Origin of the sequence: Bradyrhizobium sp. 147 (assembly GCF_023073935.1) — a bacterium.
Lineage (GTDB): Bacteria > Pseudomonadota > Alphaproteobacteria > Rhizobiales > Xanthobacteraceae > Bradyrhizobium.
Map to the genome: position 1 here is coordinate 57672 of NZ_JADPKL010000007.1, position 47756 is coordinate 105427.

At 64.9% G+C, this 47756-nt stretch carries 35 protein-coding genes and 3 tRNA genes (1 of these 38 only partly in view); 9 read left to right on the forward strand and 29 right to left on the reverse strand.

Annotated elements, in window-relative coordinates; genetic code table 11:
• Together IVA87_RS01770 and dusB are read right to left on the reverse strand one after the other, a co-directional pair.
• A protein-coding gene (locus IVA87_RS01770; protein WP_247332485.1) for a nitrogen regulation protein NR(II) crosses the window boundary here: on the reverse strand, positions 1 to 427 show its beginning. Its footprint begins 743 nt before the window's first position; the window shows 427 of its 1170 coding nt (coding positions 1-427); its start codon is at positions 425 to 427; its stop codon lies off the left edge, out of view.
• Complete coding sequence (gene dusB, locus IVA87_RS01775; protein ID WP_247332487.1) at positions 424 to 1425, reverse strand: tRNA dihydrouridine synthase DusB; 1002 nt, start codon at positions 1423 to 1425, stop codon at positions 424 to 426. The genes IVA87_RS01770 and dusB overlap by 4 nt, the downstream gene beginning before the upstream one ends.
• A gap of 281 nt (positions 1426 to 1706) precedes the next feature.
• Here dusB and IVA87_RS01780 point away from each other — a divergent pair, with 281 nt between their 5' ends.
• Positions 1707 to 2888, forward strand: coding sequence for a bifunctional 2-C-methyl-D-erythritol 4-phosphate cytidylyltransferase/2-C-methyl-D-erythritol 2,4-cyclodiphosphate synthase (locus IVA87_RS01780; protein WP_247332490.1), 1182 nt, complete (start codon positions 1707 to 1709; stop codon positions 2886 to 2888).
• Positions 2889 to 2892: 4 nt separating this feature from the next.
• Complete coding sequence (locus IVA87_RS01785; protein ID WP_247332492.1) at positions 2893 to 3501, forward strand: CinA family protein; 609 nt, start codon at positions 2893 to 2895, stop codon at positions 3499 to 3501.
• Positions 3502 to 3508: 7 nt separating this feature from the next.
• Here the strand turns inward: IVA87_RS01785 and IVA87_RS01790 are convergent, their stop codons facing one another.
• The 3 genes from IVA87_RS01790 to lipA form a co-directional block, all read right to left on the reverse strand.
• Entirely contained in the window at positions 3509 to 4285 is a 777-nt protein-coding gene (locus IVA87_RS01790) for a mechanosensitive ion channel domain-containing protein (RefSeq protein WP_247332494.1), read from the reverse strand.
• Between the two features lie 902 nt (positions 4286 to 5187).
• Entirely contained in the window at positions 5188 to 5658 is a 471-nt protein-coding gene (locus IVA87_RS01795) for a type II toxin-antitoxin system RatA family toxin (protein ID WP_247332496.1), read from the reverse strand.
• A 6-nt stretch (positions 5659 to 5664) separates the two neighbouring features.
• Positions 5665 to 6621, reverse strand: a complete 957-nt coding sequence (lipA, locus tag IVA87_RS01800) for a lipoyl synthase (protein ID WP_247300805.1) — start codon at positions 6619 to 6621, stop codon at positions 5665 to 5667.
• Positions 6622 to 6751: 130 nt separating this feature from the next.
• On the opposite strand from lipA, the gene IVA87_RS01805 reads away from it, so the two are divergent.
• Positions 6752 to 7354 (forward strand): DNA-3-methyladenine glycosylase, encoded by a 603-nt coding sequence (locus tag IVA87_RS01805; RefSeq protein ID WP_247332498.1) that lies wholly within the window; start codon positions 6752 to 6754, stop codon positions 7352 to 7354.
• Between the two features lie 89 nt (positions 7355 to 7443).
• Here the strand turns inward: IVA87_RS01805 and IVA87_RS01810 are convergent, their stop codons facing one another.
• The 7 genes from IVA87_RS01810 to IVA87_RS01840 form a co-directional block, all read right to left on the reverse strand.
• Positions 7444 to 10320 carry a valine--tRNA ligase gene (locus tag IVA87_RS01810; protein ID WP_247332500.1) on the reverse strand — a complete coding sequence of 959 codons (2877 nt, stop codon included), beginning with the start codon at positions 10318 to 10320 and terminating at the stop codon, positions 7444 to 7446.
• A gap of 126 nt (positions 10321 to 10446) precedes the next feature.
• Positions 10447 to 11199, reverse strand: coding sequence for a DUF2497 domain-containing protein (locus tag IVA87_RS01815; RefSeq protein ID WP_247332502.1), 753 nt, complete (start codon positions 11197 to 11199; stop codon positions 10447 to 10449).
• A 303-nt stretch (positions 11200 to 11502) separates the two neighbouring features.
• Complete coding sequence (locus IVA87_RS01820; RefSeq protein WP_247300809.1) at positions 11503 to 12888, reverse strand: TolC family outer membrane protein; 1386 nt, start codon at positions 12886 to 12888, stop codon at positions 11503 to 11505.
• Between the two features lie 202 nt (positions 12889 to 13090).
• The gene (locus IVA87_RS01825) at positions 13091 to 13753 is read right to left on the reverse strand and encodes a protein-L-isoaspartate O-methyltransferase (RefSeq protein WP_247332504.1); all 663 of its coding nucleotides are present in this window, start codon (positions 13751 to 13753) and stop codon (positions 13091 to 13093) included.
• A gap of 150 nt (positions 13754 to 13903) precedes the next feature.
• On the reverse strand, positions 13904 to 14083 hold the full coding sequence (locus IVA87_RS01830) for a hypothetical protein (RefSeq protein WP_247300811.1): 180 nt from the start codon (positions 14081 to 14083) through the stop codon (positions 13904 to 13906).
• Positions 14084 to 14294: 211 nt separating this feature from the next.
• Positions 14295 to 14369: transfer RNA gene (locus tag IVA87_RS01835), tRNA-Asn, on the reverse strand.
• A gap of 357 nt (positions 14370 to 14726) precedes the next feature.
• A complete protein-coding gene (locus IVA87_RS01840; RefSeq protein ID WP_247332506.1) occupies positions 14727 to 14987 on the reverse strand; it encodes a hypothetical protein in 261 nt (86 codons plus the stop codon).
• Between the two features lie 256 nt (positions 14988 to 15243).
• Here IVA87_RS01840 and IVA87_RS01845 point away from each other — a divergent pair, with 256 nt between their 5' ends.
• Entirely contained in the window at positions 15244 to 15438 is a 195-nt protein-coding gene (locus IVA87_RS01845; protein ID WP_247332509.1) for a hypothetical protein, read from the forward strand.
• 208 nt (positions 15439 to 15646) lie between these two features.
• Complete coding sequence (locus IVA87_RS01850; RefSeq protein WP_247300814.1) at positions 15647 to 15799, forward strand: hypothetical protein; 153 nt, start codon at positions 15647 to 15649, stop codon at positions 15797 to 15799.
• A gap of 262 nt (positions 15800 to 16061) precedes the next feature.
• On the opposite strand, the gene IVA87_RS01855 is transcribed toward IVA87_RS01850, so the two are convergent.
• From IVA87_RS01855 to IVA87_RS01880, 6 genes are all read right to left on the reverse strand, one after another.
• Positions 16062 to 16135, reverse strand: a tRNA-Cys gene (locus tag IVA87_RS01855).
• A gap of 123 nt (positions 16136 to 16258) precedes the next feature.
• A complete protein-coding gene (locus IVA87_RS01860) occupies positions 16259 to 16996 on the reverse strand; it encodes a tRNA-uridine aminocarboxypropyltransferase (protein ID WP_247300815.1) in 738 nt (245 codons plus the stop codon).
• 36 nt (positions 16997 to 17032) lie between these two features.
• Positions 17033 to 20137: an efflux RND transporter permease subunit gene (locus IVA87_RS01865; protein ID WP_247332512.1), complete on the reverse strand. Its 3105-nt coding sequence runs from the start codon at positions 20135 to 20137 to the stop codon at positions 17033 to 17035.
• On the reverse strand, positions 20137 to 23286 hold the full coding sequence (locus IVA87_RS01870; RefSeq protein ID WP_247332515.1) for an efflux RND transporter permease subunit: 3150 nt from the start codon (positions 23284 to 23286) through the stop codon (positions 20137 to 20139). Before IVA87_RS01870 ends, IVA87_RS01865 begins: the two co-directional genes overlap by 1 nt.
• A gap of 37 nt (positions 23287 to 23323) precedes the next feature.
• Positions 23324 to 24715: an efflux RND transporter periplasmic adaptor subunit gene (locus IVA87_RS01875; protein ID WP_247332517.1), complete on the reverse strand. Its 1392-nt coding sequence runs from the start codon at positions 24713 to 24715 to the stop codon at positions 23324 to 23326.
• A complete protein-coding gene (locus tag IVA87_RS01880) occupies positions 24705 to 26156 on the reverse strand; it encodes an efflux transporter outer membrane subunit (protein ID WP_247332608.1) in 1452 nt (483 codons plus the stop codon). The genes IVA87_RS01875 and IVA87_RS01880 overlap by 11 nt, the downstream gene beginning before the upstream one ends.
• A gap of 773 nt (positions 26157 to 26929) precedes the next feature.
• Here IVA87_RS01880 and IVA87_RS01885 point away from each other — a divergent pair.
• A complete protein-coding gene (locus tag IVA87_RS01885) occupies positions 26930 to 27964 on the forward strand; it encodes a cysteine synthase A (protein WP_247332610.1) in 1035 nt (344 codons plus the stop codon).
• A gap of 16 nt (positions 27965 to 27980) precedes the next feature.
• On the opposite strand, the gene IVA87_RS01890 is transcribed toward IVA87_RS01885, so the two are convergent.
• The 5 genes from IVA87_RS01890 to IVA87_RS01910 form a co-directional block, all read right to left on the reverse strand.
• Positions 27981 to 28142: a hypothetical protein gene (locus tag IVA87_RS01890; protein WP_247332618.1), complete on the reverse strand. Its 162-nt coding sequence runs from the start codon at positions 28140 to 28142 to the stop codon at positions 27981 to 27983.
• Between the two features lie 65 nt (positions 28143 to 28207).
• On the reverse strand, positions 28208 to 28945 hold the full coding sequence (locus IVA87_RS01895) for an amino acid ABC transporter ATP-binding protein (protein ID WP_247300820.1): 738 nt from the start codon (positions 28943 to 28945) through the stop codon (positions 28208 to 28210).
• A gap of 11 nt (positions 28946 to 28956) precedes the next feature.
• Positions 28957 to 30477, reverse strand: coding sequence for an amino acid ABC transporter permease (locus IVA87_RS01900; RefSeq protein ID WP_247332519.1), 1521 nt, complete (start codon positions 30475 to 30477; stop codon positions 28957 to 28959).
• The gene (locus IVA87_RS01905; protein WP_247332521.1) at positions 30474 to 31679 is read right to left on the reverse strand and encodes an ABC transporter permease subunit; all 1206 of its coding nucleotides are present in this window, start codon (positions 31677 to 31679) and stop codon (positions 30474 to 30476) included. Before IVA87_RS01905 ends, IVA87_RS01900 begins: the two co-directional genes overlap by 4 nt.
• A gap of 24 nt (positions 31680 to 31703) precedes the next feature.
• Complete coding sequence (locus IVA87_RS01910) at positions 31704 to 32720, reverse strand: amino acid ABC transporter substrate-binding protein (RefSeq protein WP_247281058.1); 1017 nt, start codon at positions 32718 to 32720, stop codon at positions 31704 to 31706.
• A 397-nt stretch (positions 32721 to 33117) separates the two neighbouring features.
• On the opposite strand from IVA87_RS01910, the gene metC reads away from it, so the two are divergent.
• Positions 33118 to 34302 (forward strand): cystathionine beta-lyase, encoded by a 1185-nt coding sequence (gene metC / locus IVA87_RS01915; protein ID WP_247332523.1) that lies wholly within the window; start codon positions 33118 to 33120, stop codon positions 34300 to 34302.
• Between the two features lie 154 nt (positions 34303 to 34456).
• The gene (locus IVA87_RS01920) at positions 34457 to 36148 is read left to right on the forward strand and encodes a Na/Pi cotransporter family protein (RefSeq protein WP_247332524.1); all 1692 of its coding nucleotides are present in this window, start codon (positions 34457 to 34459) and stop codon (positions 36146 to 36148) included.
• Positions 36149 to 36157: 9 nt separating this feature from the next.
• On the opposite strand, the gene IVA87_RS01925 is transcribed toward IVA87_RS01920, so the two are convergent.
• From IVA87_RS01925 to IVA87_RS01950, 6 genes are all read right to left on the reverse strand, one after another.
• On the reverse strand, positions 36158 to 36496 hold the full coding sequence (locus IVA87_RS01925; RefSeq protein ID WP_247332526.1) for a lipid-A-disaccharide synthase N-terminal domain-containing protein: 339 nt from the start codon (positions 36494 to 36496) through the stop codon (positions 36158 to 36160).
• On the reverse strand, positions 36493 to 37230 hold the full coding sequence (locus IVA87_RS01930; RefSeq protein ID WP_247332528.1) for a glycosyltransferase family 2 protein: 738 nt from the start codon (positions 37228 to 37230) through the stop codon (positions 36493 to 36495). Before IVA87_RS01930 ends, IVA87_RS01925 begins: the two co-directional genes overlap by 4 nt.
• A 63-nt stretch (positions 37231 to 37293) precedes the next feature.
• A complete protein-coding gene (locus IVA87_RS01935) occupies positions 37294 to 38139 on the reverse strand; it encodes a phosphatase PAP2 family protein (protein WP_247332531.1) in 846 nt (281 codons plus the stop codon).
• Positions 38140 to 39882 carry a glycosyltransferase family 39 protein gene (locus tag IVA87_RS01940; RefSeq protein WP_247332534.1) on the reverse strand — a complete coding sequence of 581 codons (1743 nt, stop codon included), beginning with the start codon at positions 39880 to 39882 and terminating at the stop codon, positions 38140 to 38142.
• A gap of 50 nt (positions 39883 to 39932) precedes the next feature.
• A complete protein-coding gene (gene pbpC / locus IVA87_RS01945) occupies positions 39933 to 42083 on the reverse strand; it encodes a penicillin-binding protein 1C (RefSeq protein WP_247332613.1) in 2151 nt (716 codons plus the stop codon).
• Between the two features lie 48 nt (positions 42084 to 42131).
• Positions 42132 to 47336, reverse strand: a complete 5205-nt coding sequence (locus IVA87_RS01950; protein ID WP_247332536.1) for an alpha-2-macroglobulin — start codon at positions 47334 to 47336, stop codon at positions 42132 to 42134.
• A 289-nt stretch (positions 47337 to 47625) separates the two neighbouring features.
• Between IVA87_RS01950 and IVA87_RS01955 the strand changes: the two genes are divergently transcribed.
• Positions 47626 to 47702 (forward strand) — tRNA-Arg (locus IVA87_RS01955).
• Positions 47703 to 47756 lie beyond the last annotated feature (54 nt).

The following is a 47756-nucleotide window of genomic DNA, read 5'->3' on the forward strand; positions in this document are numbered from 1 at the left end:
CGGCGAGCGCGATCACCGAGCGCGCGGCGCTGCGATGGGTGAGCTGGCGGTCCATCTTGTCGGCGATGCTGCGCTCCTGGAGCATCACCACGATGTGGCCGGGCCGCTCGGTGAGCGGAGCCACATGCAGGTCGACCTGGCGGTCGCCGCCCATGCGCGGTGTGCCCAGATCAACCTTGTATTCGTTGACCGGCGAGTTCGACGAGCGCACCTGGTCGATCAGTGCCAGCAGCGGGCTACCGAACGGCACCAGCTCCTTGAGCGATTGCCGCTTCAGGAACTGCGTCGAGATTTCGAAGAAGGCTTCGGTCGCGATGTTGGCGGCGACGATCTTGCCGTCCGGCCCGATCATCAGCACGGGATTGGGCAGCGCATCCAGGATCGCATCGCTGTCGGACGCCCGGCGATGTTCGGCGGCTGAGCTCATGCAGCGGCCCTCCATGCGAAGTCGTCGAAGGCGTCTTGCAGCGATTGGTGAACGCGGCCCGGATCCTCCGAGGTGAGTATCTTCTGGCGCCACGATTTCAGCGTCTCGGCCGGCGCGCCGCTGACCTGCGCCGCGACGTCGAGCGCCCAGCCCAGATGCTTGCGCGCATGCCTGAGGCCAATGCGCAAGCCGTATAGTGCGCAAACTCCTTCATAGAGCGTGCGGACATAATGCAGCTGCGTCTCGAGCGCCGGCGTTGCTTCCTCTGCCCCGCCCTTCAGGCGGCGGCCGATCTGGCCAGGCAGCCAGGGCTGGCCCTGCGCGCCGCGGCCGATCATCACGGCATCGGCGCCGGAGGCCTCTAACGCCGCGAGCGCCTTCTCGTAGGACGTAATGTCGCCATTGACGACGAGCGGAATGGAGATAGCCTCGCGCACGGCGCGGATCGCATCCCAATCGGCCTCGCCCTTGTAGAACTGGCAGCGGGTGCGGCCATGCACGGTGACGAGCTTGATGCCTGATGCTTCCGCGCGCCGCGCCAGTTCCGGCGCGTTGCGGCTGCGGTCGTCCCAGCCGAGCCGCATCTTCAGTGTCACCGGCACCTTGACCGCGGCGATCGTCGCCTCGATCAAGCTCACGGCATGGTCGAGGTCTCGCATCAGGGCCGAGCCGGACTGGCCGCCGGTGATGTGGCGGGCCGGACAGCCCATGTTGATATCGATGATGTCGGCGCCTTCGGCCTCAGCGATCCGGGCGCCTTCGGCCATCCAATGCGCCTCGCAGCCGGCGAGCTGGACCACATGCGGACCGATTCCCGTAGCTTCGCAACGCAACCGGGACATCCAGTGACCGTTGGCGAGCTCATCACTGGCTGTCATTTCCGACACGACGAGACCCGCCCCAAGCTCCGCAGCCAGCCGCCGAACGGGCGAGTCAGTCACCCCCGACATCGGCGCCAGGAAGACCGGGGTGGCGACATCAATATCGCCTATTTTCAACGGCTTAGAGCCAGGTATTGCCGAGCCGGTCACATGGGTCTCATTGACTGGACAGGGCCTCATCGCGCCTGCCATGATCTATCTTGCGCACAATTCTTGTGCAGTCAAGCGTCATGCCTACAGTTTAGACAGTTCTGCAAATCTTTCAAGTGCAGTGCAGCAAGATGCTGTTGCCCACAAAGCGCGGAAACCCCTTTTTTTGCGGGCCTGCCGTGCTAGAGGCATGCCATCAAATCATCCCACTCCCCGACTCGTGATCATCAGCTGAGTATTTGAGTCCTATGGCGAAATCACAACGCACCGCGGCCGTCCTCGTCGCAGCCGGACGCGGCTTGCGCGCCGGCGCCGGCGGGCCGAAGCAGTATCGCGAGATCGGCGGTGTGCCCGTGATCCATCGCGCCATGGAAGCCTTCAGCCGCCACCCCGAGGTGTTTGCGGTGCAGCCGGTGGTGAATCCCGACGACACCGCCATGTTCACGGCAGCGGTCGCAGGTCTCAAGCACGAGCCGCCGGCCAACGGCGGCGCCACCCGCCAGGCTTCGGTGCTCGCCGGCCTCGAAGCGCTCGCACGCCACAAGCCCGATATCGTCTTGATCCATGACGCCGCCCGCCCCTTCGTCTCGGAAGGCGTGATCTCCCGTGCGATCGAGGCGGCGAGCCGCACCGGCGCAGCGATCCCCGCCATTGCCGTCACCGACACGATCAAGCTCACCGGCGAGAACGGCCATGTCGAGGGCACGCCGGACCGCGCGCGGCTGCGAATCGCGCAGACGCCGCAATCCTTTCTTTTCGACGTCATCCTCGAGGCGCATCGTCGCGCGGCAAAGCAAGGACGCTCGGATTTCACCGACGATGCCGCCATTGCCGAATGGGCAGGATTGACGGTTGCAACCTTTGAAGGCGATGTTGCCAATATGAAGCTCACCACTCCCGAGGATTTCGTGCGCGAGGAAGCACGCCTGGCCGCCCAGCTCGGCGATATCAGGACCGGCACGGGCTATGACGTGCACGCCTTCGGCGACGGCGACCACGTCATGATCTGCGGCGTGCGCGTCCCTCACACCAAGGGGTTTCTGGCCCATTCCGACGGCGATGTCGGCCTGCATGCGCTGGTCGACGCCATTCTCGGTGCGCTCGCCGACGGTGACATCGGCTCGCACTTCCCGCCGAGCGACGCGAAGTGGAAGGGTGCTTCCTCCGACCAGTTCCTGAAATATGCCATCGAGCGCGTCGCGGTACGTGGCGGCCGCGTCGCCAATCTCGAGGTGACGCTGATCTGCGAACGGCCGAAGATCGGTCCCTTGCGCGACATCATGCGCGCGCGCATCGCCGAGATCTCCGGCGTCGAGATCTCCCGCGTCGCGGTGAAGGCGACGACCAGCGAGCGGCTCGGCTTCACCGGCCGGGAGGAAGGCATCGCGGCCACCGCGAGCGCCACCATCCGCCTGCCCTGGAGCCTGTAGGACCATGGGCGGCAGCGACGCACGCGCCCTCTCCCGCTCGCTGCTCGATTTGTGCCGGATGCGCAAGCTGACGATCGCGACGGCCGAGTCCTGCACCGGCGGCCTCGTCGCCGGCGCGCTGACCGACATCCCCGGCTCCTCCGACGTGATCGACCGCGGCTTCGTCACCTATTCCAACGACGCCAAGCGCGCGATGCTCGGGGTCGAGGCGAGCACGCTCGCCAATTTCGGCGCGGTCAGCAGGGAGACCGCAACCGCCATGGCGATCGGCGCCCTGGAGCGCGCCGATGTCGATCTCGCGGTCGCCATCACCGGAATTGCCGGCCCCGGCGGCGCCACGCCCGGCAAGCCGGTCGGCCTTGTGCACTTCGCGGCGGCGGCGCGCGACGGCCGCATCATCCATCGCGAGCACCGCTTCGGCGCGATCGGCCGCAGCGCCGTGCGCGCGCGCTCCGTGGTCGAGGCGCTGCGCATGCTGATGGACCTCGCCCGCGGCCCGCAAGTCCAGGTCAAGCCGCGCCCCGCAGCCGCAAGCCGTCTGCGTCCCCGCGTCACCCGCTCGCCACGCCGACACGCGGTGAAGCGCAGGCCGCCGCGCTCGCCGCGGGGCTGAGGCGCTCTCAGGCCGCCGACAGCAGCGCACTCGCACGATCGAGCACGCGCTGCCTAACCGCATCGGCATCTGATGGATTGACCTTCGCGCTCACCGTCAATTCCACGACGGGTGCTGCGGGATCGGCAGCGATCACCTTTGACACATTGACCAAGGGCGCGGTGCTGTCGTCGATGCGGGGATCATCACGCAGCTCCTTCAGGATCTGGTCGGCCAACGCATTGGCCGCGCCTGCCCTGACCGGAAACGCCACCTTGACTTCCCCCGTACCTGGATAGGCGCTGTGGTTGATGATGGCCGCGCCCCACACCTGCCCGTTCGGCAACAGGATCTGCGTGTTGTCGAGCGCGACCAGCTCTGTCATGAACAGCGACAACGACTTCACCTTCCCTGCCTTGCCGGCGACCTCGACGTCGTCGCCGATGTGAAAGGGACGAAACAGCAGCAGCATCACGCCGGCGGCGAGGTTGGAGAGCGTGCCTTGAAGCGCAAGGCCGATGGCGAGTGAAGTCGCGCCCAGCACGGCAACGAGGCTCGCGGTCTGGATGCCAAAGAGCTGCAGCACGGCGATGCCGATCACCGCGAGCACGGCATAGCGGGCCACACTGGCGACAAACAAGGTCACCAGCGGATCGACGCGGTGCGTGACACTCAAGACGCGCGTGACGAAACGCTGCATTGCGCCGGACAGATACCAGCCGATCGCGAACAGCAGGATCGCGTAAATCGCGTTCAAGCCATACAGGACGAGCGATGCTTTCAATGTATCGAAATTGATGGTCATGGCAGCTCCAAGCCGGTCGAATCCGTTGAGAACTCGCGGCGGCGCGAAATGATCCCGGCGGATGTCGATGGGAACGCCAACCCGGTCGCCCGGATTGCGCTGCTCTCCATCTGGGCTACAACCCTTTGTGTTGCCAGACGGCAAAACACGCAACCGCGGGGTCAATCCGCACGCAACAAAATATTCGCCTTTACAGAAATTCTGTTTAAGCGCATTTTTCGGCCACCTCATCCCAGTCAGAGGGGCGTATCGCGATCGTCACGAAACGCGGGATGGGCCGTGGTGGGCGCTGGCAGCACCGGCGCGAAGGGCATCGCAGGGCGGGCAACCGTGAGCGATCGCCGCGCGCAAACGACCGATGCTATCAGCGTACGGCAAAACCGTGTCGTCCTGACGCCCGGGGCCTGTGCGTCAAGTCCTGCGGTGATGCGTTTCGTCCAACCGGGCGCGCGCATCAGCGATCCGCAAGGCGACGGGGGCAATAGTGCATCGCTCCCCGGGGAGAACTCGGCATAAGCCGTCAAACCACTGCGCAGGGAAGGCCGGTTGTTTGGCTTCACCTGTATGCCGCTGTGCAGCTCTTCGTAGCGCAACTTCCGCACAGTGGACCGCGGGTGCCCAGCCGGCATCCGGTCTTCCCTGCGCCCTCTGACTTCAAGAGGGTGTCGCGACGAAGCAAAGCTCGGGCGAGAGAAAGCCGCGAGGACGCGCAGGTGTGTCTGCGATTGAGATGCCAATTGGAAAAGCTGCCTGGATGCTCATGCTCAGTCATTTCCCAGCGGCTTGTCCGCCGAAGCTCGGAGAGCGAAGGCGGAAGCGAAGCAATCCAGAATCTTTCCTCAGAGGGATTCTGGATTGCTTCGTCGCAACAGCTCCTCGCAATGCCGGTGGAAAGAGTGCGCCTACGTCGATGCCAATTTCGGCCGGCCGTAGATCGCATCCGCGCGTTTTTCGAACGCAGTGGAGAAGCGCGCGAAGGCGGCATCGAACATCGAGCCCATCAGCATTGCGAGCATGCGGCTCTTGAATTCATAGGCGAGGAAGAAACCGACGTCGCAGACGCCCTCACCCTTGGGCTCGAACGTCCAGCGGTTTTCAAGATTTCTGAAAGGACCTTGCAGATATTCGACCAGGATTTTCAGATTGGCGCGGTCGAGTGTCACCCGGCTGGTGAAGGATTCCTTGACCAGTTTGAACGACACCGTCATGTCGGCGACCAGCACCTCGGTGCCATCAGGTTTCGCCATGCGCTGACGCACTCTCAGCGCGCTGCACAAGGGCACGAATTCCGGGTAGCGCTCGACGTCGGCGACCAGATCAAACATCTCGGATGCGCTGTGATTGACACGGCGCTTGCTCGAAAATTGGGGCATAGCGGTTCAGCGGGCGTTAGCTGCCCGCGCGGCCTTCAGTCTCGCAAAATCCTCGCCGGCATGATGGGACGAGCGGGTCAGGGGGCTCGCCGATACCATCAGGAAGCCCTTGGTGTAGGCGACCTTCTCGTAGGAGGCGAACTCGTCGGGCGGCACGAAGCGCATCACGGCGTGATGCTTACGTGTGGGTTGGAGATACTGGCCGATGGTCAGGAAATCGACCTCGGCGGAGCGCAGATCGTCCATGACCTGAAGCACCTCGTGGCGCTCCTCGCCAAGGCCGACCATGATGCCGGACTTGGTGAAGATGGTAGGATCGAGCTCCCTAACCCGCTGCAGCAGCCGGATCGAGTGGAAATAGCGCGCGCCGGGCCGCACCGTGAGATAGCGCGACGGCACGGTCTCGAGATTGTGGTTGAACACGTCGGGCTTCGCCGCAACGACGACCTCGAGTGCCCGCTCCTTGCGCAGGAAGTCCGGCGTCAGGATCTCGATCGTGGTCGAAGGACACGCGGCGCGGATCGCACGGATGGTCTGGGCAAAATGCTCGGCGCCGCCGTCGGCGAGGTCGTCGCGGTCGACCGAAGTGATGACGACGTGGGCCAGCCCCAGCTTGGCCACGGCCTCGGCGACGTGCTGCGGTTCGGACGTATCGAGCGCGTTGGGCAGGCCGGTCTTGACGTTGCAGAAGGCGCAGGCACGGGTGCAGGTGTCACCCATGATCATGAAGGTTGCGTGCTTCTTGTCCCAGCACTCGCCGATATTCGGGCAGCCCGCTTCCTCGCACACCGTGTGCAGGCCGTTGGCCCGCACGATGTTGCGGGTGTCGGCATAGCCGCGGGTATTGGGCGCGCGCACGCGAATCCAGTCCGGCTTCGGCGGCGAAGCGGAATCGGGCCGGTTCACCTTTTCGGGGTGGCGCGGGCGCAGCGGGTTCGTGATGGTATCGACAATAACGACCATAGGGTGTCCGGTCTGTTCAGGTCCTACCTAGTCGGTCTGGCCTGGCATCGCAACCCGGCTCGCCTCGCTTCAGAGAACATGGCAGATATGGGCAATATCCTGCTCTGTTCTCAGGCGATTCTCACCTCGAATGGCTCCAAGATCGAATGCCTCTCCGTTGCGGCTTGGCAAGCCGCTGAAGCGGACCTTTTTCGGCCGCAGCGTCCACGAGGTCGCGCCCGACCTGATCGGCGCCACCTTGCTGGTCGACGGCGTCGGTGGAATCATCGTCGAGGTCGAGGCCTATCATCATACCGACCCGGCCGCACATTCCTATCGCGGGCCGACGCCTCGGAACCAGGTGATGTTCGGCCCGCCCGGCTACGCCTACGTCTACCGTTCCTACGGCATCCACTGGTGCGTGAACTTCGTCTGCGAGGAGGAAGGCTCGGCCAGCGCCGTGCTGATCCGCGCGCTGGAGCCGACCCATGGCTTGGCTGCGATGCGACGCCGCCGCCATCTCCAGGATTTGCACGCGCTGTGCTCGGGCCCGGGCAAGCTGACCGAAGCGCTCGGCATCACCATCGCGCACAATGCGCTGCCGCTGGACCGGCCGCCGATCGCCCTGCACGCGCGGACGGAGGATGTCGAGATCGCTGCCGGCATCCGGATCGGCATCACCAAGGCGGTCGAGCTGCCCTGGCGCTATGGCCTCAGGGGCTCGAAGTTTTTGAGCAAGCCGTTTCCGACGTAACGGTCATTCCGGGATGGTCCGAAGGACGAGACTCGGAATTTCGAGATTCCGGGTTCGGCTCTTCGAGCCGCCCCGGAATGACGACCAGATTAAGACGCCTGCTTGAGCCGCTCCAGCGCCTCCAGCAGCTTGGCCTTGCGGGCCAGCGCCGCCTCGCGCTTTTCGCGCTCCTCCTCGACGACCTCCTCGGCCGCGTTGGCGACGAACTTCTCGTTGGCCAGCTTGGATTCGGCGCGCTTGATGTCGGCGTCGGCCTTGCCGATCTCCTTGTCGAGGCGCGTGCGCTCGGCGGCGATGTCAATTACGCCCTTCAGTGGCAGCGCGGCCACCTCGCCGCGCACAAGCAGTTGAACGGCGCCGTCAGGTGCACGGTCGGCGAAAGAGATGTCGGAGAGCCGCGCCATGCGCTTGATGACGTCGGTCCAGCGCGGCGCGCGCTCTTTCGTCTCTGCCGAAACGCCCACGAGCACCAGCGCCGTCAGCGTCGCCGGCGGGATATTCATCTCGGCACGCACCGAACGGATCTGGGTGACGAGATCGATCACCCAGCCGATCTCGGCCTCGGCCGCGGGATCGGTGAAGTCGGCATGGTCGAAGATCGGCAGCACCCAGGCCGGCGAGACGAGCGGATCGGTCGGTCCCGTCGTCGCCGCGAGCATCGCAAGCTGCTCCGGCGTCGGCTCAACCGGCTTGAGCGGCCACGGCGCCAATGCGAGCAGGCCTTCGCGTTTCGCCGTCACCTCCCACAGCTCTTCGGTGATGAAGGGCATGAAGGGATGCAGCAGCTTGAGGATCTCGTCGCGCGCCCAGGCGACCATGGCGCGGGTTTCGTCCTTGGCGAGACTGTCGGGACCGAGCAGCACGGGCTTGGCGAGCTCAACATACCAGTCGCAATAGACGTTCCAGACGAAGCGGTAGATGCTGCCGGCGGCATCGTTGAAGCGATAGGCTTCGATCGCCTCGGTCACTTCGCGCGTGGTGTGCGCGGTCTCATGTGCGATCCAGCGGTTCAGCGTCTGCTTCGCCTTCGCCGGCTCGAAGCCGTCGGGAACGGCACAGCGATTCATCTCCGCGAAGCGACAGGCATTCCAGAGCTTGGTCGCGAAATTGCGGTAACCCTCGACGCGGCTGGTGGCGAGCTTGATGTCGCGGCCCTGCGCCGCCATCGCGGCCAGCGTGAAGCGCAGCGCGTCCGCACCATATTCGTCGATTAGATGGAGGGGATCGATGACGTTGCCCTTCGACTTCGACATCTTGGCGCCCTTCTCGTCTCGGACGAGGGCGTGGATGTAGACCGTCGAGAACGGCACCTCCCTCATGAAGTGCAGGCCCATCATCATCATGCGGGCGACCCAGAAGAAGATGATGTCGAAGCCGGTCACCAGCGCATTGGTCGGATAGTAGCGCTGCACCTCCGGCGCATCTTCGGGCCAGCCGAGCGTCGAGAACGGCCACAGCGCCGAGGAGAACCAGGTGTCGAGCACGTCCTCGTCGCGGGTGATGAAGCCTTCGCGCTTGTTGCGATCGAGCGCCATCTCACGCCCCTGCTCCGGCGTGATGACTTCCTGCTCGACGTAATAACCGAGCGCGTGGCTGACGGCCTCCTCCTCGGTCTCGGCGACGAACACCTTTCCATCCGGACCGTACCAGGCCGGGATCTGGTGACCCCACCAGAGCTGGCGCGAGATGCACCAGGGCTGGATGTTCTCCATCCACTCGAAATAGGTCTTTTCCCAATTCTTCGGCACGAACCTCGTTTCGCCCGAACGCACGGCCGCGATTGCCGGCTTGGCCAGCGTCTTGGCATCGACATACCATTGATCGGTCAGATACGGCTCGATCACGCTGTTCGAACGATCGCCATGCGGCACCATGTGGGTGTGCGGCTCGATCCGCTCGACGAAGCCGAACGATTCCAGCCGCTCGACGATGCGCTTGCGTGCGACAAAGCGGTCGATCTTGTGAAATTCCTCGGCGAATTGCGCGGCGCCTTCCGGCAGGTCACGCAGATAATCCTCGTTGTCGAGGAGATCGAGACAGCCTTCCCTGTCGAGGACGCTGATCCGGCGCAGGCCGTGGCGATTGCCGACCTCGAAATCGTTGAAGTCGTGCGCCGGCGTCACCTTGACCGCGCCCGAACCCTTGTCCGGGTCGGAATACTCATCGGCCACGATCGCGATCTTGCGGCCAACCAGCGGCAGGATGACGTGCTTGCCGATGAGCTTCTGATAACGCTCGTCCTCGGGATGGACGGCCACGCCGGTGTCGCCGAGCATGGTCTCGGGGCGCGTGGTGGCGACGACGATGAAGCTCGAGGGATCCTCGGGGCTGAACGTCTTGCCCTCGATCGGATAGCGCAGATACCAGAGGCTGCCCTTGACCTCGACCTGCTGCACTTCGAGATCGGAGATTGCGGTCAAGAGCTTGGTGTCCCAGTTCACCAGCCGCTTGTCCTTGTAGATCAGCCCCTCGCGATGCAGCTCCACGAACACCTTGACGACGGCTTTCGACAGGCCCTCGTCCATGGTGAAGCGCTCGCGGGTCCAGTCGCAGGACGCGCCGAGCCGCTTGAGCTGGTTGATGATGGTGTCGCCGCTCTCGGCCTTCCACTGCCAGACCCGCTCCAGAAACTTCTCCCGGCCCATCTCGCGGCGGCCGGGCTCTTGACGCTCCATCAGCTGGCGCTCGACCACCATCTGGGTCGCGATGCCGGCATGGTCGGTGCCGGGCTGCCACAGCACGTCGCGGCCGCGCATGCGCTCGAACCGGCACAGGATGTCCTGAAGCGTGTTGTTGAGGGCGTGGCCCATGTGCAGCGAGCCCGTCACGTTCGGCGGCGGGATCACGATGGTGAACGGCAGCGCGTCGCGGCGGTCGGGGCGGCCGGCTTTGAAGGCAAGGCTGTCCTCCCACACCACGGACATGCGGGTTTCGATATCGGCGGGCTGGTAATTTTTCTCGATCATGGGGCTGTTAGAAAGCCGCGCGCGCGGTTCAAGTCAACGGGAAGCTCGACGACAGGCGTTTTCGGCCCGGGCCGCAGGCCGAATATGACGCAGGAGCAGGGCTTTATCTTGGCCGCACGGCCCTTCTCAGCGGCCGCCGCGCGAGACTCGCTCGATTTCGGCCTTCACGATGCGTTCAACCAGGGTCGGCAGATTGTCATCGAGCCAGGACTTCAGCATCGGACGCAACATCTCCTTGACCAAATCCTCCAGCGTCCGCGCATTGCTGCTCAGAACCGTGTGGGCCAGCGAGTTGAAGGCAGATTCGACCGCGGAGACCGTCGATTGCGCGAGGATCGGCTGTTGCGACGGCACCGGCGGCGCATCGTAGTCCACCGGCGTGTAGGACGGCGGCGCGGGGCGCGGCTGCGGCGATTCGGTGAACTCGAGATCGTCGCGCGGCTCGACCTTGTGGAAGCTGGGTGGTGGCGGAGGCGGTGTCGGATCCATCGCCATCTCGTCGGTCAACTCGAGCACGTCGGGCTCCGGCTCCGGCTCGGAAGCGCGGACCTCCGGAGCGGGCGTGGCTGCGTCGAGCCCGGCCAGCAGTGCGTCGATGTCGTCCTGGCTGTTGGATGCGTCCGCCGCAGCTGCGGGTGGCGGCGCCGGCTTTGCGGCCGGCGGCGGTGCGGGCTTCTCGGCAGCGGACTTGGGCGGAGCGACCTTGGATGGCGGAATGTCGTTCATCGCCTGCGGCTTTGGCGCGGCGGGCGCCGCAGCCTTCTCCGGTTTGGCGGCTTCTGTCGGCGGCGGCTTGGCCTCATCGTCGGCAATGATGCGCCGGATCGAGGCCAGAATCTCCTCCATCGAGGGTTCTGTGACCTTTGCAGGCTGCGTCATCTCCGACTCCACATCATCAACGCCCTCGCATGCGTTGTTTTACACCAAGCACGGCAGGATTGGCCGGTTCCGGACCGGCGGCCCGACAATTTTCGTCGCAGCAGCCCGACTTGTCCCCAGATCACGGCTCAACGTGCGGCGGTGCGCCCCTGCCCCCGGCACTCAAGCTTTACGCACACGGCATCGATACGGGCGAATCGACCCGCATCTTCTTGGCAAGGCTATGTCAGGGATTTTGATGATTGCAAGCAAAGCGCCAGTCGGCCTCGGCACTTCGCGAGACCGACCGGATCACTACGGACATCAGCGTCCGTCAGGCGTGCGTACGCCGGCCCAGCTGTCGCGGACCTGCTGGTAATGCACGGAGGGATCGTAGACCGTGGTCGCGAGGCCGAGCACCTGCGGCGACAGGCGGCCAACAGCCGCGAGGACGTTATAGGATGCAACCACGCGGTCATGCTGCGCAGTGACCAGCGCGACGCGCGCGTTGACCAAGGCCTGCTGCGCGTTGAGGACGTCGAGCGTGGTGCGCTGACCCGCCTTGGCTTCTTCGCGAACGCCGTTCAGCGCGATCTCGGATGCCGCAACTTGCGCTTGGGCGGACTGCACCTGCGCCTTACCGGCCTGCAACGACCCCCACCACTGCACCACGGTCGCACGAATCTGGTCGCGCGTGGTTTCGAGATTGAGACGCTGCTGCGCCAGGTTTTCTTTGGATTGACGGATCAGCGCATATTGGTTGCCGCCATCATAGAGCTGCCACGAGGCCTGCGCGACCGCGGCTGCGCTAAACGACCTGTATTGAATCAGCGACTGTTCATTGGCCTGCGTTGCGCTGGCCTGCAACGTGACTGTGGGCAGCAGCGCGCCTTCGGCGACCTTGACCTGCAAATAGTTGACGTCGATGCCGAACATTGCGGCCGTAACGTTGGGATGCTCGACCAAGCTGAGCTCAACGGCCGAAGCGAGCGTCGTGGGCAGGAACCGGTCGACCGGCGAGCCCGGCGCGAGGTTCGTCGGTTCGTTGCCGATGATGCGACGGAAGTTCGCGCGCGTCGTGGTGAGATTGGCTTCGGCGGTAAGCGCCTGCGTCTTGCCGGCGGCGAGTTGCGCTTCCGATTGGGCGACGTCGGTACGCGTCACTTCGCCGACATTGAAGCGATCACGGGTCTGCTTCAGCGTCTGCTCGAGCACACGCACGTTGCTGCGCTGGACTTCCAGCGTAGCGGCATCGCGCAGATAGTCCATGTAGGTCGTTGCAGCCTGAAGCAACACGCTTTGATCGAGGCTGCGCAGCGCTTCGCGAGCACCGGACACCTGGCTCTCTGCCGCGCGCGTCCTGTTGGCGGTCTGGTTGCCGTTATAAAGCGTCTGCGAAACGGTCAGGCCCGCGCTGCGGGGAACGGTGGTGCCATTGATTGGGGCGCTGCCCGGCGCGGTCAGCGTATCCTGATATTGATAACCGGCGCTCGCCGTCAGCGCGACTCTGGGCCGATATCCCGACAATGCCTGAGGCACGTTCTCGTCGGTCGAGCGCACCTGGGCACGCTGTGCGTTGAGCTGCGGATTGTTCTGATAGGCGCGCACCAGCGCGGACTCGATCGTGTCCGCTAAGGCAGGCGTCGGCCCGGCTAGCGACAGCAGCAGGACCGAAACCGCAGCTCCGGTGAAGAGCTTCACCCCATGCATCCCTGAAATTCCGTTCATTCTAACGCCCGGCTCGTGCCCGCGAGCTGGGTACCGTCTACCGAGTGGAGTCGTTGCCCCGCCGCAACATAGGACGGGGATTGTCGCGGCGGAACCACCTCAGGGTAGTTCTCGGTGGAAACTCTTCACGTGCAGCATCCCGGCCACACTTCTGATTCAGAACGGGATTTTTCGGCTCCGGGCCTCAGAAAACGAAGGCGGCGGCCCGTTCCAACCCGGGAAGGACCGGGGCGGCGGCGTCGAACAACGCCCGATGGCCGAATTCACCATGAGTCTTTGTCACGATCATGGCCCGCGGCGGCCTGGATTCGGCCGACACTCCCACGAGGCGCCCGCCTTCCTTCAGCTGCCCGAGCAGCCGCTCCAGGGGGACCTCGGCAGCGCCGTTGAGGACGATCACGTCATAAGGAGCGGTGGACGGATCACCCTCGCTGCAGGAGGCGACTTTGCAGGTGACGTTGGCGAGCCCAAGGGCAGCGAAGGCGTCCCTGGCCTTCGCCGCCAGAGCCGGATCACATTCCGTCGCCGTGACCTGGCGCGCGAGCTTGGCGGCGAGCGCGGCCAGATAGCCCGTGGCGCAGCCGACGATCAGCACATTGTCCGCTTCGCCGATTTCGGCGGCCTGGAGCAGCTTGCCGGTCAGTTGCGGCTTGATCAGGAACCGCTTGGCGCCGCCCTCGCTCACATCGAGGTCGAGGTCGAGATAAGCCAATGCCTGCCTGCTGGCCGGCACGAAGGCCTCGCGCGGAACCGTGAGCATGGCATCGAGAATACGACGGTCGGTAACGTCATTGGTGCGCACCTGGCCATCGACCATTTTTTGGCGCGCAGTCGAGAAACCGGACATTTGCGGACCCTGGAATGCGGACGATGCCGCGGAGAGTGAGTTGGCGGCATCTTTGAAACATGCCCGCCGAAAACGCAACATGGCCGTTGGCCGCGAGGAGCCCCCATGGCTTGCGCAGCTCACCGCATCAGGATCAGGGTGCGGGACGCATCATTCGATCGCCACCGCGAGGCGGCCGATCAGAGCGGCGACCTCATCCAGCCGTGCCAAATCGGGTGCCTCGACCGCACGCGCAAGACAAGCGATGCATTCGTCGTCGCTGAGTTCGGGAATGTCGGCCGGCAGGATCGAGGGGCCGATATGAGAACGGTCGACCTGGATGTCTGGCATGGGAATCAGCTCCGTAAGGATCCGGCACGGGGCAAGCTCGATTTGAATTGAGTCGTTTTGGCGCCGTCCTCATGGCGCCAAGGCGCTATTGCACACGTCTCGTTGAGTTTGATTGCGCGTCAGGATCGTGGAAGCAGTTCACATATTGCCGCAACGAAATCGCACGGCACCTGAAGGCGCCATCGCAACTCATTGAATTGGCAATAAAATTTGGCTCCCCGGGCTGGATTCGAACCAGCGACCATCCGATTAACAGTCGGATGCTCTACCGCTGAGCTACCGAGGAAAAGGCGAACCAATCGTTCGCGCGCGGCTGCGTATAACAAAGCCAGTTGCGCTTGCAAAGGACGAATTCGTCGTCCTTCGCAACGCGTTCGCAATATGGCAGGTGGCGAACTTCGGTTTCGCGTCCCCTCTGACTGGGATGAGGTGGCCGGACAATGCGCTAAGTCAGAATTTCTGTAGAGGCGAAGCTCCGATGGAGCACAGCGTAGTCGGAGACGTTCCGTCATTGGGATCGACGCGTGCGGACAGACGTTGGGTTTTCGATCGCTCAACAGCCTGTCCGCAGCATATTCACAGACGCGGATTCAACAGATTTGCGTGGCGCGCACGCCACTTGCTGCGCACAAATCCACAGAGACTACCCTCCGGCCTGGTCGAGCACGCCGCGGCACGCTTCGCTCAGGCTGGCCCGGTTACGTCGCAAGCACGCGGTGATGGCACGGGCGTTCGGGATTTCGCCGGCGCAGAGACGGTAGACGTCGGGCGTGCAGGCCCGGCGCTGCTCCGGCGTTCCCTGCGCATGGGCGGCGGAGGCAAACATCGTCAGGAAAAGCCCGACCGTCGAGGCGCGGCGCGCCCGGCTCTTCACAATTGCAAACCGCAAGAACCTCACCTTCATGACCGCTCTCCCGTTCTGCCCTGCCCGCCCGGCGGCGTTGGCCGGAGTCGCGACAACGTTTGCGAGAAATAAAGCCGCAGCGATGTGACTTCTTTCACACTGCGGGCAAGGCTGAGGAACCTAAGTTCCAAGCGATTTTCAGAACTCGCTAACCAATCGGGACCCGAGCGCCGGATCGTTAAAATGCGAACGACCGGGTCAATCGGGAAACAAGCCGGCTTTGCGATATTGGGCCGTCTGCTTTCCGGAGGGTGCGATGAGTGAAGCCGAATTCAACTTGCTGCTGGATGCCGTCGGGGGCGCCATGATTCACGAAGATTGCACGCCCGCGCCGAAGGAAGAATTAGTGCCCCGTTCGTGGTCGTGCGTCGCAACGCCCAAGGCCGCCAATGATAATGAGGGCGCCTGGCCTCTGCTCCCCTTTCCGGACGGCTGGTACGCAGCCTGCTGACCACCTTCATCGTAAACGGAAGCGTGCCGCCCTTGCGGGATTTTTGAACGATGCTGTTAAGCATTGCGCGCCCCCTCCAGCTCGGATTTCGGGATAGATCGGACGATGCCACCCACGATCTTTCCAGCGCTCGATTGATAGGTGTGGTTTTGCGGGACAGGCACGCTCCTTGCCTATTGGACCTGCCCAAGCATGGAGGCGTGCACTGATGGGACAGCGAGTTCGTATTTCAAAGCGTCCGAAGTCCAATTTGACACATGCTGCCCGCGACAAGCTGCTCGCGTTGTTAGACGCAATCGAGGAACTTGAAGTTCTGAGAGAGAAAGTCCGGCTCGCCGAAGCCGCCCGCGTGTTGCACTAGGATTAGGTGGAGAATCCATCCTCTTCGGGGGCGCTTCGGCGCGTCCTAGCCGGGGTCACCGACTGACCGACACGCCCCTCGTCGCAGAGCCGTTTCGAACAGCAAGCTCGGCCCAGAGACACCAGCGGGCCGCCGTACTTTCGCGGATTTGATGGGAAAGGTCTTGCTGTGCGCGGCTACCTATAATTTGCAATCCGCTGGCAGGCCGGATCAGCGGAACTGAGGACGAATGAAGTCTACAAGCAGTTTCCGCAGCTTGTAATGGAGGCCACGACCAGAATTGAACTGGTGTACACGGTTTTGCAGACCGTTGCGTAACCACTCCGCCACGTGGCCCCGTAAGGCCGGAGCAATATAGGGGATGAAGGGTTTAGGCAACCCCGATGGGCCAGCTGTCCCTTTGCCCCACGGTCGGTTGGTAGATGCAGGCGAGAACGCGCAGCACGATGTAGGCTTGGGTCAGGCTCGTTTGCGACGCCGGAAGTCGCGGCGGCCCTTCGGGGCAGGTTTGGGCGCCAGTTCCGGCATCTCGGCCTGGACCTCGCGGTAGCGTGTCAACAGTCGTTCAAAACTGGCGTGCAGGGTGTCGGCGATATCGGGCCGCCGCTCGACGGCCGCGAGGATCGTCGCGGCGGCCTCAATGGTCGAAAGACCGTCGCGGCGTGGCTCCTTGCGCAGACGGCCGTAGCGCGAGGGGTGCGCCGGGTTCAGGATCACGCGCTGGCATTTCAGCATCCAGGGATTGCGCCACCACAGCGCCTTGGCCTGGCTCCAGGTGCCGTCGAGCAGCACGACGCCTTCGAGCTTGCCGAGGATCGCCCGCTGGTTGTCCGCGATCTCACCCTTGCGGTTAAGCGCGACGACCTCGCCCTCGGCCTCGAGATCGGCGGCGCGAGCCGAGCCGAGATAGAGCACGGCCCACCGCGCGGCATTCTCGACCGGCCGGCCCAGCGCCTTGGACAGGCTCGGCCAGGACAGGCCAACGCGCAACGTGGCATCTACGAAATGCTTCGCGAGCAGCCGCGCGGTGCCGAGCGCCCTGTCCTGTTCCTGCGGATGCTGGAGGATCAGGAGCGACAGCCGATTTTCAATAGGCGTGACGGTGTCGCAGATGCACAGCGGCATCGGCTTCTGGCAGTGCGGGCATTCCGGGATCGGCTCGGCCGGCGCGGCAGCGGTGTCGGGCTGGTTGGACATGGCGCGGCTATACGCTCCAAGCGACGCTTCAACAACCTATTCCGCCGGCGCGGGCAGCGGGCGCGGCGCGGTTCGCCGCCGCAGACGGTCGATCAGGAGGTAGATCACCGGCGTCGTGTAGAGTGTCAGGATCTGCGAGACGAACAGACCGCCGATGATGGTGATGCCGAGCGGTCGGCGCAGCTCCGTGCCGGGGCCGGTCGCGACCACCAGCGGAATGCCGGCGAACAGCGCTGCCATCGTCGTCATCAGGATCGGGCGGAAGCGCGCCTGGCAGGCTTCGAAGATCGCCTCCGCCGACGATAATCCGCGCTGGCGCTCGGCATCGAGAGCGAAATCGACCATCATGATGCCGTTCTTCTTCACGATGCCGATCAGCAGGATGATGCCGACGAAGGCGATCACGGTCAGCGGCGTATTGGTCAGTTGAAGCGCAAGCAGCGCGCCGAGGCCGGCTGACGGTAGCGTCGAGATGATCGTGAGCGGGTGGGCAAGGCTCTCATAGAGCACGCCGAGCACGATATACATCGCAACCAGCGCACCCAGGATCAGGAGCGGCTGACGCCCGCTGGTCTTGGCGAAATCGCCGGCATTGCCGTCAAAACTGCCGCGGATGCCCTCGGGCATGTGCAATTCCTCGACCGCACGCTGGATATTTTGCGTCGCGGCCTGGAGCGGCACGTCGGGCAAGAGGTTGAACGAGACGGTCGTCGAGGGGAACGACTGCGAGTGATAGACCGCGAGCGCGGCAAGTCCGCGCGTTGCGTGCACCACGGCCGACAATGGGACCTGAGCGTCGCTGGTGCCGGCGACATAGATGCGATCGAGATTGGAGGGGTCGACCTGGAATTTCGGATCGATCTCCAGCACGGTCATGTACTGGTTGCGCTGGGTGTAGATGATTCCGATCTGCCGCTGCGCGAAAGCGTTGTTCAACGCATTGTCGATGTCCTGGACCCTGACGCCCAGCGCCGAGGCCTTCTGGCGATCGATGCTGAGCGTAAGCTGGAGCCCACCGGGATCGCGGTCGCTGGAGATATCGGTGATCCCCTCGATGCTCTCCATCCGTTTGGCCACGATGGGCGCCCATTTCTGCAGCAGGCCGAGATCGGTGCTGGTCAGCGTGTACTGGTAGTCGGAATCGCTTTGCCGCCCGCCGGCGCGCACGTCCTGGGCGGCGAACATGAACAGGCGGATGCCGGGCACGGGATACAATGCGCGCCTGAGACGGTCGATGACGACCTGCGTCGAGACGTGCTCGCGCTCCTCCGGCGGCTTCAGGCTGATGAACATGGTGCCGCGGTTCGAGGTCGCCGCCCCCGGCCCGCCGCCGCTGCCAACGGTCGAGCCGATGCCGGCAACGGCCGGATCCTGCATCACGATGTCGGCGAGCCGCTGCTGGAGGCCGAGCATGGACTGGAACGAGATGTCGGCTGAAGCGCGGGTCGCGCCGATGATGAAACCGGAATCATCTGTCGGGAAATAGCCCTTGGGGACCTTGATGTAGAGCGTCACCGTGAGGCCGATGGTGGCGAAGAATACCAGCAGCGTCAGCAGCGGAAATTCCAGCACGCTGCGCAGAGTGCGGGTGTAGAAGGCGACGATGCGCGACAGCGAGCCCTCGATCAGGCGGTCGAACAACGTCGCGGTGCCGGACGTGGTCTGCCGGATGTAATGGGCGCAGATCATTGGCGTGACCGTGAGCGACACCAGCGTCGAGACCAGGATCGCGAAGGTCAGTGTCAGCGAGAATTCGCGCAGGAGACGGCCGACGATGCCGTCCATGAAGATCAGCGGCGTGAACGCTGCGATCAGCGACAGGCTGATCGAGACCACGGTAAATCCGATCTGCTTCGCACCCTCCTGCGCCGCCCGAAACGGCCGCATGCCGTGCTCCAGATTGCGGAACATGTTCTCGATCATGACGATAGCGTCGTCGACCACGAAGCCGACTGAGATCGCCAGCGCCATCAGCGAGAGATTGTCGATCGAGAAGCCCGCGACCCACATGCCGGCGCAGGTGCCGGCCAGCGCCAGCGGCACCGAGATGCCCGCTGCGATCGTCGGCGTCAGCCGGCGTAGGAACACGAACACCACGACCATGACGAGGAGCGCGGTCGCCAGCAAGGTCCATTGCATATCCAGGACGCTGGCGCGGATCGTACCGGTGCGATCGACCAGGGTCGAGATCTCGACGCCGGCCGGGATCCACTGCTTCAGCGCGGGGATCAGCGCCTTCACCCGATCGACCGTGTCGATGACGTTGGCGTCGCCCTGCTTGGTGATCTGGATCAGCACCGCCGGCTGCTTGTTGAACCAGGCGATCGAGCGGGCGTTGCGGACGGAATCCTCGATATCGGCGACGTCGGACAGCCGCACGAAATTGCCGTTGGAGCTTTTGATGACGATGTCGCGGAACTCTTTCGCCGTACGCATCTGCCGATTGAGGGCCAGCGTCTCGCTCTGGCGCTCGCCGTTGAAGATGCCGACGGGACCGAGCGGGTTGGCGTTGATGATCGCGGTCCTGACGTCGTCGGTGGCGATGCCCGCATTCGACAGCGCAACGGGATTGAGCTGCACCCGCACGGCCGGCTGGTCGGCGCCGGAGACCGTGACGTCGCCGACACCAGGCACCTGTGAGATGCGCTGCGCGATGACCGTATCTGCGACGTCGTAGATCGCGCTGGCCGACAGCGTCTTCGAGGTCAAAGCGAGCACGAAGACGGGCGCGCCGGCCGTGTTGGCTTTGCGGAAGCGCGGCAGTGTCGGCAGGTCGCTCGGCAGATCGACGAGCGAAGCGTTGATGGCTGCCTGCACGTCGCGGGCGGCCTTGTCGATGTTGCGGCCGATGTCGAACTGGAGCTGGATGTTGGTCGTGCCGAGCGAACTCGTGGACGTGATCTGGTTGATGCCGGCGATCTCGCCGAGCCGCCGTTCCAGCGGCGAGGCCACGGTCGCGGCCATCACGGATGGATCGGCGCCGGGGCGACTGGCAGAGACGAAGATGGCGGGAAAGTCGACGTTCGGGACCGAGGCAACGGGAAGGAACTGGTAGGCGACGACACCCAGCAGGAACAACCCGATCGACAGCAGCGTGGTCGCGACCGGGCGGCGGATGAAGGGCTCCGAGATCGATGCCATCACTGCATCCCCTCGGTCGCGCCGGCGACCGGCGGACCGCCGGATTCGGCCGGCGGCAGCGCCTGCTCGAGGCGGCGGTTGATGCGGTCGAGCGCGAGGTAGATCACGGGGGTGGTATAGAGCGTCAGTAACTGGCTCAGCAGCAGGCCGCCGATGATGGAGATGCCGAGCGGAAAGCGCAGCTCGGCGCCGGTGCCGCTCTCGATCGCCAGCGGCAGTGCGCCGAACAGCGCCGCCAGAGTCGTCATCATGATCGGACGGAAGCGCAAGAGACAGGCCTGCACGATCGCCTCGTTCGGCGACATGCCCTGCCCGCGCTCGGCCTCCAGCGCGAAGTCGATCATCATGATCGCGTTCTTCTTGACGATGCCCATCAAGAGGATGATGCCGATCAGGCCGATCACCGAGAGATCCTGGCCGCACAGCACCAGGGCCAGGATAGCGCCGACGCCGGCCGAGGGCAGCGTCGAGAGGATGGTGATCGGGTGGATGTAGCTCTCATAGAGCACGCCGAGCACGATGTAGATGGTGATGACGGCGGCAAGCAGCAGCCAGGGCTGGCCGGCCAGCGCCTTGGCGAATTCGGCGGCATCGCCGGCATAGACGCCGACGATGCTGTTGGGCATGCCGATCCGGGTCTCGATCGTCTTGACGGCCTCGACGGCATCGCCGAGCGCCGCGCCCGGCGCAAGATTGAAGCTGAGCGAGACGGAGGGGAATTGCGCCTGGTGCGAGATCGCGAGCGGCGCCGTGGTGCGCTTCAGCGTCGCCACGGCCGACAGCGGCACCTGGGCGCTTGGCGCGCCGACGGTGGTGCTCGCGGCGCCCGGCAGATAGAGCTTTGACAGAATCGAAGGGTCGCGCTGGTACATCGGCAGCGCCTCCAGCACGACCCGATACTGATTGGCCTGGCCGTAGATAGTCGAGATCTGCCGCTGCGCGAAGGCGTCGTTCAATGTGTCGGTGATGGCCTGGAGGCTGACGCCGAGTTGCCCCGCCCGCGTGCGATCCACGTCGAGCTGCGCCCGCAGTCCGCCTTCCTGCGCCTCCGAGGAGACGTCACGGAACAGCGGATTCCGCCGCATTTCCGCCACCAGCTTGCCCGCCCATTCCGAGACCAGCGTCGCATCGGTGCCGGTCAGCGTGTACTGGTATTGCGAGCGGCTCGACTGGGTCGAGATCTGCACGTCCTGCACCGGCTGGAAATAGACCGTCATGCCGGGGATGCCTGATACCCTCTCCTTCAGGCGGATCACGACCGCGGCGACATCGTCGCGCCGTTCGCCGCGCGGTTTCAAAGTCATGACGAGGCGCCCGACATTGGTGGTCGGGTTGACCGAGCCCGCCCCGATCACCGAGACCACGCCAACCACGTCGGGATCGGCCTTGATGGCGGCGGCGGCCTCGGCCTGCCGCTTCTGCATCTCCGCGAACGAAACGTCGGGCCCGGCCTCCGTCACCGCCGTGATCGAGGCGGTGTCCTGGAGCGGCAGGAAGCCTTTTGGCGCGACGACATAGAGGACGAGGGTCGCAATCAGCGTGGCGAAGGTCACGACCAATGTGGCGCGCTGGCGCTCCAGCACCCACAGCAGCGTCCGGTGATAGGCCTCGACGGTGCGGTCGATGAAACGGCTGACAGCGGCGAGACCCGGCACCGCCAGCTCCTCGTGGGCGGCTTTAAGCAGACGCGAGCACATCATCGGCGTCAGCGTCAGCGAGACCACCGCCGAGGTGACGACCGCGATGGTCAGCGTCAACGCGAATTCGCGGAACATGCGCCCGACGAGACCGGACATGAACAAGAGCGGGATGAAGACCGCGATCAGCGACACCGTCAGCGAGATCACCGTGAAGCCGATTTCGCTGGCGCCCTTCAGCGAGGCCTCCATCGCACTCTCGCCATTCTCCATGTGGCGGACGATGTTCTCGATCATGACGATGGCGTCGTCGACGACGAAGCCGGTGCCGATCGTCAGCGCCATCAGCGAGAGATTGTCGAGGCTGAAGCCGGCAAAATACATGATGCCGAAGCTCGTGATCAGCGATAACGGCAGCGCCACGCCTGCGATCAACGTAGCCCGTAGCGAACGCAGGAACAGCAGCACCACCAGGGTCACCAGCACGACGCTCAGGATCAGGGTGAACTGCACGTCATGGACCGAAGCACGAATGGTGACGGTGCGGTCGGAGACGATGGTGAGGTTCACGCCGGCAGGAATCGCGCGCTGCACCTTGGGGATCTCGGCGCGGATCTGGCTGACGACGTCGATGACGTTGGCGCCGGGCTGGCGCTGGATGTCGATGATGACGGCCGGCGTGCCCTGGTACCAGCCGCCGGTGCGGTCGTTCTCGAGGCCGTCGACGATCTGCGCGACGTCGGCGATGGTGACAGGCGAGCCGTTGCGATAGGCAATGATGACGGGCTTGTAGGCGTCCGCGGCGGCGATCTGGTCGTTGGCGGCAATGATGTAGGATTGTTGCGCGCCGTCGAGCGATCCCTTCGGCCCGGAGACGTTGGCATTGGCGATCGCCGTGCGCAGGTCCTCCATGGCGATGCCATAGGCGGCCAGTCGCGCCAGATCGGCCTGGATGCGCACGGCCGGCTTCAGCCCGCCGAGCACCGAAACGCGTCCGACGCCGGAAATCTGGCTCAAGCGTTGCGCCAGAATGGTATCGGCGATGTCGCTCATCGCGCGCAGCGAGATCGTCTCCGAGCGCAGCGCCAGCGTCATCACCGGCGCGTCCGCCGGATTCACCTTGGCGTAGGTCGGCGGATAAGGCAGCGTTTTGGGCAGCACACCGGCCGCCGCGTTAATCGCGGCCTGCACGTCCTGGGTCGCACCGTCGATGTCGCGGTTGAGGTCGAACTGAAGCGAGATCTGGCTGACGCCGAACGAGCTCGTCGAGTTTATCGCCGACAGCGACGGGATCTGGCCGAGCTGCCGCTCGAGCGGCGCGGTGATGAGTGAGGCGATCACGTCGGGGCTCGCGCCCGGCAGCTGCGTCGTCACCTGCACGGTCGGGAAATCGACCTGCGGCAGCGCCGAGACCGGCAGCGCGAAGTAGCCGAGCGCGCCGCCGATCAAGAGCGCGATGCCGAGCAGCGAGGTCGCAATCGGCCGTCGGATGAAGGGTTCGGAGACACCCATGGGCTACGCCTGCCGCATCAAGCGGCTGTTGTCGGGATCATGGCTGCTTGGCTCCACTTCCCGATGCGCCCGGCCCCGGTGCCGGTCCGGTCTGCCCCTTCTGATCGCCTTCGCTGCTCTTCCGCTTGGCGCGGAACTCGCCCTCGTTGCCTTGTCCCTCCTTCTGGCCTTCTTTGGCACCATCCTTCTTCTGAGCGTCCGGCCCGCGCGAGCGCTTGCGAGGGGCTAGATCGGCCGAGGGGGTCTGGTCGTCGCGGCCGACGATCACTTTGGAGCCGTCGGACAAATTGGCAAAACCCGTGGTGACGACCTTATCGTTCGGCGAGAGGCCGCTGGCGATCACGGCATCATGCTCGTTCTGCTGCATCACCGTCACGGGCTTGGCCGAGACGACGTTGTCCTCGCCGATGACATAGCTGAAGGTCCCGATCGGACCGCGCTGCACCGCAGAGGTCGGCACCACCAGCGCCTGCGTCAAGGTCTCGACCTTGAGGCGGACATTGACGAACTGGCCCGGCCAGAGCTGGTAATTGGCGTTGGGGAATTCCGCCTTGAGCTTGAGTGTGCCCGTGGTCTGGTCGACCTGGTTGTCGATGCCGGTGAGCTTGCCGGTATCGATCACCGTGATGCCGTCATTGCCGAACACGTCGACCGCGAGCGTTCCCTTCGCCGCGGCGGCGTTGACGCGCATGATCTGCTGCTGCGGCAGGCTGAACCACACCGCGATCGGCTGCAGCTGAGTGATCACCACGAGCCCTGTGGTGTCCGAGGCATGGATGATGTTGCCCTGGTCGACCTGGCGTAGGCCGGCCCGACCCGAGATCGGCGCCACGATCTTGGTGTAGCTCAGCGTCGCCGCTGCATTGTCGATCGCGGCCTGATCCGCCTTCACCAGCGCCTCAGTCTGGGCCACCAGCGCGCGCTGGGTGTCCGCCTGCTGCTTCGAGCCGGCATTGGAGGCGGCAAGCTGTTCGTAGCGTGCAAGGTCGATGCGCTGGTTGGCAAGCTGGGCTTGGTCCTGTGCCTTCTTCGCGACGGCCTGGTCGTATTGGGCCTGGTAGATCGCCGGATCGATCTCGCCGAGCACGTCGCCCTTCCTGACGTCCTGGCCTTCGGTGAAATTGACCGCAATCAGCTTGCCATCCACCTGCGAGCGCACGGTCACGGTATTGAGCGCGCGGATCGCCCCGACGCCATCGAGATAAACCGGCACGTCCTGGATGCGCGGGCTTGCCGCCAGCACCGGCACCGGCAGATCGGGTCGCTGGTTGCGGTTGTTTGCTTGCTGCTGATGCGTGACGGTCCAGCCGAGATAACCGAGGCCGCCGAGGATCGCGAGCGTGATCAGGGTCATGATCAGGCCGGGGCCGCGCGACTTTTTCGCCGTGCCCTCCGTCGCGTCCTTCTTAGTCTCCGGCTTAAAGAGCATTGACCGGTTTCTCCATCCTCGGCTCCCAACCGCCGCCGAGCGCCTGGTACAGGCTGACGATGGCGAGGAGCCGTGCGAGTTGGGCCTGCGACAGCGCGTCTTCCGCCTGAAACAGGGTCAGTTGGGTGTTGAGCACGGTCACGATGTCGGCAGTGCCGGCGCGCAATTGCTGCTCGGAGAGATCGAAGGCGCGGCGCGAGGCGGCAACGACGTCGCGCTGCAATTGCAGCTTGATCGTGGTCTGCTTGATCGAGAACAGCGCGTTGTCGACGTCGGCAAAGGCCTGGATGATGGTCTTGCGGTAAGCCTGGAGCAGCTCGTCCTGCCGCGCCTTGGCCAGTTCGAAATTGCCGAGGATCCTGCCGCCGTCGAAGATGGGCTGCGTGGCACTGCCGACGAGCTGGAAGAAGGTGGCATGCGGTTGGAATAGCGAGACCAGCGCCGAGCTCTGATAGCCGCCATTGCCGGTCAGCTGGATCGTCGGAAAGAATTGCGCGCGGGCATTGCCGATGTTTGCGGTGGCGGAGGCAAGCTGTGCCTCCTGCCGGCGGATGTCGGGCCGCTGCGTCAGGAGCTCCGACGGCAGGCCGGGCGTGACGCGAGGGATCGCGATCCGGTCGAGCGAGCCGCCGAGCACGCGCACGCTCTCCGGCGGACGCGATACCAAGACAGCCAGCGCATTGATGTTCTGGTCGAGCGTCTGGCGCAGCGGCGGCACCAGCGCCTTCTGATTCGCGAGCACGCTCTCCTGCTGGGCGACGTCGAGATCGGTGCCGGTGCCGGCCCTGCGCCGCTCCTTCACCGCATCGAGGATGCGCTGCGCGCTCGCGATGTTGCGCTGTGAGGTCCTGATGCGGTCCTGTGAGGCCAAGACCTGAAAATAGGCATTGGCGACGGCCGCCAGCGTCGTCAGCGCGACCGTGTCGCGGTCGAAGCGGTTGGCGTTCGCCGTCTCCTCGGCGGTTTGCAGCGCATCGCGGTTCTGGCCCCAGAAGTCGAGCTGGTAGCTCGCGCTCAGCGAGGCCGAATAGTTGACGACTTCGCGCCCGCCGATGGACAGGCCGGAGGCGCTGGAGCCGGAGGTGCGCGAGTAGGTTTCCGATCCAGCCGTGGACAGGCTCGGCAGCAGCGCCGCGCCCGCCTGCCGCGCCTGGGCGTCGGCCTGGACGATGCGCGCGACCGCAGCGGCGATGTCGAGGTTGACGGTCTGCGCCTCCTCCATGAGCTGCGTCAGCTCCGTGGAGCGGAAACCGCGCCACCAATCCAGCGATGGCGGCGCATCCCCTTTGCCGGCGTATCTGTATTGCGTGGGAACATCGAGCGCTGGATCGGGAAGATCCTGCGTCAGCACGCAAGCGCCCGAACTCGCCGCGAGGCACAGTGCCACAAGCCAGCGCGCTGCGCGCCGCGTCCGGGGCGCAGATCCTGGAGACCGCCGCATGGCGATCGCAGGAACATCCTGTGTCACATCCACCCCCCGCCGGGCAGATCGAGCCGCCACCACGAAGCCGGATTAACCGATTCGCGGCGGCAGAGTCGGGGAGCGTTGGACAACTCGTTCACAGCGTGATGCTTTCTGCGGAGCCTCAGACTCATACTAGCCGGGTGCGCAACGGCGGGACAGTGCCGCAGGTGCGAGATGGGCGGCCCGAACAAGTGTGTATCGGACCTGCCAAATGAGAAATGTCCCTGTCTGGCAGTGATTTCTTGAATTCGGGACCCCTCCTGGAGCGCGTTCAAGCTTACTAAGATTTCATGTGATATTGCCGCCACACCGGCGCGGCCCCGATCGGGCGCACCGCTGGCAATGGGCGTCATGCGGCTTCAGCTCAGTCTCGGCGCCTGGCCGGCTGGTCTCACGATGTCGTCATTTGCCGAAAACGAGCCCGTCTCCGCCGTGTAGATATCTCCTCAAGCTTCCACGCGCCATCGACGCTTTCGCGATCGAGCCATCCTGCCGAAGGCGAGGATTGACGCGGGAGCCGCTCTTGCGATCGTTGTCTTCTGCACTCTCATAGATGCCAGGAATATCCTTCCCCTGATATCGCTCTCACGTGTCCGAGCACATCATCGCCCGGTCTACCCTCCCAAGAATCCAGTGCTGCGACGAGCGCTTCGGATGGTTTCGCCGCAGCGCAAAAGCCTTTCCCTTTTGGCTCCCAAGCACTAGGTTCTGGCCACCGGATCAACCCTTTGCCAGTGATTTCCTCCGACATGACCATCAACAACGACGTTGTCGAAGCCATCGGCAACACCCCGCTCATCAAGCTCACGCGCGCCTCGGAGTTGACCGGCTGCACCATCCTGGGCAAGGCCGAGTTCATGAATCCCGGCCAATCGGTGAAGGATCGGGCCGGCAAATGGATGATCCTGGAGGCCGAGAAGCGTGGCGAGCTGAAGCCCGGTGGCCTCGTGGTCGAGGCGACCGCCGGCAATACCGGCATCGGTCTGGCGGTCGTTGCGAGCGCCCGCGGCTACCGCACGCTGATCGTGATCCCGGAGACGCAGAGCCAGGAGAAGAAGGATTTCTTGAAGCTGTGCGGCGCCGAGCTGATCGAGGTGCCGGCCCTGCCCTATGCCAACCCCAACAATTACCAGCATGTCGGCCGCAGGCTCGCCGACGAGCTGCGCAAGACTGAGCCCAATGGCGTGCTGTTCGCAGACCAATGGAACAATCTCGACAACGCCAAGGCGCATTACGAATCCACCGGTCCTGAGATCTGGGAGCAGACCGGCGGCAAGGTCGACGGCTTCGTCTGCTCGGTCGGCAGCGGCGGCACGCTCGCCGGCGTCAGCCGCTATCTCAAAGAGAGGAACAAGAGCATCCGTATCGCCTGCGCCGATCCGCACGGCGCCGGCATGTACGAATATTTCAGGACCGGCGATCCCAAGGCGACACCGGGTGGCTCGATCACCGAGGGCATCGGACTGAACCGCGCGACCGCGATCGTGGAGACCGCCAAGGTCGATGACGCCTATCTCATTCCCGACGCCGAAGCCGTCAGTGCGATCTACGAGCTGCTCCAGCACGAAGGCCTCTGCCTCGGTGGCTCGACCGGCATCAATATCGTCGGCGCGATGCGCCTTGCGAAGCAGCTCGGGCCCGGCAAGACGATCGTCACGGTGCTCTGCGATTCCGGCAGCCGCTACCTGTCGAAGCTGTTCAACGCCGACTTCATGCGCGCCAAGAACCTTCCAGTGCCCGAGTGGCTGGAGAAGCGCAGCAACATCAAACCGCCGTTCGTCTGATAGCGGCGCGGGCGGTCTACGCGACCTCGACGCGTTCCGAGGCTGCCGCACAATAATCGCGCCAGAACTGGCGATAACCCGCTTCGAGCTCACGCGTGTAGATCTCGACATTGCCGGCGGGCGATGCTGCCGGCAACTCCGCGCGCAACTTCGCCAGATGATCAGGCTGCGTCGCCAATTTGCGGCGATCTCGATGTAGCCCTCGGTCAGCTGGACCGAGGACGCCCCTGGGATTCCCCGGGGTCAGCGCAGGATCTGGCTCAAGAAAAGCTTGGTGCGGGCGTGCTGCGGGGCCGCGAAGAACTCGTTCGGCGTGTTGGCCTCGATGATCTGGCCGGCGTCCATGAACACCACGCGGTTGGCGACCTCGCGGGCAAAGCCCATCTCGTGGGTGACGACCAGCATGGTCATGCCCTCCTCGGCGAGATCGACCATGGTGTCGAGCACCTCCTTGACCATTTCGGGGTCGAGCGCCGAGGTCGGCTCGTCGAACAGCATTACCTTCGGGTTCATGGTCAGCGCACGAGCGATCGCGACGCGCTGCTGCTGGCCGCCCGACATCTGGCCGGGAAACTTGTGGGCCTGGTGCGGAATCTTGACACGCTCCAGGAATTTCATGGCGGTCGCCTCGGCATCCCTTTTGGGGATGTTGCGCACCCAGATCGGCGCCAGCGTGCAATTGTCGAGCACCGTGAGATGCGGAAACAGATTAAAGCTCTGAAACACCATGCCGACTTCGCGTCGCACCGCGTCGACATGCTTGAGGTTCGGCCCGAGCTCGATGCCATCGACGACGATCTCGCCCTCCTGGAATTCCTCGAGCGCGTTGATGCAGCGGATCAGCGTCGACTTGCCCGAGCCCGACGGCCCGCAGATCACGATACGCTCGCCCTTGTGGACCTCCAGATCGATGTCGCGCAGGACGTGAAAGTCGCCGTACCATTTGTTGAGGCCGGAAATCTTGACGATGGGGTCGGACATGGTGAGCTCCATCAGTTGCGGCGGTGAGCGTTGAGGCGGTGCTCGACGAACAGCGAATATCGCGACATTCCAAAACAGAAGATGAAGTAGACGATGCCGGCGAAGGCAAAGCCGGTAAACGCGGTCGACGGCGTCGACCATTTCGGATCCGAGAACGAGGCGCGGAGCGAGCCGAGGAGATCGAACAGCGCCACGATCGAGACCAGCGAGGTGTCCTTGAACAGCGAGATGAAGCTGTTGACGAGGTTCGGAATGACATGGCGCAGCGCCTGCGGCAGCACGATCAGCGAGGTCGTCTTCCACCAGGATAGCCCCAGGGCGGCCGCCGCCTCGCCCTGCCCCCCCGGAATCGCGGCCAGCCCGCCGCGGACGTTCTCGGCCTGATAGGCGCCCGTGAACAGCGCAATCCCGATCAGGGCGCGCACGAGCCCGTCGACGGTGAAATTGCCGGGCAGGAACAAAGGCAGCATGTAGGTGGCAAAGAACAGCACGGTGATCAGCGGCACGCCGCGCCAGAACTCGATGAAGGCGATCGAGAATATCCGGATCAGCGGAATGGTGGAGCGGCGGCCGAGCGCCAGCGCGATGCCGATCGGCAGTGAGGTCACAATGCCGGTAACCGAGACCACCAGCGTCACCAGAAGGCCACCCCACAAGTTCGTTGACACGATCGGCAACCCACCACGATCGAGCCCCATCAGCTTGATGACGATCGCGATGCCAATGAAGGTGGCGACACTGGATGCCAGAGCCCGCCCGCCGGTACGAACGCCGCCGCCAAGAAGGAAGGCGATCAAGCAGACAATCACGGCCGTGGTGGCGAAATCGGCCCAAACCGGCTCCCCCGTCCCCTGGACATGATCACGCAGCCAGACGAGCGGAAAGATCAGCCAGTAGATCGCCGTGCCGACCAGCACGATGAGGCTCCCGACGGCCCACAGCAGCGGTGCGACGGCTGACGTCTTGCTGAGATTGAGCATCGCCTGCCCCGCGCCGATGATGCTTTCATCGAACAATTGCAGCAGGCCAGCCGTCCAGCTCAGGCCCAATCCCTTGATGCCGCCGCCGTGCAGCAGGAAGAATGCGACCACCGGAAAGGCGATGAAGAACAGGCCGGCATTCAAACTCTTCGCCGGCAGCCTGGGAATGAGGAGCGGCACCAGCAGCACCACCGCCAAGACGAACGTGAGATTGACCCGCCAGCGCTCGGCCTCGGGATAGAAGCCGTAGATCAGTTGCGGCAGCTTGGCCTGGATGTAGGGCCAGCAGGCGCCGACCGCAAAACCGGCGTTCTCGGTGAGGCAAGCCGTGCGATCCTTGCCGGTCCAGACCGCATCGACCATCAGGAACTTGACGGAGGGAACGATGGTGAACCAGAGCAGCAGGGCGCCCACGATCGTGAGCAGGATGTTGGTCGGCGAGTTGAACAGGCGCGTGCGCAGCACGCCGATGAAGCCCGTGGTCTGGACCGGCGCGGGACGCTCAGCAACCAGGTCCTGACGGACGAAGGCGGACGTCGCCATATCGCTCATGCGCCCAGGCTCCGGCTGACGCGCCAACCGTAGACGCTCATGATCGCGCTGGTGACGAGTGAGATCAGGAGGTAGACGCCCATCGTCATCGCGATGATCTCGATCGCCTGTCCGGTCTGGCTCAGCGAGGTGCCGGCGAATACCGACACCAGGTCAGGATAGCCGATCGCGACGGCAAGCGAAGAATTCTTGGTCAGGTTGAGGTATTGATTGGTCAGCGGCGGCACGATGACGCGCATGGCCTGCGGCACGACGATCAGACGCAGGGTGGTGCCGCGGCTCAGGCCTAGCGAGGACCCCGCCTCCATCTGCCCCTTGTGGACGGACAGGATGCCGGCGCGCACGATCTCGGCGATGAAGGCGGCGGTATAGGTCGATAGCGCCAAGGTCAGCGCCACGAACTCCGGGATGATGCGCGAGCCGCCGGCGAAATTGAACCCTTTGAGCTGCGGCAGCTCGAAGGTGAAGGGCAAACCGAACACCAAGATGGTGGCGAGCGGCAGCCCGAACAGCAGACCCAGCACATAGGGCCAGATCCGGATCATCCGCCCCTCCTGAAACAGCGCGCGCCGCGCGTGGATGCGCAAGGCCAGCGCCGCGACGAAGCCGAGCGCCAGCATCGCCAGGAACGGCTCGAGACCGCTCTGGCCGATCGGGCTGGGAACGACAAGGCCCCGGTTGCTGAGGAAGGCAATGCCGAGCAGCGAAATGCTCTGCCGCGGATTGGGCAACGCCGCCAGCACCGCGAGGTACCAGAACAGGATCTGGAACAGCAGCGGCAGGTTGCGGATGATCTCGACATAGATCTCGCCGACGCGCGACAACAGCCAGTTCGGCGACAGCCGGCATAGCGCGACGATGAAGCCAATCACGGTGGCGAAGACGATGCCGACCACCGAGACCACGAGCGTGTTCAGAAGCCCGACCACGAACACGCGCAGGAACGTGTCCGAGCCGGTGTAGGAGATCAGAGTCTGGTTGACGTCGAAGCCGGCATTGTTCCGGAGGAAGCCGAATCCGGCGGCGATGTGCTGATTTTCGAGGTTGGCGCGGGCGTTGGAGACGATCTCATAGCCGATCCAGCCCAGGATCGCCGCGAAGGCAAACTGGACGGCAATGCCGTTCCAGCCTGCCTTGCCGCCCAGCACGCGCCTGATCTTCAGCGCAATCTGGGGCGGCGGTTTACGGGCCTCGGTGCTCATCCCGCGAGCTGCGGATCAGGATGATCAGCGGATCGGCGGCGCGTACTGGAGACCGCCCTTGTTCCAGAGATTGTTGAGACCGCGGTTGATGGCGAGCGGCGAGCCCGCGCCGACGTTGCGGTCGAACACCTCGCCGTAATTGCCGACGGCCTTCACGATCCGTACCACCCAGTCCTTGGTCAGACCGAGCTGTTCGCCGAAATTGCCGTCGCTGCCGAGCACGCGCTTCAGCTCCGGGCTTTCCAGCTTCGCTTTCTCGTCGACGTTCTTCGAGGTCACGCCGAGCTCTTCGGCTGTGATCATCGCAAACAGCGTCCATTTCACGATGTCGAACCACTGGTCGTCGCCGTGGCGCACCATCGGCCCGAGCGGCTCCTTCGAGATGATTTCGGGGAGCACCATATGGTCGTTGGGATTGGCGAGCTTGAGGCGATTGGCGTACAGGCCCGACTGGTCGGTGGTGAAGACGTCGCAGCGGCCGGCTTCATAGGCCTTGACGGTTTCGTCGTTGGTGCCGAACGCGATCACCTCGTACTTCATGTTGTTGGCTTTGAAATAGTCGGCGAGATTTTGCTCGGTGGTGGTGCCGGTCTGCACGCAGACCGATGCGCTGTTGAGCTCGAGCGCCGAGTTCACCTTGAGCGACTTCTTCACCATGAAGCCCTGCCCGTCATAATAGGTCACGCCGGTGAAGTTGGCGCCGAGCGAGGTGTCGCGCGAGATGGTCCAGGTGGTGTTGCGCGAGAGCACATCGATCTCGCCGGATTGCAGCGCCGTGAAGCGGTCCTTGGCGGACAGCGGCACGTACTTGACCTTGGTCGGATCGTTGAAGATCGCCCCGGCGATGGCGCGGCAGACGTCGACGTCGAGTCCCGTCCAATTGCCCTTGTCGTCCGGCGATGAGAAGCCCGGCAGCCCCTGGCTGACGCCGCAGGACAGCATGCCCCGGTCCTTGACGGTCTTGAGCGTTTGCGCATCGGCGGCCTGGGCCGAGAGGCCAGCGGCGAGAGCAAGAGTGAGAGCCAGGGTTACGCGTTTCATGGGCTTTGGGCCTTTCAAAATCGTCTCAAGGTCGGGAACGTTGTCTTTGGGGTCATCTCTGCCAGGGCTAATCGTACCTAGGCTAGTCTTGCAAGACTCATGCTGGAAAACCTAGCCGAACACCCGCCGATCCCGGGAGGCCATACCTTCGTCCCGCCGAAGAGGCGCCCGCCGTGATGGCTGTGACGCGAAGTCCGTTCAGGCGATGGATCGAAGGTCGCAGCAGGCCCCTCAACATGCGGCGACTGAATAGCACCTGCGCATCACAGAACGACTGGCGTGCCGGGTCAAGGGGTTGACGGGACTCTTCTGTGTTCTGTTATTAATGATGGCGGCCTTTCGGCCAGCCCGGCGGGCGCGACGCGCCGGGCGGAAACGCGGTTTTGAAAGCAGACGCATGGATTCCTCGCACCCCTTCCAGCAGCATGCCGAGACCCGGCTGGTCACCTCCGGCCGCGACACCAAGGCGCAGAGGGGGTTCGTTAATCCGCCTGTGTTTCACGGCTCGACCGTGCTCTATCCGACGGCCGAGGACCTGCACGCCCATCGCGGCGAGTTCACGTATGGCCGCCACGGTTCCCCCACCACCAAGGCGTTCCAGGAGACGCTGATGGCGCTGGAGGGGCCGCAATGCGCCGGCGTCGGCATCGTGCCGTCGGGGCTGTCGGCGATCTCGACCACCCTGCTCTCGGTGCTGAACGCCGGCGACCATCTCCTGGTCTGCGACAACGTCTATCGGCCCTCGCGCAATTTCTGCAACGGCATGCTCACCCGCTATGGCATCGAGACCACCTATTTCGATCCGCTGATCGGCGCCGGGATCGAGAAGCTGTTCAAGCCTAACACCCGCGCGGTGCTGGTGGAGGCGCCAGGCTCGCAGTCGTTCGAAATGCCCGACATCCGCGCCATCGCCGAGGTCGCGCATGGGCGCGACGCGCTCGTCATCGACGACAATACCTGGGCAACACCACTCTATCACCGCTCGCTCGAACAGGGCGTCGACATCAGCATGCAGGCGGCCACAAAATATATCGGCGGCCATTCCGACATCATGTTCGGCACCATCTCCGCCAACGCAAAGACCTGGCCGATGGTCGCCGAAGGCATTCGCCTGCTCGGCGTCTGCGCCGGCCCGGACGACGTGTTCCTGGCGCTACGCGGCCTGCGCACGCTGTCGGTGCGGCTGGCGCAGCATCATCGTTCGGGACTCGACATAGCGCGCTGGCTGGCTAGCCGGCCGGAGGTCGCGCGCGTGCTGCATCCGGCACTCGAAACCGATCCCGGCCATGCGATCTGGAAGCGTGACTTCACCGGCGCGTCCGGCCTGTTCAGTATCGTGCTGAAGCCGGCGCCGCAGAAGGCAGTCGACACCATGCTCGACACCCTCAAGCTGTTCGGCATGGGCTTCTCCTGGGGCGGCTTCGAGAGCCTCGTGATTCCGTTCGACTGCGACAGCTACCGCACCGCGACCAAATGGGCGCCCGGCGGTCCGACGCTGCGTCTGCACATCGGGCTCGAGAGCGTCGATGATCTCAAGGCCGATCTCGATCGCGGCTTCGCTGCCCTGAAAGCGGCAATGTGAGCCTGCTCACAAGCCATCGTGCCGGTGGACGCGCCATCGCGCGCCGGGGAACGTGCACGCGCCGTAAACGTTAACGCCGACGCGCCAACAAATGGTTTGATCCGCCGACGTTTGGCGCTAGCCTCACCAATCGACTCCAATCCGGACACGGAGCATGGGAACGTTGGTTCTGCTCGATCTGATGGGCGGCGTGGCGCTGTTGCTGTGGGGCCTGCACATGGTCCACAGCGGGATCTTGCGCGCCTTCGGTCCCGACCTTCGGCGCCTGCTCGGCAAGGCGTTGAGCAACCGCGTCAGCGCCTTCGCTGCCGGCCTCGCGCTCACCGCCCTGCTCCAGAGCAGCACGGCGACGGCGCTGATCACCAGTTCGTTCGCGGCCGAGGGCCTCGTCAGTCTCGCCGCCGCTCTCGCCATCATGCTCGGTGCCAATGTCGGCACGACGCTGATCGTGCAGGTGCTATCGTTCAACATCGCAGCCGTTGCGCCGGTGCTGTTCGTGCTCGGCCTGGTCGCCTTCCGCTCCGGCCCGCGATCGCGGATCAAGGACATCGGCCGCGTCTGCATCGGCCTCGGCCTGATGCTGCTCTCGCTGCACATCCTGCTCGACACGCTGGCGCCGGCGGAGAACGCGCCCGGCGTGCGCGTCGTGATGTCGGCCATAACGGGCGACCCCATTCTGTGCATCTTCATCGCCGCTCTCGTCACCTGGGCTGTACATTCGAGCGTCGCCAGCGTCCTGTTGATCATGTCGCTGGCCTATTCGCAGTTCATCTCGCCTGCCGCGGCTCTGGCGCTGGTGCTCGGGGCCAATCTCGGCAGCGCCATCAATCCGGTGTTCGAGGGCGCCAGGCGCGACGATCCCGCGAGCTACCGCCTGCCGATCGGCAATCTCATCAACCGCGCGATTGGGATTGCTCTCGTCCTGCCCTTCCTCGGCGCGATCGCCGAGCACATGCACGCCTGGCAGCCCGATCTCGCCAAGCTGACCGCGGCCTTCCACATCGCCTTCAATGTCGGCACCGCCGTCCTCTTCATCGGTCTGCTCGATATCATGTCGCGTCTGTTGACCCGCCTCTTGCCCGATCGCGTCAAGGAGGCCGATCCGGCCCGACCGCGCTATCTCGATGAGACCGCACTGGAGACACCGTCATTGGCGCTGGCCGACGCCGCCCGCGAGACCTTGCGCATGGGCGACTTCGTCGAGGTCATGCTGCGCAAGGTGATGGCCGCGATGATGACCGGCGACCGTGCACTGGTCGACCAGGTCTCGAAGACGGACAATCTCGTCGACGGCCTGGACGAGGCCATCAAGCTCTACGTCACAAAACTCATGCGAGGCAGCCTCGACGAGAGCGAAGGACGGCGCGCGATGGAGATCATCTCCTTCGCCATCAACCTCGAGCATATCGGCGACATCATCGACAAGAGCCTGAGCGAGCTCGCCACCAAGAAGATCAAGCGGCGCTTCCAATTCTCGGCCGAAGGGGCTGAGGAGCTCGCCGCTTTCCACAAGCGCACGATGGATTCGCTGCGGATCGCCTTCGGGGTCTTCATGTCGGGTGACGCCAACGAGGCGCGCAAGCTGCTGGTGGAGAAGACGGCGCTGCGCAACACCGAGCTTGCCGCGGTCGAGCGCCATCTGGACCGGCTGCGGAAGGGCCGCCCCGAGACCATCGAGACCACGTCGCTGCATCTGGACGTGCTGCGTGATCTGCGTCGCATCCACTCGCATATCTGCTCGGTCGCCTACCCCGTGCTGGACGCGGCGGGTGAGCCCTATCGGAGGAGTGCGGCCGAAGCAGCTGCCCTGCCCGCGTCAGGCGCGGCCTCGGCCCTGCCGCGCTAGCGTGTCCCGTCAGCGATCCAGCGTCTTCGAGGCGCTGCCGCGGTTCTTCCAGATCAGCATGATGTTTCTGACGTAGATGATGGTCGCGAGCGACTGTCCGAGGATGATGACGGGTTCGCGCTTCACAACGCCATAGACCAGCGTCATCAGCCCGCCGCCCATCGAGCAGAACCAGAACGCCATCGGCACCACGCTGTTGCCGGCGCGTTCGCTCGCGATCCACTGCACCAGGAAGCGCGCGGTGAAGAATAATTGCGCGACGAGGCCGAACGCGAGCCAGAAATCGAACTTGGCGACGAAGACGTCGTAGAGATAGTTGCTCAGCGCCTGACCGTATTGGATGATCATGCGTTCACCTCGGTCACATCTGGCGTCGGCTTCTTCCGCCGGATCAGCCACCACACGCCTGCGAGATCCATGATGCCGATCCACAGCCGGTCGAAAAAGCCATAATTCGACACGCCGGAGCGGCGCGGCCGATCGATCACGTCGACATAGGCAATGTCATAGCCTTCGCGGCGGACCAGCGCCGGCAGGAAGCGATGCAGCCCGTCGAAATAGGGCAGCATCAGGAAGACGTCGCGCCGGAACGCCTTCAGGCCGCAGCCGGTGTCGCGCGTGCCGTCCTTCAGGATCGCGTTGCGAATGCCGTTGGCCACGCGCGACTGAAATTTCTTGAAGCCGGTGTCCTTGCGCCCGATCCGCTGGCCGGCGGCGAGCCCGACCCGCCCTGCTCCCTTCTCGACTGCCGCGATCAGGTCCGGCAGGAACGCGGGATTATTCTGGCCGTCGCCGTCAAGCGTGGCCACGATCATCCCGCGCGCCGCACGCACGCCACTGCGCACTGCCGCCGACTGGCCGCCCGATCGCGCATGGCGGAGCTGACGCAGATTGTCCCGCTGCTTCATGATGGCGCTGAGCCGCTCGCCGGTCGCATCCGTCGAGCCGTCGTTGACATAGATGATCTCATAGGCCCAGCGGCCATCGAGCGCCGCCGTGATCTCCTCGATCAAGGGCGCGATGTTCTCGGCTTCGTTGCGCACGGGAACGACGATGGATACCGAAGGCTGGGACGTCGACAAATCGAGGCTCGTGGTTGGAATTGGCCTGCCCCGTGGAACCGGCGGTCCGGCAGGCAACCGCTTTTATGGGCCGGATGTCCGACGGGCAACCCTTTTGAGGCGGCCGGAGACCATCCCCGCAATTGGCACGATGGTGCCGTCGGCCCGGATGGCGAAGCCCAGTTTTCGGGCCGCAAACCAGTAGCGGACGACCATGGCACCGACCAGGCCGACCATGGCGCCGGCAACGACATCGCTCGGGTGATGCGCGAGCAGCACCAAGCGGGTCAAGAGGATCACGATCGCGTAAGTGAACATGAATACGCGCAGGCGCGGCCACAATGCCGACACTGCAAACGCCAAGGCGAATGCGGCGACCGCATGGCCCGACGGCAGACTGGCGTAGGCACCCGTGCCCTCGAACGGGACGAAGTTGAACGGATCGGGCTTGCCGCCGACGAACGGACGTCCGCGCCCGATGAGATATTTCAGGATCTCGGCAGCGAACGCCGACACGGCAACCGACAGAAACATGAATTGCAGCCGCGTGCCGAGGCCGAGCAGCAGCGCGCGGCGGGTCCCGTGCAGTGCTGCCGCGACGAAGGCGACGACCACCAGCGCAGCCCCCAGCACACACAGCACATACTCGTCCTTGCCGAAATCGGTGAGGATACGGATCGGCCAGAGGCTTGGCGTGCCGCGCGCCGGCATCAGTTGGATCTCAGTCTGGTCGAGCCCGACCATCAGCACGATGACCAGGGCTGCGCCGGCTGCGCTGAGCCAGAGCGAATGCCGCGCCAGCTTCCGGGCGGCCTCGGCGCGGCGCGAATGCGAGGGCGTGCGCACGAGCTGCGCCAGCGCGCGCCAGGACACGGCGAGCAATTGCGCGGGATAGCCTGCAGGCGGCCCAATGTCGTTCGGGGCCCGCATCTATTCGGTGCCCTCCGAGCGGAAGATCGAGATCGAGATCGCGCGCCCTTGCGAGAAATTGTAGCCTTCGATGCGCGTGCCGACCTTGTAGCGCAGCCCGATCGCCTCGGCGCGCTGCACGAAGCTACGCTCCGAGCGTTGCTCGATCAGAGCGAAGCGACAGCTGCCCTGCCGCAGAAAGTCAGCCGCGCCCGAGCCGTCGGTGAGCAGTGTCTGCGTGCCCGTCAGGAACACCAGGCTCGGCTCGTGATAGCCGGCAGCAGCCGCCTTCGGTCCGACGCAGGTGACGTTGCGAAGCGCGCGCGCGATCTCGATGCTCGGAAACAGCGGGGTCAGCGACGGCAGCACGATTCCGTAGACCGTCACCGCCAACATGAGCGCGGCGACCAGCGCGTTGAGCAGCGAGCGCTCGGCGCGATTGTTGTCGTAGAGCCACCAGGCGAACAGGCCGAAGATCAGCGACGCCGCGATGAAAGGCCAGGCCACGAAGGCCGGCTGGCGCGTCAGCATCACGGCGCCGACCACGGCGATGATCGAGGCGGCCGCGGGGATCGCGAACCACCAGGCCGAGCCGCGCATCAGCCAGGACCGCGACAGCACACGCCGCTCCAGCGCGCCCGCGGTGAGGATCGCGATCGCGGGGTACAGCGGCAGCACGTAATGCGGCAGCTTGGTCAGTACGGCCTCGAACACGATCCAGGACGGGACCAGCCAGGCCAGCAGGAACTGCGCGCCGGGCTCGCGCCTAGCCCGCCACACTGCGGGCGCCGCCATGGCCGCGAGCGGCGCGCCCGGCCAGAACGTGATCCAGAACAGCGCGAGGTAAAGACCGGGCGGCGCGCCATGGGATTCCTGGGCCGCTAACTTGCTCAGCATGTCGCCGCCGACGGAATCGGCGAAGAAGGCCTCGCCCGCGCGCCAGAAGATCGCGACGAACCAGGGCAGCACCAGGACCAGCATCCACATCAGGCCCCAGACCGGGCGCAGCTTCCGCAGCCAGGAGGCGTCGCGGTCCTGGATCGCGAGCGCGACGATGGTGAGGCCCGCGAACATCAGGATCAGCGGGCCCTTGATCAGGATGCCGATGGCGAGCGCGCTCCAGAAGATCGCAGGCCAGCTCCAGGGCGGATGGGTCTCGTCCTCGGCGCGCTGCCATGACAGATAGGCCCGCGCCATCGCGCCCATCGCGGCCACCACGCAGAGCAGCAGCATCGCGTCGGTCTTGGCCAGCCGCGCCTCGACGCCGAGCAGCACAGAGGCGGACATCATCAGCGCCGCCAGCACCGCGGCACGCCGGGTGACGAAGCCGAGTGCGGCCCAATAGGTCATGAGCACGGCGCCGATCGCTCCAAGCAGCGACGGCAGCCGGTAGACCCAGATGCGCAATTCGGCCTTCGGCAGCTTGAGCGCCGCGGCGGTTTCGACCGCGGCCGATTGCAGCCAGTAGATGCCGACCGGCTTCTTGTAGCGGACATCCTCCTGGAAGCGGATGTCGACATAGTCGCCGCTCTCGACCATCTGCTTGGTGGCTTGGGCAAAGCGCGCTTCATCGCGGTCAATAGGCGGGATGGTGAAGAAGCCCGGCAGGAACAGCAGCAGCGCACTCAGCACCAGAAAGCCGACTGCACGGGCGTGACTGGCCGTGACAATATCGAGCATGCGCACGAGCCCGCTGCCCGGATTCACGGGCGCTTTCGGCTCGCGGGGTGCTCCAAAACGGGGGCTCGGGTAGGGCTCGGCCATTGGTTCCGCTTACGCTGAAACCGCCATCGCCACAACCGCTTGAGGCAGGTTCATTGAATTCGAATGACAACTGTGTCCGCGGCGCCCGTCGCATCCATGACGGTGAGTCGCGCAAAGCCCGGACCGGGCGGATCGATCAGGCGCTGGCGACGGCCGTCGATCTCGCCAAGCGCGGTTCCGTTAACCATGACGGTCATGGGCAGAACGCCGCCGGCGACCTTGACCGGCATCGCCGCGCCCTCCCGACCACTCGATCGATCGACGTCGATCCGCGAGCCGTTCAGCGGAAACTGGATGTGTAGCGCCTGCTCGCCGCCGGTGCGTACCAATTCCCCGACGGGACGGAACCGCTTCAGCGGCAGCGGCAACTTGGTGTTGCTGGAGACCAGGGTTCCCCTGGGGGGCTTCGGCAATGGAGCGAGTGTCTTGCCGGTTCGGGCGAAGGCGTCGAACAGGATCGGCGCGGCAGCGACGCGCCCGATCAGGCCGGGAACCGGGGCGCCGTCGGGCCGGCCGACCCAGACGCCGATGGTCATGCGGCCGTCGAACCCGACCGACCAGGCATCGCGATAGCCATAGGAGGTGCCGGTCTTGAAGGCGATCCGGTTGTGGGCGGCGTTCTCGGGCGGCGGTGTGCCCAGAAGCACGTTGCCGACCTGCCAGGCCGCGACCTGATCGAGCAGCCGCAATGGCTCGCGATCATCTCTGTCAGTCATGACCTCGCGCAGCGGCTTGGTGGTGCCGAGCCGGGCGAAACCCGTATAGAGCTGGACGAGGTCCTGGAGCGTGATGCCGACACCGCCGAGACCCATGGCAAGCCCCGGCGCCTCGTCCTTGGGCAACACGAGGTTGCCTCCAGCCTGTCGCAGCCGCGAGGCCAGCCGGCTGGAGCCAACGCGATCGAGTAGCACGATGGCGGGCACGTTCAGCGACAATTGCAGCGCCTTCTTCACGGGCACTGTGCCCTGGAACGTCATATCGAAATTTTCCGGCGCGTAGGAGCCGAAGCGAACCGGCCGGTCGTCGATCAGGCTCTCCGGATGCACGAAGCCATCTTCGAAGGCGAGCCCGTAAATGAAAGGTTTGAGCGTCGAGCCCGGCGAGCGGATGGCGCGAGTCATGTCGACCTGCCCTGCCCGGCTCTCGTCGAAATAATCGGCCGAGCCGACGCGGGCGAGCACGTCGCCGCTCTCATTGTCGACGACGATGATGCCGACCGAGATGTTGGGCCCGAGCGCAATGGCGCGATCACGTGCCAGCGGCTCCAGCACCTTCTGCAAGTTCGCGTCCAGCGTCAGCCTGATGACCGGCGTGTCCTTGACGATCGAAAGCGCGGTGTCGGAGGCATGCGGCGCCAGGATCGGCATCGGCTTGCGCAGCTTCGGAATGGCAACGGCCTTGGCCTGCTTCGCATCCTCCGCGCTGACCTGATGCTCCGAGACCATGCGGTCGAGCACGCGATCACGCGCAATGCGGGCTGTCTCTGGATGCCGATCAAGCCGGCGCATCTCCGGCGATTGCGGGAGTGCGACCAGCAGCGCAGCTTCGGCCAGCGAGAGCCGCTTCGGCTCTTTGCCGAGATACGCGATCGAAGCAGCACGGATGCCTTCGAGATTGCCGCCGTAAGGCGCGAGCGCGAGATAAAGGTCGAGGATCTCGTCCTTGCTCAAGCTCCGCTCGATCTCGATCGCACGAACTATCTGCCGCAGCTTGGCATAGAGCGAGCGCTGCCGCCGCGGCTCCATCAACCGCGCCAGCTGCATGGTGATGGTCGAGCCGCCCGACACGATGTGGCCGCGCGTTGCAAGCTGCAACGCGGCCCGGCCCAGCGCCAGCGGATCGATGCCGTCATGCGCATAGAAGCGCTGGTCCTCATAGGCCAGCAGCAGGTTTAGATAGGTCGGATCGACATTCGTCCTGGCATCGACCGGCAGCCGCCAGCGCCCATCGGCCATGGCATAGGCGCGCAGCAGCTTGCCTTTGCGGTCGACGATGGTGGTCGAGACCTGCCGCGCCTCGTCGAGTGGCAGCGGACCGAGCGAATAGACCCAGGCGACGAACCCGACGATGGCGAGGATGAGTGTGAGTGCGAGGGCTGAGATGATATGCGTTGACGCCTGCCCTGCTCTCCCGCCGTCGTTCCGGGATGGTCCGAAGGACCAGACCCGGAACCTCGAGATTCCGGGTTCGGTGCTGCGCATCGCCCCGGAATGACGAAATACGTTATCGGCTTCGCTCACCTCACCACCTCACTTCGCCGCCCGCACCTCGACGGTGCCCGTCCCGGTGCGGCCGTAGCGCGAGGGATTATACATGTCCTCGACATAGGCCTGCGGCAGCACGTATTTGCCGGGCGAGACCGCACGCACGACATAGGCGACGGTGAACACTGACTTGGAGTCAGAGGCGCGGTCGATAGCCGCGGTGAAGCGGTCGTCGCGGAACTCGGTATGTTCGGGCTCCTCGCCGTCCTCGATCCAGTCCAGCGTACCGCTATCGCCGGACGAGACCAGCTTCGGATTGTCGATCTCGAGGCCCGCCGGCAGATAGTCCGACACCATGATGTGACCGTACTCGGGCTTGGCCTCGGTGATCTTCAGCACCACCGCAAAGCGCTGGTTCTGCTTGACCTTGCTGATATCGGCCGGCTTGCCGTCGAGCGTGAAGTAGTTGCGCTCGATCTTGAAGCCATTCGACGCCGCCGGCTCCGGCGTCACGGGCGAGCCCGACACCGAGACCACCGCCTGCACCGGCGCATCGCCGGTGTTGGTGATCTTCAGCGGCTTGCCCTCCAGCGTCGCGGCTTTGTAGCTGCGATAGAGCGCAGTCTTGACCGGCTGGCCGTCGACTTCCATCGACAGGTTCTCCTTGGCGAGCGCGCGCGCCGCCAATACCAGCCAGGCATTCTCCTGCGTGGAGGTGTAGGGCGTGAGCCCGCGCGCGGTCTCGACCCGCGACACCGCCTGCGTCAGCGTCGCCCTCGGCGCGTTGCCTTCACTGGCGAGCGAGACCAGGGCCGCAGCATCACGGAGCTGCGAACCGTAGTCGGTGCGGCCGAACTCGAGTGCGGGCTTCGGCGCGAGGCTGTCGAGCGCGGCGCCATAGACGCGTTCCGCGCGGTTACGATCGCCGACCAGCGCGAGCGCCGCCGCGAGCTGCGACTTCGCAATCGGCGTCGCAAGGTTGGCGAGCTTGGTGTCGGCGAGATAGCGGAGGTCTCCGATGGGAGCAGCGCCGTTGCGTGCGAGCACGTAGAGGCCATAGGCGAGCTCGCGGCCGCCGTCTTTCTCAGGCTCGTCGGCATTGACGACGGAGTTGCGGATGCGGTCGAGCGCATTCTTGAACAGCACGTCCGGCACCGCAAAGCCCTTCTCGCGGGCGCGGGTCAGGAAGTCCGTCACATAGGCATCCAGCCAGGCATCGTCGCCCCCGGCCGACCACAGGCCGAACGAGCCGTTCGAACCCTGGCGCGCCAACAGCCGCTCGATGGCGTCGCGGATGCGCTGGTCGACCTCGCTGTCCATGGCGAGGTGCGCCCCGGCGGCGAGGTCATTGACGTAGAGCAACGGCATCGCGCGGCTCGTGATCTGCTCCGAGCAGCCATAGGGGTAGCGGTCGAGCGCTTTCAGGATCGTCGCCGCATCGAGCGCCGTCGACAAGCTGGCCGACACCGAGACGCTGCCGGTGCCCGGCACGAGATCGGAGAACATATCCGCGGTCAGCGTCAGGCTTTCGCCCTTCGCCAGCGTGCGGATCGAGCGCCGCGCCAACACCTGCGTCGCCGCCTTGACGTCGAGCGCATAGTGGCGCGCGAGCATAAGGCCGTTCGGTCCCTTGATGTCGACGTCGAGCGTCGCCTGCCCCGCGGCCGTTGCATCGATCGCCATCGAGAACGCGTTGCGCTGCTTGGCGGCAAGCTTGACCGTGGTGGCGGGATTGCCAGTCATCTTCACCGGACCGCCCGCCTTCACGTTGATGACATAGTCGCCGGCCTGGCCCTCGACATTGTCGATCTCCAGATTCACCGTGCCGCGATCACCATTGAGCAGGAACCGCGGCAGGGTCGTCGTCAGCACCACGGGATCGCGGATCACGACATCGGTGTTGGCGCGACCAAGTTTCGTGGCGGTCCACGCCACCGCCATCACGCGCGCGGTGCCGGCGAACTCCGGAATGTCGAAGCTCACTTCTGCGGTGCCGTCAGCGCCGACCGTGACGATGCCTGAATACAGGGCCAACGGTTTTTGCGTGGGCGGCGAGCCCTGGAGCTCGCCCGCACCGGCGTCGCCGCCGGACTTGATCTGGCCGCGGGTGCCCGACATGCCATCGATGAGTTGCCCGTAGAGATCGCGGATCTCGGCGCTGAGGCGACGCTGGCCGAGATAGTAATCATCCGGCGCCGGCGGTTTGTAATTGGTGAGGTTGAGGATGCCGACATCGACTGCGGCGATGACGACCTTGGCGTCCTCGCCCGGATTGAGCCCGTCGAGCTTGACCGGGATTTTCAGCGTCGAGTTCGGCCGGATCAGCGCCGGCGGCGTCAGCTTCACTTGCAGCGTGCGAGTCTGCTTGTCGATTCCGAACCATTTCAGGCCGATCGCCCGGCCCGGCATGCGCTGGGCGGCCGCATCGAGCGGACGGCGCAGCGTCGCCACGACGTAGGCGCCGGTGCCCCAGTCCTTGCCGATCGGAAGCTTGACCTGCGCGGTGCCTTCCTTGACGTCGATGGTCTGCGTCGTCAGCAGGCGATCGCCGAGCACGTTGATGGTCAGCTTGCCGGCGCTGCGCACATTGACCGACACCGTCATGGTGTCGCCGGAGGCGTATTGCGGCTTGTCGATCGAGGTCTCCAACAGGTCCGGCGTGTCGGCGCTGCCATCGGAGTACCAGCCGACGTCGAACTGCACGGAGGTCACCGGGCCGTCAGCGTCGTTCGACTTCACATCGAGCCGATAGCGGCCGGGCTGGGGGGTCAGCGAAATCCGCGACGGCTTATCGGCGGCGATCACGACATCGCCGTCGGCGACGCGCGAGGTCGACTTGACCGGCTCGTACTCCCAGTAATTATTCTGGCGATACCACTGATAGCGCGACTCCATCTTCAGGAGCTCGTAGCGGAGGCCGTCGCGGTGGAGCGTCTTGCCCTCGGGCGAGACGAACACGACGTCGAACTCGGCCTTGTCGCCCTCGGCGACGTTCTTGTCGCCGAACAGCGGCTTGATGCCGATCATGGCGGCCGCCGGCGCGATCGGCAGCACCAGCTTACGCTCGACGGCGCGACCGCCGGTCTCGACCATGCGGACGAAGATCTGCGCCTCCTGCGGCCGGGTCGAGGTCGGCTGCTTGTCCAGCGTCACCGGGAAGGTCGCAACGCCATTGGCGTCGGCCTCGGGCAGGTTCTCCAGCGGCGTGCGCTCGTTCGAGGTGGTCTCCTCGTCGGCGACGCCGAACTGGTAGCCGGCAAAGCCCGGACGCTCGCTCGCAGGCGCGACCAGCATGTCGCCTTCGAGCTGAAGGCCCGAGGCCGGCGCGCCATAAAGGAAATGACCGTCCGCCTTCAGCTCCACTGGAGCATTAGCTTTGATCAGCTTGTCCTTGGCGGACAAGTCGAATTCGATCCGATCGGGGACGTAATCCTCGACCATGAAGGTGGTCTCGCCGACCGAGGCGCCCTTCGGATCGGTGAAGGCGCGCGCCCGCCAGGTCCCGGTCGGGACGGCCGAGTTGAGCGGCACGGCCAGCGTGCGGCCGCCGGCGCCCTGGTCGGACAGCACGGCGCGGCGGAATCCGACGCCGTCGGGACGCTCGATCACCAGCGTGAGCGGCCCGCCGGTCACGGCATTGCCCTGCCCGTCGCGCAAGAGCGCAGTGAGATAGACGGTTTCGCTGGAACGGTAGACGCCACGCTCGGCATAGACGAAGGCGTCGGCGCCGGCCGGGACTGCGCGCCCCGAGACGCCGCGGTCGGAAAGGTCGAAGGCGCTCGTCTTGAGGCTGAGGAAGGCATAATCGGCGTTATCGCCAGTTACGGTCAGCAGCGCCGGCGACAGCCCGCCCTCACCGCGCGCGAGCCCCGCCTCAAACAGCACGTGGCCGCTGTCGTCAGTCTTGCGGGTAGCCAAGATCTCGTTGTTGCGGGCAACCAGCCGCACCTCGGCCTTGCCGACCGGATCGGTCGAGGCCAGCGAGTTGACGAAGACGTGGATGCCGTCGTTGCCGGAATAGGCCGACACGCCGAGATCGGAGACGATGAACCATTGCGTCGCGAGCTGGTAATCATCGTCGGAGCCTGGCCCCTTGGCCGCGGCAGTCATGACGTACACGCCAGGCTGAAGCTCGCCGAGCGCCTGATCGACTGGGAATGCGGTGGTGACGTCCTGGTTCAGCGTCGTCGCGGTCGCTAGCTCGCCGGACCAGACCTTGACACCGCGCTCGTCGCCGAGATCGGTGAGCTGATATTTCGACAACGTCTTCTGGAAGTCGCTGTCGACGACCGTGTTGATCAGGTTGCGGTCGCCGATCCGGAACACGTTGATGCTGACGGCGGGCGTGTTGACGCTGACCACGGGAATGCCGCGCTGGCCGGTCCTCGGCAGTACATAGGCGCGGCTGGTGAAGCGCACGAAGGGTTTGCGGTCGCGCACATAGACATTAAATTCCGCCGATTTCGGCAGGCCCTCCTTCACGGCCGAGGGCAGCCCGGCGCGCAGGTTGATGTTGTAGCGCTCGCCATGCTTCAGACCGTCGACGCAGAGCTGCTTACCCTCGGCCGACAGCGCCGGCTTGTCGGTGCCGGCCAACGCCAGGAACGGCGCGAAGTCGGTCCGCTTGGCCAGCTCTTCCGAGAACTGGAAGCAGGCGCGCGGGCTCGCCGAATCCGAGTCCACGGTATAGTCGAGCAGCCGAAAACCATGCTCGTCGCGCAGCTTTTCATACAGGCCGCGGACGTCGGCGACCTCGCGCATGTCCAGCGACAGCCGCATCGCATCCAGCGCCGGCCGCCACAGCTTGCGTTCGGCCAGCGACTTGCCGAGCGCGGCGAGCGCGTCGGCCTCCTCGCCCGGATTGCCGGCGCGCATATAGGCGATATAGGCGGCGGTCGAGGCACGCTCCCAGAGGAACGTCTGCTCGCTCGAGCTCTTCGGGGAGATCTGGAAGATGATCTTGGCGAGCCGCAGCCAGTTGCCGGCATCCTCCGGCGTGGTCGCCGCAATCTGCCCGAGCACGGAAAGGCCGGTGCGATGGTCGTTGCGCCGGAAGGCGGCGTCGGCGTCGGTGCGCAGCGTCGCAATGGACTTGGCGACCGGTCCCGCCTCGCTCTTGATCTGGGCTTCCAGCTTGATCGCGGAATCGCCAAGATCGTCGCGCTTGAACGCCTTGTCGGCTCCTTGCGCTGCGCCAAGGCCGAGCGCCAGCGTGGCGCAGAGTGTGACGGCGCGGATCAGACCGATCATGAGGGACTCCCGGAAATCGCGGACGAGCGCCGCGGCGGCAAATGAAGTGCGCGGAAAGGTGACGGACTCAAGGCGATGGAACCAAAGGTGCAAATCGTCGCATTCGCCATCCGGAGATGTGATCCATCGTCCGTCGCGCTGCCGCTCGACCCGGCACCCTGACACGCCACCGTTCCGCTTTGTCGCCGCTCTGAGGAAAACGGTTCGGTTCAGACTTGGCGAAACGCCAGATTTTTCCTATTGGCATGGAGGTGAACAGCCGGCCCCCAAAACCGGGGCGGCTGAAGACGGTCCCGTAGCTCAACTGGATAGAGTAGCGGATTTCTACTCCGCGGGTTGCAGGTTCGAGTCCTGCCGGGATCGCCAAATTTGCAGGCCGAAAAGCCAAGCAGAACCAAGGCTTAGTAGCACCGTGAAATT

What these genes read in the sequence shown, in the direction of transcription:
- IVA87_RS01780 (WP_247332490.1), top strand. Translation starts at nt 1,707, where the DNA reads ATGGCGAAATCACAACGCACCGCGGCCGTCCTCGTCGCAGCCGGACGC.
- IVA87_RS01785 (WP_247332492.1), top strand. Translation starts at nt 2,893, where the DNA reads ATGGGCGGCAGCGACGCACGCGCCCTCTCCCGCTCGCTGCTCGATTTG.
- IVA87_RS01790 (WP_247332494.1), bottom strand. Translation starts at nt 4,285, where the DNA reads ATGACCATCAATTTCGATACATTGAAAGCATCGCTCGTCCTGTATGGC.
- IVA87_RS01795 (WP_247332496.1), bottom strand. Translation starts at nt 5,658, where the DNA reads ATGCCCCAATTTTCGAGCAAGCGCCGTGTCAATCACAGCGCATCCGAG.
- lipA (WP_247300805.1), bottom strand. Translation starts at nt 6,621, where the DNA reads ATGGTCGTTATTGTCGATACCATCACGAACCCGCTGCGCCCGCGCCAC.
- IVA87_RS01805 (WP_247332498.1), top strand. Translation starts at nt 6,752, where the DNA reads ATGGCTCCAAGATCGAATGCCTCTCCGTTGCGGCTTGGCAAGCCGCTG.
- IVA87_RS01810 (WP_247332500.1), bottom strand. Translation starts at nt 10,320, where the DNA reads ATGATCGAGAAAAATTACCAGCCCGCCGATATCGAAACCCGCATGTCC.
- IVA87_RS01815 (WP_247332502.1), bottom strand. Translation starts at nt 11,199, where the DNA reads ATGACGCAGCCTGCAAAGGTCACAGAACCCTCGATGGAGGAGATTCTG.
- IVA87_RS01820 (WP_247300809.1), bottom strand. Translation starts at nt 12,888, where the DNA reads ATGCATGGGGTGAAGCTCTTCACCGGAGCTGCGGTTTCGGTCCTGCTG.
- IVA87_RS01825 (WP_247332504.1), bottom strand. Translation starts at nt 13,753, where the DNA reads ATGTCCGGTTTCTCGACTGCGCGCCAAAAAATGGTCGATGGCCAGGTG.
- IVA87_RS01830 (WP_247300811.1), bottom strand. Translation starts at nt 14,083, where the DNA reads ATGCCAGACATCCAGGTCGACCGTTCTCATATCGGCCCCTCGATCCTG.
- IVA87_RS01840 (WP_247332506.1), bottom strand. Translation starts at nt 14,987, where the DNA reads ATGAAGGTGAGGTTCTTGCGGTTTGCAATTGTGAAGAGCCGGGCGCGC.
- IVA87_RS01845 (WP_247332509.1), top strand. Translation starts at nt 15,244, where the DNA reads ATGAGTGAAGCCGAATTCAACTTGCTGCTGGATGCCGTCGGGGGCGCC.
- IVA87_RS01850 (WP_247300814.1), top strand. Translation starts at nt 15,647, where the DNA reads ATGGGACAGCGAGTTCGTATTTCAAAGCGTCCGAAGTCCAATTTGACA.
- IVA87_RS01860 (WP_247300815.1), bottom strand. Translation starts at nt 16,996, where the DNA reads ATGTCCAACCAGCCCGACACCGCTGCCGCGCCGGCCGAGCCGATCCCG.
- IVA87_RS01865 (WP_247332512.1), bottom strand. Translation starts at nt 20,137, where the DNA reads ATGGCATCGATCTCGGAGCCCTTCATCCGCCGCCCGGTCGCGACCACG.
- IVA87_RS01870 (WP_247332515.1), bottom strand. Translation starts at nt 23,286, where the DNA reads ATGGGTGTCTCCGAACCCTTCATCCGACGGCCGATTGCGACCTCGCTG.
- IVA87_RS01875 (WP_247332517.1), bottom strand. Translation starts at nt 24,715, where the DNA reads ATGCTCTTTAAGCCGGAGACTAAGAAGGACGCGACGGAGGGCACGGCG.
- IVA87_RS01880 (WP_247332608.1), bottom strand. Translation starts at nt 26,156, where the DNA reads ATGCGGCGGTCTCCAGGATCTGCGCCCCGGACGCGGCGCGCAGCGCGC.
- IVA87_RS01885 (WP_247332610.1), top strand. Translation starts at nt 26,930, where the DNA reads ATGACCATCAACAACGACGTTGTCGAAGCCATCGGCAACACCCCGCTC.
- IVA87_RS01895 (WP_247300820.1), bottom strand. Translation starts at nt 28,945, where the DNA reads ATGTCCGACCCCATCGTCAAGATTTCCGGCCTCAACAAATGGTACGGC.
- IVA87_RS01900 (WP_247332519.1), bottom strand. Translation starts at nt 30,477, where the DNA reads ATGAGCGATATGGCGACGTCCGCCTTCGTCCGTCAGGACCTGGTTGCT.
- IVA87_RS01905 (WP_247332521.1), bottom strand. Translation starts at nt 31,679, where the DNA reads ATGAGCACCGAGGCCCGTAAACCGCCGCCCCAGATTGCGCTGAAGATC.
- IVA87_RS01910 (WP_247281058.1), bottom strand. Translation starts at nt 32,720, where the DNA reads ATGAAACGCGTAACCCTGGCTCTCACTCTTGCTCTCGCCGCTGGCCTC.
- metC (WP_247332523.1), top strand. Translation starts at nt 33,118, where the DNA reads ATGGATTCCTCGCACCCCTTCCAGCAGCATGCCGAGACCCGGCTGGTC.
- IVA87_RS01920 (WP_247332524.1), top strand. Translation starts at nt 34,457, where the DNA reads ATGGGAACGTTGGTTCTGCTCGATCTGATGGGCGGCGTGGCGCTGTTG.
- IVA87_RS01925 (WP_247332526.1), bottom strand. Translation starts at nt 36,496, where the DNA reads ATGATCATCCAATACGGTCAGGCGCTGAGCAACTATCTCTACGACGTC.
- IVA87_RS01935 (WP_247332531.1), bottom strand. Translation starts at nt 38,139, where the DNA reads ATGCGGGCCCCGAACGACATTGGGCCGCCTGCAGGCTATCCCGCGCAA.
- IVA87_RS01940 (WP_247332534.1), bottom strand. Translation starts at nt 39,882, where the DNA reads ATGGCCGAGCCCTACCCGAGCCCCCGTTTTGGAGCACCCCGCGAGCCG.
- pbpC (WP_247332613.1), bottom strand. Translation starts at nt 42,083, where the DNA reads ATGCGCAGCACCGAACCCGGAATCTCGAGGTTCCGGGTCTGGTCCTTC.
- IVA87_RS01950 (WP_247332536.1), bottom strand. Translation starts at nt 47,336, where the DNA reads ATGATCGGTCTGATCCGCGCCGTCACACTCTGCGCCACGCTGGCGCTC.